The organism is Arthrobacter sp. D2-10, assembly GCF_054161285.1.
The window spans coordinates 1-57,128 of sequence record NZ_CP096432.1; the positions used below are offsets into that span (position 1 = coordinate 1).

General features: G+C 61.5%; 57 protein-coding genes and 2 pseudogenes (1 of these 59 running past the window's edge). 24 read left to right on the forward strand and 35 right to left on the reverse strand.

What is annotated here, in order from left to right; all coding sequences use genetic code 11:
- Positions 1–426 precede the first annotated feature (426 nt).
- A complete protein-coding gene (locus M1D74_RS16910; protein ID WP_458117278.1) occupies positions 427–1,107 on the forward strand; it encodes a hypothetical protein in 681 nt (226 codons plus the stop codon).
- Positions 1,108–1,789: 682 nt separating this feature from the next.
- Complete coding sequence (locus tag M1D74_RS16915; protein ID WP_458117279.1) at positions 1,790–2,611, forward strand: hypothetical protein; 822 nt, start codon at positions 1,790–1,792, stop codon at positions 2,609–2,611.
- Between the two features lie 64 nt (positions 2,612–2,675).
- On the opposite strand, the gene M1D74_RS16920 is transcribed toward M1D74_RS16915, so the two are convergent.
- Positions 2,676–3,245, reverse strand: coding sequence for a recombinase family protein (locus M1D74_RS16920; RefSeq protein WP_458117280.1), 570 nt, complete (start codon positions 3,243–3,245; stop codon positions 2,676–2,678).
- A gap of 144 nt (positions 3,246–3,389) precedes the next feature.
- On the opposite strand from M1D74_RS16920, the gene M1D74_RS16925 reads away from it, so the two are divergent.
- The 4 genes from M1D74_RS16925 to M1D74_RS16940 all read left to right on the forward strand — a co-directional run bounded on the left by M1D74_RS16925 (position 3,390) and on the right by M1D74_RS16940 (position 7,717).
- Positions 3,390–4,496 carry a hypothetical protein gene (locus M1D74_RS16925; protein ID WP_458117281.1) on the forward strand — a complete coding sequence of 369 codons (1,107 nt, stop codon included), beginning with the start codon at positions 3,390–3,392 and terminating at the stop codon, positions 4,494–4,496.
- Positions 4,497–4,793: 297 nt separating this feature from the next.
- Positions 4,794–5,732 (forward strand): AbiTii domain-containing protein, encoded by a 939-nt coding sequence (locus tag M1D74_RS16930; RefSeq protein ID WP_458117282.1) that lies wholly within the window; start codon positions 4,794–4,796, stop codon positions 5,730–5,732.
- A 111-nt stretch (positions 5,733–5,843) separates the two neighbouring features.
- Positions 5,844–6,200, forward strand: a complete 357-nt coding sequence (locus tag M1D74_RS16935) for a 4-fold beta flower protein (protein ID WP_458117283.1) — start codon at positions 5,844–5,846, stop codon at positions 6,198–6,200.
- Between the two features lie 332 nt (positions 6,201–6,532).
- Positions 6,533–7,717: a hypothetical protein gene (locus M1D74_RS16940; RefSeq protein ID WP_458117284.1), complete on the forward strand. Its 1,185-nt coding sequence runs from the start codon at positions 6,533–6,535 to the stop codon at positions 7,715–7,717.
- A gap of 174 nt (positions 7,718–7,891) precedes the next feature.
- Here the strand turns inward: M1D74_RS16940 and M1D74_RS16945 are convergent, their stop codons facing one another.
- Positions 7,892–8,881: a hypothetical protein gene (locus M1D74_RS16945; protein WP_458117285.1), complete on the reverse strand. Its 990-nt coding sequence runs from the start codon at positions 8,879–8,881 to the stop codon at positions 7,892–7,894.
- Between the two features lie 545 nt (positions 8,882–9,426).
- On the opposite strand from M1D74_RS16945, the gene M1D74_RS16950 reads away from it, so the two are divergent.
- The 5 genes from M1D74_RS16950 to M1D74_RS16970 all read left to right on the forward strand — a co-directional run bounded on the left by M1D74_RS16950 (position 9,427) and on the right by M1D74_RS16970 (position 14,035).
- On the forward strand, positions 9,427–10,443 hold the full coding sequence (locus tag M1D74_RS16950; protein WP_458117286.1) for an ATP-dependent DNA ligase: 1,017 nt from the start codon (positions 9,427–9,429) through the stop codon (positions 10,441–10,443).
- A gap of 23 nt (positions 10,444–10,466) precedes the next feature.
- Positions 10,467–10,619, forward strand: a complete 153-nt coding sequence (locus M1D74_RS16955) for a hypothetical protein (protein ID WP_458117287.1) — start codon at positions 10,467–10,469, stop codon at positions 10,617–10,619.
- 526 nt (positions 10,620–11,145) lie between these two features.
- Entirely contained in the window at positions 11,146–12,198 is a 1,053-nt protein-coding gene (locus tag M1D74_RS16960; protein ID WP_458117288.1) for a PDDEXK nuclease domain-containing protein, read from the forward strand.
- Positions 12,199–12,241: 43 nt separating this feature from the next.
- Positions 12,242–12,676, forward strand: coding sequence for a LexA family protein (locus M1D74_RS16965; protein WP_458117289.1), 435 nt, complete (start codon positions 12,242–12,244; stop codon positions 12,674–12,676).
- Between the two features lie 78 nt (positions 12,677–12,754).
- Positions 12,755–14,035: a Y-family DNA polymerase gene (locus tag M1D74_RS16970; protein WP_458117290.1), complete on the forward strand. Its 1,281-nt coding sequence runs from the start codon at positions 12,755–12,757 to the stop codon at positions 14,033–14,035.
- A 31-nt stretch (positions 14,036–14,066) separates the two neighbouring features.
- Here the strand turns inward: M1D74_RS16970 and M1D74_RS16975 are convergent, their stop codons facing one another.
- The 15 genes from M1D74_RS16975 to M1D74_RS17045 all read right to left on the reverse strand — a co-directional run bounded on the left by M1D74_RS16975 (position 14,067) and on the right by M1D74_RS17045 (position 22,613).
- Positions 14,067–14,318, reverse strand: coding sequence for a helix-turn-helix domain-containing protein (locus M1D74_RS16975; protein ID WP_458117291.1), 252 nt, complete (start codon positions 14,316–14,318; stop codon positions 14,067–14,069).
- Positions 14,319–14,427: 109 nt separating this feature from the next.
- Complete coding sequence (locus tag M1D74_RS16980) at positions 14,428–14,685, reverse strand: ParB family protein (RefSeq protein WP_458117292.1); 258 nt, start codon at positions 14,683–14,685, stop codon at positions 14,428–14,430.
- Positions 14,686–14,697: 12 nt separating this feature from the next.
- Positions 14,698–15,039, reverse strand: a complete 342-nt coding sequence (locus tag M1D74_RS16985; RefSeq protein ID WP_458117293.1) for a hypothetical protein — start codon at positions 15,037–15,039, stop codon at positions 14,698–14,700.
- 84 nt (positions 15,040–15,123) lie between these two features.
- Positions 15,124–15,627, reverse strand: coding sequence for a single-stranded DNA-binding protein (locus tag M1D74_RS16990; RefSeq protein ID WP_458117294.1), 504 nt, complete (start codon positions 15,625–15,627; stop codon positions 15,124–15,126).
- Between the two features lie 71 nt (positions 15,628–15,698).
- On the reverse strand, positions 15,699–15,950 hold the full coding sequence (locus M1D74_RS16995) for a glutaredoxin family protein (protein ID WP_458117295.1): 252 nt from the start codon (positions 15,948–15,950) through the stop codon (positions 15,699–15,701).
- A 361-nt stretch (positions 15,951–16,311) separates the two neighbouring features.
- Positions 16,312–17,028: a helicase associated domain-containing protein gene (locus tag M1D74_RS17000; RefSeq protein WP_458117296.1), complete on the reverse strand. Its 717-nt coding sequence runs from the start codon at positions 17,026–17,028 to the stop codon at positions 16,312–16,314.
- The gene (locus tag M1D74_RS17005) at positions 17,025–17,189 is read right to left on the reverse strand and encodes a hypothetical protein (protein ID WP_458117297.1); all 165 of its coding nucleotides are present in this window, start codon (positions 17,187–17,189) and stop codon (positions 17,025–17,027) included. The genes M1D74_RS17000 and M1D74_RS17005 overlap by 4 nt, the downstream gene beginning before the upstream one ends.
- A gap of 205 nt (positions 17,190–17,394) precedes the next feature.
- Positions 17,395–18,429, reverse strand: coding sequence for a DUF4192 domain-containing protein (locus tag M1D74_RS17010; RefSeq protein ID WP_458117298.1), 1,035 nt, complete (start codon positions 18,427–18,429; stop codon positions 17,395–17,397).
- 522 nt (positions 18,430–18,951) lie between these two features.
- Positions 18,952–19,314 carry a hypothetical protein gene (locus M1D74_RS17015; RefSeq protein WP_458117299.1) on the reverse strand — a complete coding sequence of 121 codons (363 nt, stop codon included), beginning with the start codon at positions 19,312–19,314 and terminating at the stop codon, positions 18,952–18,954.
- 21 nt (positions 19,315–19,335) lie between these two features.
- Entirely contained in the window at positions 19,336–19,494 is a 159-nt protein-coding gene (locus M1D74_RS17020) for a hypothetical protein (RefSeq protein ID WP_458117300.1), read from the reverse strand.
- Positions 19,495–20,009: 515 nt separating this feature from the next.
- Positions 20,010–20,183, reverse strand: coding sequence for a hypothetical protein (locus M1D74_RS17025; RefSeq protein WP_458117301.1), 174 nt, complete (start codon positions 20,181–20,183; stop codon positions 20,010–20,012).
- Positions 20,184–20,247: 64 nt separating this feature from the next.
- Complete coding sequence (locus M1D74_RS17030) at positions 20,248–20,571, reverse strand: DUF6527 family protein (RefSeq protein ID WP_458117302.1); 324 nt, start codon at positions 20,569–20,571, stop codon at positions 20,248–20,250.
- Entirely contained in the window at positions 20,568–21,938 is a 1,371-nt protein-coding gene (locus tag M1D74_RS17035) for a ThiF family adenylyltransferase (RefSeq protein ID WP_458117303.1), read from the reverse strand. The genes M1D74_RS17030 and M1D74_RS17035 overlap by 4 nt, the downstream gene beginning before the upstream one ends.
- A gap of 8 nt (positions 21,939–21,946) precedes the next feature.
- A complete protein-coding gene (locus M1D74_RS17040) occupies positions 21,947–22,357 on the reverse strand; it encodes an E2/UBC family protein (RefSeq protein ID WP_458117304.1) in 411 nt (136 codons plus the stop codon).
- On the reverse strand, positions 22,347–22,613 hold the full coding sequence (locus tag M1D74_RS17045) for a multiubiquitin domain-containing protein (RefSeq protein ID WP_458117305.1): 267 nt from the start codon (positions 22,611–22,613) through the stop codon (positions 22,347–22,349). The genes M1D74_RS17040 and M1D74_RS17045 overlap by 11 nt, the downstream gene beginning before the upstream one ends.
- A 103-nt stretch (positions 22,614–22,716) precedes the next feature.
- Between M1D74_RS17045 and M1D74_RS17050 the strand changes: the two genes are divergently transcribed.
- A complete protein-coding gene (locus M1D74_RS17050) occupies positions 22,717–23,079 on the forward strand; it encodes a helix-turn-helix transcriptional regulator (protein WP_458117306.1) in 363 nt (120 codons plus the stop codon).
- Between the two features lie 51 nt (positions 23,080–23,130).
- Entirely contained in the window at positions 23,131–23,655 is a 525-nt protein-coding gene (locus tag M1D74_RS17055; RefSeq protein ID WP_458117307.1) for an ImmA/IrrE family metallo-endopeptidase, read from the forward strand.
- Positions 23,656–24,323: 668 nt separating this feature from the next.
- Here the strand turns inward: M1D74_RS17055 and M1D74_RS17060 are convergent.
- From M1D74_RS17060 to M1D74_RS17105, 10 genes and pseudogenes are all read right to left on the reverse strand, one after another.
- Positions 24,324–24,641, reverse strand: a complete 318-nt coding sequence (locus M1D74_RS17060) for a hypothetical protein (protein ID WP_458117372.1) — start codon at positions 24,639–24,641, stop codon at positions 24,324–24,326.
- 97 nt (positions 24,642–24,738) lie between these two features.
- Positions 24,739–24,942: pseudogene (locus M1D74_RS17065) on the reverse strand (ParB/Srx family N-terminal domain-containing protein); the annotation flags it as partial.
- A 401-nt stretch (positions 24,943–25,343) separates the two neighbouring features.
- Positions 25,344–25,865, reverse strand: a complete 522-nt coding sequence (locus M1D74_RS17070) for a hypothetical protein (protein WP_458117308.1) — start codon at positions 25,863–25,865, stop codon at positions 25,344–25,346.
- Positions 25,862–26,791, reverse strand: a complete 930-nt coding sequence (locus tag M1D74_RS17075) for a ParA family protein (RefSeq protein WP_458117309.1) — start codon at positions 26,789–26,791, stop codon at positions 25,862–25,864. The genes M1D74_RS17070 and M1D74_RS17075 overlap by 4 nt, the downstream gene beginning before the upstream one ends.
- Positions 26,792–27,374: 583 nt before the next feature.
- Positions 27,375–29,216, reverse strand: coding sequence for a hypothetical protein (locus tag M1D74_RS17080; protein ID WP_458117310.1), 1,842 nt, complete (start codon positions 29,214–29,216; stop codon positions 27,375–27,377).
- A 137-nt stretch (positions 29,217–29,353) separates the two neighbouring features.
- Positions 29,354–29,494 carry a hypothetical protein gene (locus M1D74_RS17085; RefSeq protein ID WP_458117311.1) on the reverse strand — a complete coding sequence of 47 codons (141 nt, stop codon included), beginning with the start codon at positions 29,492–29,494 and terminating at the stop codon, positions 29,354–29,356.
- Positions 29,495–29,769: 275 nt separating this feature from the next.
- Positions 29,770–30,369, reverse strand: coding sequence for a hypothetical protein (locus M1D74_RS17090; RefSeq protein WP_458117312.1), 600 nt, complete (start codon positions 30,367–30,369; stop codon positions 29,770–29,772).
- On the reverse strand, positions 30,366–31,469 hold the full coding sequence (locus tag M1D74_RS17095; RefSeq protein WP_458117313.1) for a transglycosylase SLT domain-containing protein: 1,104 nt from the start codon (positions 31,467–31,469) through the stop codon (positions 30,366–30,368). The genes M1D74_RS17090 and M1D74_RS17095 overlap by 4 nt, the downstream gene beginning before the upstream one ends.
- Before the next feature lie 37 nt (positions 31,470–31,506).
- Positions 31,507–32,895, reverse strand: a complete 1,389-nt coding sequence (locus M1D74_RS17100) for a hypothetical protein (protein ID WP_458117314.1) — start codon at positions 32,893–32,895, stop codon at positions 31,507–31,509.
- Positions 32,896–32,930: 35 nt separating this feature from the next.
- Positions 32,931–33,197, reverse strand: coding sequence for a helix-turn-helix domain-containing protein (locus tag M1D74_RS17105; protein WP_458117315.1), 267 nt, complete (start codon positions 33,195–33,197; stop codon positions 32,931–32,933).
- Positions 33,198–33,367: 170 nt separating this feature from the next.
- Between M1D74_RS17105 and M1D74_RS17110 the strand changes: the two genes are divergently transcribed.
- From M1D74_RS17110 to M1D74_RS17155, 10 genes and pseudogenes are all read left to right on the forward strand, one after another.
- On the forward strand, positions 33,368–33,967 hold the full coding sequence (locus M1D74_RS17110) for a DUF6668 family protein (RefSeq protein ID WP_458117316.1): 600 nt from the start codon (positions 33,368–33,370) through the stop codon (positions 33,965–33,967).
- Between the two features lie 5 nt (positions 33,968–33,972).
- Positions 33,973–34,266, forward strand: a complete 294-nt coding sequence (locus M1D74_RS17115; protein WP_458117317.1) for a hypothetical protein — start codon at positions 33,973–33,975, stop codon at positions 34,264–34,266.
- A 34-nt stretch (positions 34,267–34,300) separates the two neighbouring features.
- Entirely contained in the window at positions 34,301–35,074 is a 774-nt protein-coding gene (locus M1D74_RS17120) for a hypothetical protein (RefSeq protein WP_458117318.1), read from the forward strand.
- Positions 35,067–36,785 (forward strand): hypothetical protein, encoded by a 1,719-nt coding sequence (locus M1D74_RS17125; RefSeq protein ID WP_458117319.1) that lies wholly within the window; start codon positions 35,067–35,069, stop codon positions 36,783–36,785. The genes M1D74_RS17120 and M1D74_RS17125 overlap by 8 nt, the downstream gene beginning before the upstream one ends.
- Positions 36,766–38,283: an SCO6880 family protein gene (locus M1D74_RS17130; RefSeq protein ID WP_458117320.1), complete on the forward strand. Its 1,518-nt coding sequence runs from the start codon at positions 36,766–36,768 to the stop codon at positions 38,281–38,283. Before M1D74_RS17125 ends, M1D74_RS17130 begins: the two co-directional genes overlap by 20 nt.
- Positions 38,283–39,989 (forward strand): ATP/GTP-binding protein, encoded by a 1,707-nt coding sequence (locus M1D74_RS17135; RefSeq protein ID WP_458117321.1) that lies wholly within the window; start codon positions 38,283–38,285, stop codon positions 39,987–39,989. Before M1D74_RS17130 ends, M1D74_RS17135 begins: the two co-directional genes overlap by 1 nt.
- Entirely contained in the window at positions 39,986–41,464 is a 1,479-nt protein-coding gene (locus tag M1D74_RS17140; protein WP_458117322.1) for a type IV secretory system conjugative DNA transfer family protein, read from the forward strand. Before M1D74_RS17135 ends, M1D74_RS17140 begins: the two co-directional genes overlap by 4 nt.
- Positions 41,465–41,479: 15 nt before the next feature.
- Positions 41,480–41,776 carry a hypothetical protein gene (locus M1D74_RS17145; RefSeq protein ID WP_458117323.1) on the forward strand — a complete coding sequence of 99 codons (297 nt, stop codon included), beginning with the start codon at positions 41,480–41,482 and terminating at the stop codon, positions 41,774–41,776.
- A gap of 3 nt (positions 41,777–41,779) precedes the next feature.
- A complete protein-coding gene (locus tag M1D74_RS17150; RefSeq protein ID WP_458117324.1) occupies positions 41,780–42,184 on the forward strand; it encodes a DUF4913 domain-containing protein in 405 nt (134 codons plus the stop codon).
- A gap of 434 nt (positions 42,185–42,618) precedes the next feature.
- Positions 42,619–42,702 (forward strand): annotated as a pseudogene (locus M1D74_RS17155) (DUF4193 domain-containing protein); the annotation flags it as partial.
- A 111-nt stretch (positions 42,703–42,813) separates the two neighbouring features.
- Here M1D74_RS17155 and M1D74_RS17160 read toward each other — a convergent pair.
- The 5 genes from M1D74_RS17160 to M1D74_RS17180 form a co-directional block, all read right to left on the reverse strand.
- Positions 42,814–46,014 carry an Ig-like domain-containing protein gene (locus M1D74_RS17160; protein WP_458117325.1) on the reverse strand — a complete coding sequence of 1,067 codons (3,201 nt, stop codon included), beginning with the start codon at positions 46,012–46,014 and terminating at the stop codon, positions 42,814–42,816.
- A 42-nt stretch (positions 46,015–46,056) separates the two neighbouring features.
- Entirely contained in the window at positions 46,057–48,111 is a 2,055-nt protein-coding gene (locus M1D74_RS17165) for a beta-galactosidase (RefSeq protein WP_458117326.1), read from the reverse strand.
- A gap of 105 nt (positions 48,112–48,216) precedes the next feature.
- Positions 48,217–49,548 carry an ABC transporter substrate-binding protein gene (locus M1D74_RS17170; RefSeq protein ID WP_458117327.1) on the reverse strand — a complete coding sequence of 444 codons (1,332 nt, stop codon included), beginning with the start codon at positions 49,546–49,548 and terminating at the stop codon, positions 48,217–48,219.
- Between the two features lie 58 nt (positions 49,549–49,606).
- Complete coding sequence (locus M1D74_RS17175) at positions 49,607–50,548, reverse strand: carbohydrate ABC transporter permease (protein ID WP_458117328.1); 942 nt, start codon at positions 50,546–50,548, stop codon at positions 49,607–49,609.
- Between the two features lie 2 nt (positions 50,549–50,550).
- Complete coding sequence (locus tag M1D74_RS17180; RefSeq protein WP_458117329.1) at positions 50,551–51,471, reverse strand: carbohydrate ABC transporter permease; 921 nt, start codon at positions 51,469–51,471, stop codon at positions 50,551–50,553.
- A 218-nt stretch (positions 51,472–51,689) separates the two neighbouring features.
- Between M1D74_RS17180 and M1D74_RS17185 the strand changes: the two genes are divergently transcribed.
- Entirely contained in the window at positions 51,690–52,676 is a 987-nt protein-coding gene (locus tag M1D74_RS17185) for a LacI family DNA-binding transcriptional regulator (protein ID WP_458117363.1), read from the forward strand.
- A 512-nt stretch (positions 52,677–53,188) separates the two neighbouring features.
- On the opposite strand, the gene M1D74_RS17190 is transcribed toward M1D74_RS17185, so the two are convergent.
- From M1D74_RS17190 to M1D74_RS17200, 3 genes are all read right to left on the reverse strand, one after another.
- Complete coding sequence (locus M1D74_RS17190; RefSeq protein ID WP_458117364.1) at positions 53,189–53,962, reverse strand: SDR family NAD(P)-dependent oxidoreductase; 774 nt, start codon at positions 53,960–53,962, stop codon at positions 53,189–53,191.
- A 589-nt stretch (positions 53,963–54,551) separates the two neighbouring features.
- Positions 54,552–55,895: an MFS transporter gene (locus M1D74_RS17195; RefSeq protein WP_458117330.1), complete on the reverse strand. Its 1,344-nt coding sequence runs from the start codon at positions 55,893–55,895 to the stop codon at positions 54,552–54,554.
- 731 nt (positions 55,896–56,626) lie between these two features.
- A protein-coding gene (locus M1D74_RS17200) for an aldehyde dehydrogenase family protein (RefSeq protein WP_458117331.1) crosses the window boundary here: on the reverse strand, positions 56,627–57,128 show its final stretch. 878 nt of this gene lie beyond the right edge of the window; only the last 502 of its 1,380 coding nucleotides appear in the window; its start codon lies off the right edge, out of view — the gene reads right to left on this strand; it ends in the stop codon at positions 56,627–56,629.

Genomic DNA, 57,128 nt, shown 5'->3' on the forward strand with positions numbered 1-57,128 from the left:
TACTTCAGGGGCCCGGCCCTCCTACTCACTGCATCCGGCCTGCTATGTACGGCTAACGTATTCGGTCACTTGACTAGAGCAGGAGGAGTCGCTGACCGGCAGATGGACATCACCTTTAGCGATCTCGGCGTTAACCTCCGACAACTACAGACGCTTGATTGGGGCTGGGGCAACACTGGCCGGTGGCGCCAGTGCCCTAAAGATAATCTCAAAGCGTACGGTCTTCAGCTAACTAGCCAATCGATTCGCTTCACAGATAAATGGCGTCCTGGCACTAATCAAAACGTGGACGGCAGGGGCACAAGCTCGGCATTGAACAGGTTTGTACGATCAGGTGGATCCACGAGCTGGCCACGCAATTTTGTTACGTTCGACTACTGAGCAAGCTGAAGACACGGTTCCATATCCATTCTTAGGCGAGTAAACATGGGCTTTTTTGACAAACTGTTCGGCAAATCGGAACTTGCGGCTGGCATGCCAACCAGTGAACCTACCGGTCCTTCTCCGCAGGGTGCTGATACACCGTTACCGGATGACTATGCGGGGCTGGACGGCTTCGATCCGTCGAGTGCAGTTGTGGCAACCGAACCTTGGGCTCGAAAGTTAGTCAACTACGGGAATCGTGTCAGCAAGGAGCTGAAAGTCTCCGGAGTCGAACCGTGGCCTGACTCTAGCTTCTGGGTAGTAGCTGCTGATGTACAGGAAGCAACATGGCACGTGCCGGTCACCAACAAGTTCTCACTTAGGAAAGGTTGGATGCGGGAAGGTCTGTGTTCCGGAAAGGCACTGTTGCTCCTCACCAACGGAAGGCTGGTGCAGTCCGAGTTCTTCGGTCATTTCAACTTCGACGAGCAACATCTCAGTTTCAAATACGAGCACTCTACCGTTGATCTCTGGCGAACCAGCGCCTGGGGTGCAAACAACTTCGCCAGCTGGAGGGACAAGCCTGGAAGTTTTGGCCGAGTTCCACAAGCAAGTTATCAAGAATATTGGGACGGGCGATGGAATTACCGGGGTATCGACGATAAACCACCTGGCCTCGGCACATCATTGGCATTGAAGAGATTCTTGGAAACACACAAAACACAATTGCCTAAGTTCTACTAATCACACGGAGCCACTTCATACTCAGTGGCCGCGGTGCAGATAACTGAGTGAGCAACAGAACGTAGAGGGTCTAAGCAGGCGATTTCCATCGAGTGGGATCATGACGACGTTCAGTACCAGCTGGAGACCTAGGGCCAATTGGAACAGGCGAATGCAAACAAACACTGGACTTCCACCCACGACTTTTTCATGCCTCTAAGGGCGTCCCCCTTACTCAGGGTATTTCCTTCAGCTCCTTACACATGTATCTTTGGCCTACCTACGCGAAAGCAGAATCGAGGAGCGGCATGTCTAACTTCGCTGAAATCAACAAGGAAGCTGTGAAGTGCTCAAAGTGTGGAGCGTCAAAGCCTGTTGGCAAGCCCTGTCCTGGTTGCGGGGACGGTAGCTGATCAATAATGCCAGGCAGGGATGTAAGGACGTGCCCGACCTGCAGCGGTAAGGGCTGGATTGAAGACTATGGGCAGAAGCCGTCACCCAATGGATCTCCGATCCGTGCGATCTGCAAGAGGTGTGATGGCGAGGGTGAGTACTTCACTCGGTAGCTGAGCTAGTTCTAGTAATTCGACGGGCATCCGCGTTCCTGAATGCGTGAGAGATACCTTTATCGGGCTGTTGATGACCGTCATCAGCCATTCGCCGGGCGCTCAACGGTGGCCAGCCCACCGATACGATCTAGCACATGACCGAAAACCAACAGATTGAAAATTCTGGATCAAACTTCACCCAGGTGCTGGACGCTGCTGCGAAGCTGCCGGGTGCGAAGATCAGCAGGGCCGCCTACCTCCGGACAGCATTGAAGCGCCACTGCACCGAGGAGCAGATCGAGAGGGCGATCGCCGAAAGTCCAGCGGCAGCGGGTATTCCGCTCAAGGTCATCACTGAGGTAGCAAACACCTCCATCGCTTATGAGACGAGCAAAGTCACCGGTCTTTCGACCCTTGCAGGTATTCCCGGCGGTCTGGCGATGGTCGGCACTGTCCCAGCCGACCTCGTGCAATACATGGGCCACATGCTTCGGATTGTCCAGAAGCTTGCCTATATCTACAGCTGGCCTGACCTCTTCCGCGATGACGGCGAAGAGGTTGATGAGGCAACCGAGAGCATGCTGATCCTGTTCGTGGGCGTGATGTTCGGCGTACAGATCGCCCAGGGTGGGGTCGCAAAGGTCGCTGGCATGATCGCGGGCAATGTGGCTAAGAAACTACCGCAGCAGGCACTCACCAAAGGCGTCATCTTCCCGATTGTGAAAAAGGTTGCTGGCTATCTCGGTGTGAATATGACCAAGAAGCTCTTCGCCAGCGGAGTCGCGAAGGCGATCCCCGTCGTCGGCGCAGTTCTCTCTGGAGGCCTCACCCTAGGCACATTCCTTCCCATGTCCAAGCGGTTGCAAAAACACCTGGCGAGTTTGGAGCTGACCAAGCCAGGACACCGACCCGAAGAGGCAGGCACTATCTACGCCGAGGTCGTCGATCCCGAGGTTGTTGACTCTACTCCGCGATGAGCCGCTACTGAATGAGGCAAGACGCTCACGTGCCTGCTCATCTGCGTTTGAACAATCATGCTTCTCATGCAAGATTTCGGTACAGCGTTGACCGATCAACACTCAGACGACGGGCTACTTCAGCTTTGGGAACTCCGGAGGAGACCAACTCGAGTGCCGTGGCAAGCTGGTCCGCTGTGAGCTTGCGTGTCCTTCCTCGGTAGACGCCGCGAGCCTTGGCCGCGCGAATACCGTCTGCTTGCCGTTCCTTCGTAATGGCACGCTCGAGCTGAGCAAAAGAGGCCATGATGTTCAGCTGGAATTCCGCGAACGCATCCGAGCTTCCAGGAGCAAAGGTAACCCGTTCAGTGATGAACTCCACCGCAACACCTTTGGTCGTCAGTTCTCCTACGATCTGGTTCAAATCTACGACCGAGCGAGCAAGGCGATCCATGGAGGACACCACAATTGTGTCCCCGTCGCGGGCATAAGCAAGCATGTCTGACAACGCAGTCCGTCCAGCTCGTTGTGCTCCCGACTGCTTCTCATCGAATAGGCGGTTGACCTCCCCCAGGGCTGCCAACTGCCGGGCAAGATTTTGGTCGGAGCTCGACACACGGGCATACCCAATCCGCTGCCCATTCTGTTGCACCATATCTAGAGCCTTGCACACTTCTGCTGCAAAACTTGGAAAACGACCCTAACGCGACGGACTTTCCGTTGAGTGCGACCCGTTGCGTATGGGTGTACCCGGTGCCACAGAACCAATGCTTCGGGTCCACGCTTATACACTGCAGAGGTGACAAATACAGGCGGTTGGTTGCAGCTAGGGGCAGCTGTCGTCGTCACCGTTGGGTCGCTGTCCGCTGCCGCGTATTTTGCACAGCCGTCCTTCGTTCCTGTCCCGCGGCTAGATATGCCTGGTGTGATTTTTGTGGGCGTCAAGCAAGGGTCAGCGCCGGCACCAGTCCGGGTGGATGTCTCATTGGACTTTCAACCCTCTCCGACCATGACCACGTTTGGCATGTTTCTGAAGGGCGACGTCGACGCTGGCGTCCCGGCAGAACGAGCAGGCGAATTGGTGATCGGGTTTTGCGGAGGCATGAAGGATGTCCAACTCCGCACGACGGCTGGCGGGAGGGATCTCAAGCTCGAACCTCCTCTACCCTCCTCCGACGCGAACATCTACGCAGGTACGATCGCTTCCGAGTTTTCCCTTGATGATGACTGCGTGACGACTGTCCTTGAAGAAGGGGACCTCACTGGTCAAACCATTGGAGAGGGTGGCATCGGTTGGGCCCTTGGCCTTGAGGGCGAGACGACGGCCGCTACCGAAGCTATTGCCGGCGCCGAGCACCGATATGCCTTCCCCCGTATTGGGACCCTGTCACTTCCTGTCGAGGTTATGAGCATGAAGGGCGGCTTCGGCATAGAAGCGGTAGCTCCAGAATCCGTTGCAAGTATCACACCGACGGACCTTCCTTTGGAGTATGTGCCGACAGTTTCAAGTCCAGAAGTGGAAAACTTACTTGCCCCCGCATGGGGGATTCGCCTTCGGAGTTTCGGTCCGGTTGATGGATATCGGCTGAATGGCGTCGATCAACAACAAAGCGTTGCTGTCCAGCGCGACCTGTTTATCGCCGCCGCACTGGCAGGTACCACCAGTGGTGGTTTGATCTGGGCATGCGGAGCGGTCGGCCCTCTGTTCGATAACCGTCGTCGCAAACCTCCTCCGAAAATTGAAGCACCTGATACAGAAAAAGCCCGTGAGTCGCTTGTGCCCTCTTCTGCAGGTGGGGACGGTGTTTTCCCTTCCCCGGGCAACCGACACTTGATCGCAGCCTCCGTTCTGTTCGGTATCGCTGGATCTACGCTGGGCTGGCTGATCAGCAAGTGGAAGCGATAGTTCCAGTGCCACCTAGTAATGCTAGCGATCTGAGGTTGTGCTTCGTGAGGCGATAGGGTCAGAATCTGTCGCAGACCGGTTGAGCCTTTCGGCACGGTTCGGCCATGGGTTATGACCCTCGGGCTTACCCGCTTTGATCGTGGCTAGATGTCAATACGTCCGCTATCAAAAAGGTCCCTTTTGACCAGACGGAGCAAAGCACCGCCCTAAGGCATCCCAAAGGGCAGGTACCCGGTCATCCCAGCAGCACCGGCCGACTTGGGACGACCTGTCAGAGGTGCCGAATAGGATCGAAGAATGACGGAACCTTTATTGCGTTCGCTTCGCGAGCGGGCTCTTGACGAGAGTGAGACCTTAGCCGGATTACTGCGCAAATGTCTTTTGCTGGGTGCGGAGACGGGATCGAGTTCGTTGCGCGACTGGGCTCGGCACGAGTTGAACGGCTACACCGATGAGGCTCTTCTGCCTGAGTATCGTAAGATTCCCAACGTCCCGATGGTCATGGACTCGATGAGCGGGAACACCTGGATGACCGGTCAGACCGTGACCCGTTCACAGCTACCTGCGGCCGCACGGCAGTACGTGTCGGAGGTGCTTTTCTTGACGCAACCTGTAGAAGAATTTGAACGTTTGGCGCGAGAGAAGGCTTTGCATTTCAAGCCTGGAGGGCTGGCCGCTGCGCAAGCAAAGTGGAATCAGGAAATCGGCCCTTTCCAATCCATCGTGAACCTGTCCTACGTAATGTCAGGGTCGGTCTTCACGGGAATCCTCGGCCAGATTCGGACTAAACTTGTTGATTTCATCGCCGATCTAACGGTGACGACCCCACTGACAGAACTCCCCAGTCGCGCGGACGTCGAGGCTGCGATGCTGCAGCGAATCGGCCACGTGGGGGACGTATATACAACCACTATTTTGGAGCCTTCGGGCCCGACAGCGATCGGTGCTGGCGCCAGTTCATCGGCCGGATTGAGTATCGATGATGTTGTCGAGCTTCTAGCTACCGTGCAACGCTCTGCGCACTCCACCGACGCTGATACGTCTGAGATCGAGACTGCCATTGAAGAACTCCGGGAAGCTATTACGAAATCTCAGCCGGAGACAGGTGAGGTGATTAAGCGAGCCGGCAAGCTTCGCGCATTGGCGGATAAGCTCGGTGTCGCTGCTGTGACGAGCGCGAGCAGCGCAGCGGTATCTGCCCTGATGGACCTAGCAATGCAGGGTGCGTTCGGATAGGAGTTCCGTCGGTAGTTAAGTATTGGCCGGTAGTATCGCCGATACATCAGCTGCGCTGATGGCCTCGGGGCTAAGCCTCAATTTGTCGGTGGTGCCGCTTACCCTGCATATATGGAAGCAATTTACGGACCGCAGGGCCGCGTGGTGGCCTGGTTAGAAGCCAATGAAATCGTGCGGAACCTCGATGGCCAGGTGATTGGCTGGCTGTACGAAGATGCTGTTTACGGACTACAAGGGCAGCATGTTGGTTACTTCAATGACGGTAACTTCCGAGATCACCGCGGCGCCGCAGTTGCTTTCGTTTCGGGAGCGAAAGGCGGGCCCACAAGACCGGTCCGCCATGCCCGTCCGACCCAGCCGGTACGGGCGGTACGACCAGCGCGCGCGGCTCGATCTGCCCGGCAAGCCCGAGCTGCTCGGGTTGGCGTGTGGTCGAACCTGTCGTTCTTTCAGTACTTACCCCGATGACATTGATTCGCGACGCCGCGCACCCGTCGCCCACGCGAGGTCGATCAACAAACGCCGATAACGGAGCGATATGTCAGGCAGCCCATTCGATTGTTTGATAACGCCTGGGCGTTTCGGTGCTCCTACCGTGCACTAGTCCGTACTGCTTATACGTACATGAGCGCTCCAAGCAGCACAGCAGGTCCTGGCCCCGAACCCTCAGCCCGCTGAGGGTTCCCAGAAGGTGCAAGGTGGGGCGTCTGTCAGGGCAACCCCCGGGTTGCTCCCATACGCCGAATGGAGGGACAGCGATGATGTCCTTCGTGACGTAGGAGCAGCAATAGACTGCCAGCATGACGTCAGCACGACTAGCGGGATCAGAGGAGGCTGCCAGGCGGCTAAGTGCCACGTCATTACGTGAGTTTCTAGACCCCGATACTGATAAGGACAAGGCGAGACGGTATCGGCGATATCGGCGTCCAGTTTCCCGTGACGAAATAGCACTCCCCGGTTTGGTGCGGTATGCGTTGAAACTTATCGATCTGCCTTCTGCCGGCCCAGGAGAGAAGGTGGCGTGGTGGGTGAACTTTCTGTTTCAGGGTCGTCAATGCGAACTCGCACTAGAGAAGTTCGGATTACGGTTGTACGTCGAACTCATCGACAATGACGAGACGCAGGCCGATCAAGTGGCAAGGAAAATCGTCAAGAAGCTCAGCTCTAGCATGCGGGTTGTAGAGGACCTAGTGCTTGCCCCGGCTGCGTCTGGGCTCTTCCGTAACGGCGACGCTACTGTGATAAACCAGCACGCTAGTCTGCGACGAACCTATGAGTATTTTCGTGAGCGTTCCTTGCATCCATTGGTTGTCGAAGACGAGGTGAAACATTTCGGTGCTGGAGCTGGGATTGCACAAGCCATAAGCTTCCAACTTGGGAAGCTGCAGATGCAGCTGAATTCGTTCCATGATCTGGTGGCCTCAGTCAACGCCTACCTCAGTCTTCTAGAACACGACATGGTGCTGGCGCTGCCTTTCGAGAATTTCGACCCTTCCAAGCACTCTCTCGAAAGGTTCATCGGTTCTCGGTGGGGGGACAAGTACAGGCAGATCTTCGATCTGACGCAACGGGACGACAAACTCTACTACGACAGGCTGGTTGATGTAGTCGAGCGCTGGCGCAATACCTATTCTCACGGGGGATTTGAGAAAGGGAACGGATCTTCGGTCTACCTGCACTATGAAGGGATTGGCGCCATCCCTGTGGGGTTGAGCTCCGCAACTGAGCGTGTCGGCATCTTCTTCACGCACGCTACAGACGAAGACATTAACCACGTTTTTGAGCTCTTTGATGAGTTCGACGCCTGGCTCCGAGACACGCGTATGCGTTACGCCATGGAGTGGATTACTTCCGGCCTGCAGGTTCGCTTTGATCCCATCTTCCGGGCTGAACTCTTCGACGCCATGAAAAGCCCCGAACGATTTTCGAAATACGTAGACTACAACGCATACCTTGATGAACGTGCTGTAAACATGGATTACTGAGATTCAGTCAACTACGATCTCGCGCAGCAATTGATGTCAGACTGACCTGCCGAGTAGTGACGTTGCATGCACAGCAATAGGACCGGGGCGATAGAAGTTTACGCCGTGACCGTCTACAGACGCTCAGGTGTCGTTCAGGGCGCTTGTCACGGCCATATCTACGACGAGACCGAGTCAGATGTCCGGCTCGGGGAAGTAGTGTTCGTCTTCGAATTCAATCTCCACCTCCACTCCAGCGATCTCGAGCTCCGCTTCGTCCGCCAGCTTCAGGCCACAAACGTTGCACTCAAAGTGAAGAACATGGAGAGTGCTGTAATAGGTTGGCCACCCATCTTCGTCGTACTGAGTCTCTCCAGAACCTTGATGCACCTCTCCTGTTGCCCACCCGAGATACCCGCATCCTGGGCATGATGTTGTCTCGTTGTAGTCCATGGTCGTCCGCCAAGACCCGACCATTCCTGAAAGGATTCCGTCCGCCGCAGCTTCTGGAAGCCCCGCTTTCAACTCGGAAATCCGTATCCGCGCAGCAGCCAACTTCCCCTGAACGATCTGCTCCCAAGCCAAAGCATCTGCTTCGACCATCCCTGGTGCGATGCTAGACAGTTCTTCCCCCCACCACTCCTTAGGCACGTAGCCGTAGTGCGTTCGAACGAACTCGGCGAAGCGGACCATTGGCCGGACTGCACTGCGAAGCAGGTTTTGTTGAACCAAGCCCATATGTGCAGCGGCATTCCTGACAGTGAAAACCGATTGATCAGCGGTGCTCCAGGTAGGTAGCAGCTTGATATGCCGCAAACGCTCAATCGCCTTCGTGGCCTCCAGTGACTTCACCTGAAACGCATCCAAATTGTCGACACCCGGCAGCTTAGTCCCTGAGTACTTCAGAAGGGTTGCAACATCGGAGCTCACTGGAAGGAGCAAGGTCGGATGCACCGAGGCCAGTAATGATTTAGCTAGTAGTTCTACTGACGTCCCCATACTTAGAGCGGCATCCAGCTGCTCGAATTCGTCCTCTGAGGTGTAAAGCCTTAGCGCCCGTTGAGCATGTCGCTGACCGACCTGATGCAGGTGTCCGGCGAGGTCGGCATGGGATCGATATATGTTGCCGAATGGCCAGTCGGCACGAGAGGAATGAGAGGCGTAACCATCGGTAGGAAAGTTCATCCGCTAAGCCTAGGGCGACGCCGAAATTCGACGTGTTTTGGGTGTCGCCCTCCCAAAGTGCACTCTCCATAAGCTTCCGAATGGAAGCACGATCCGAGAAGTCATAGCCGACTATGTGTGGCTATCGCTACACCGTTCTTCAAGGAGAAGCACGGGCAAGGACGATTCTTCAGGGGCTAGCTGGCCAGCGGTGCGCCCGTGACGTGCCTGCCACCGCAGCCCTGACAGAAGGTGGCATCACTAAGAATTAGCCCCATGCACGACACACAAACCAATTGCCGACATAACCCAACTGCTGACAGCTAAGCCGGCTGTCGCGCGATGAGGGATCCCGAAGGGACAAGATCGACTGATTGGTGCCCTAGCCTCCTGCCCACCTGTGCACGGCACAAGCTCCCTCCGCTTCGCTGCTTGTCCCGCACACACGTGGACAGCAGGGACCAGCATGACCGCCTGCACACGGCCACCACGTCACCGACATTGGGAGTCTCACCTCGAGCGAGCGGTGGCCGTGCACAGCCTGGTTTCGGGGCAATAATGGGTCGATGAAGAGCACACCGCTCAAGGCCGGCGCTCCGGTGGCGCTGGCGCTGGCCAGGGCGGTGCCGAAGATCCCTGCACCGGATGATTTGCCCGGTGGCTGTTTCTATGAACCCAAATGGGATGGCTACCGTCTGATGATCTCCTCGACCGAGGACGGAACGACGCTGTGGAGCCGGCAGGGCAAGGACCTGACCCGCTACTTCCCGGACCTTCTCGCCGCGGCCGAGGAACAGATCCCGCCGGGCTTCATGATCGATGGCGAAGCAGTCATCTGGACCGACGGTCGGCTCGACTTCGAATCCCTGCAGAAACGGCTCACCTCATCGAAGAAGAATCTGCCCACACTGGTCGCTGAGCGTCCCGCGTCGTTTGTGGCGTTCGATCTGCTGCAGGCGGCCGGCACCGACACCCGCAACCTGGTACTGCGGGACCGACGGGAACTACTGGAGGAATTCGCATCCTGGTGGGAACCACCACTGGACCTCTCCCCCACCACCACCGACCCAGTCAAAGCGGCCAACTGGTTTGAAACGATGCCCTCAACCGGGATCGAAGGACTGGTCATCAAGGGCGCCGACCAGGAATACCAGGGCGGTGAAAGGCAATGGCTAAAGGTCAAGCACCGGGAAACCCTGGACGTGGTGTGCGCGGCGGTAATCGGCCCCATCAGCCGGCCAGAAATGGTGGTCGCAGGCCTCCCCATCGAGGGGGAGCTGCGCATCGTCGGCCGCACCTCCCTCCTAAAAGGACAGGCCTCCAAAGCACTGGCCCCGCACCTCAAGCCAGGGCGACCGCGACATCCGTGGCCGACGGAAGTGAAATCCGGTGCGATCGACCGATTCAACAGCACCAGCCCCACCACGGCACTGACACTGGTTGAGCCCCTGGTCGTGGAAGTCTCCGCCGATACCGCGTTCTCCGGCGCATCCTTCAGACACGCCCTACGGTACGTGCGCGTCCGTCCGGAGTTGAACCCGGATGACGTCGCCCTTCCGCAGCACCTGAACCGTAGTCGCTGATTTTGGGCGGTACGGTGACAGGAATGGAACTCACAGGCACCATCCGCACTCGCGGAACTGCAGAAACCAGTCACGTCACCGCCACTGGTGCAACCTACGACGAAACACGAGCATCACTGTACGCCGTGGTCCCGGAAGGCGCGCAGCTGATCGTCATCCGCACCGATCGGGCATGACTGATATTCGAACTCGTGTTTTGATGTGAACCGTTCCTCGGAGAGGGGTTAAACGACCAGTGCCGGCACCGTGCGAATGGGGGAAACGTACGAAAGCCGGCACGGGAGGACAAAGTCCTCGGTCGCTACACCAATATGGGGGAATCGGTGCGCTGATCTTCAGCCTACCGGCCATCATCGGGGAAGGCTGGAGTGTTCACCCTCGGCGTGCCCGGACTGCAATACCGGGAAGGGAGGTGCTGGCGGTAGGCGAGAGCAAAAGGTAACGGACGTACTATGTGGCACTGACGCTGGCGGAGCCTGCGGTGGTGGAAGTCTCCGCCGATAGCGCGTTCTCCGGCCCAGCCTAGACACGCCCTGCGCTATCGACGTGTCCGTCCGGAGTTGGACCCGGACAGTGTCGGTATGCCCGAGCACTTGAAGTGGCTGCGACCCCGCCCGGTCACGCAGATCTCCTGTATGGGCTGCGGGGCATGGTGGGGTGTGGATTCGTTTCGGGATGGGTGGCATCGGAAGAATGAGGTTCATGACTGCTGGTGATGTTGTTCGTCCCGATGGCTACAGCCAGACGCTTGAGGCGCTGAAGCGCCGCGTCCGCGAGGCCCGCGTCCAGGCGCTGCGGACGGTCAACACGCAGTTGATTGAGCTGTATTGGCACATCGGTCATGAGATCCGCAGCCAGCAGGAACGCCAGGGCTGGGGCAGCAAGGTCATCCGGCAACTCGCCGAAGATCTGCGGACCGAGTTTCCGGACATGACCGGCTTATCGCGGAGCAACCTGCACTACATGCGGGCTTTCGCGGGTGCTTGGACGGCAGAGGCAATTGTCCAACAGCCTGTTGGACAATTGCCGTGGGGTCACATCACCACCCTGCTGGACAAGCTCGACGACGCTGCCTCACGCCAGTGGTATGCCGCCGCGGCCGTGGAGTACGGGTGGTCGCGCAACGTGCTGCTGAACATGATCATGAATAACTCGATGGAACGCACCGGCGCGGCGCCGTCGAACTTTGCCCGGCAGCTTCCCTCCCCTGATTCGGAGCTTGCCCAGCAGGTAGCGAAGGACCCGTACGCGTTCGAGTTCCTCGGCCTGTCCGGTGAGGTCGCCGAGCGGGACCTGGAACAGGCGTTGACGGACCGGATCGTTGATACCCTGCGCGAGCTCGGTCCCGGGTTCGCGTTCGTGGGCCGGCAGGTGCACTTCGAGGTCGGCGGCGATGATTTCTATATTGACCTGCTGTTTTTCCACGTCGAGCAGCTGCGGTATTTCGTGATCGAGCTCAAGACCGGGAAGTTCCAGCCCGAGCACGCCGGGAAGCTGAACTTCTACGTTGCCCTGGTCGATGACCAGCTCAAACGTCCAGCCCACAACGAGACGGTCGGCATCCTGATCTGCGGGTCCAAGAACGAACACACCGTCCGGTACGCGCTGGGACGCTCGAGCTCGCCGATGGCCATCTCCACCTACACCTACGACTCCCTGCCACCAGCTGAGAAGAACGCCCTGCCCGGCGCCGAGGAGCTCTCAGCGGCGTTCGACCAGCTCGAACCAGGAACCGGTTCCGCCTCCCGCGCATAGGTGTATTTTTAATCGAACGCGTATTCGATTAGGAGTGCCCGGGATGATGACCATTGTTGTGACTGTGCAGGGAGTCCGGGCGGTCGTGCCGGTCATCACGGTGCTGTCTTTGCCGGCCTCAATTCCTGCGGGGTTTCCCTCTCCTGCGCAGGACTATTACGACAAGGGCATCGATCTGAATGCCCATCTGATCAAGGACGTGACGAGTACCTTCATTGTGAGGGTCTCTGGTGAGAGCATGGTCGGTGCCGGCATCAGCGATGGTGATGAGCTCATCGTGGACCGGTCCCTGACCGCCGTGGATGGGTCTGTGGTGGTCGCAGTGCTCGATGGGGAGCTGACCATCAAACGGCTCAGGATCACCCCGGGCGGTGTTGTTCTCGCCGCGGAGAACCCGTCGTTCCCGGACATCGTGGTGCCCGAACTCGGGGACTTGAGCATCTGGGGTGTGGTCACCCGATGCCTGCATTACGTCTGAGGCAGCACCTAGTGTGAACACCGCCAGATCACACACCACCGGCAGCCCCAGGCTGCACACCAGGAAATGACGACCCGCATGAGTACCCGCAGTTTCGCCCTCGTGGATGCGAACAGTTTCTACGTCAGCTGTGAAAGGGTCTTCGACCCCTCACTGGAGGGTATTCCCGTCGTGGTCCTGTCCAACAATGACGGGTGCGCGGTTGCCCGCAGCTCCGAGGCCAAAGCCCTCGGCATACAGATGGGCGAACCCTGGTTCAAACTGGCCCCGCGGGCCAAGGAGTGGGGCCTGATCCAACGCTCCAGCAACTACGAGCTCTACGGCGATCTGAGTTCCAGGTTCATGACCCTCCTGGGCAGGTACAGTCACCGCCAGGAGGTCTACAGCGTGGACGAGTCCTTCCTGATAGTCGACGGCCCACCCCAGGCTCTGGTCGCGACCGGCAGGGACATCAAACGCACAGTTGCCAGGAACACCGGCCTGCCCGTGTGTGTGGGCGTCGGGCCGACGAAAACGCTGGCGAAGTTCGCCAACCGGATCGCCAAGCAGAACCCGTGGATGAACGGGGTGTGCAACCTGGACACCATGCCGGCCGCCCACGTGGAGGCCATCATGGGCCGGGTCCCAGTCACCGGGATCTGGGGTATCGCCGGCCGGCTCGGGAAACGCCTGAACGCCATGGGAATCTTCACCATCCAGGATCTGCGCGACGCGGACCCCGTCCTCATCCGGAAAAAGTTCAACGTCGTCGTCCAGCGCACCGTGCTGGAACTGAACGGCATCGCATGCATCGAACTGGAAACAACCCGGGCGGACAAGAAACAGACCATCTTCTCCCGGTCCTTCTCAACCCCGGTCACCACCGTGGACCAAATGCACCAGGTCCTGTCCCTGTACGCGCAATCCGCCGCCGCCCGACTGGCCCGCGACAAACAGGTCGCCACGATCATGACCGTGTTCGCCGGCACCTCACACTTCAACGAAAGGGCCTCATCCTTCCCCTCGGTGACCGTGAAGCTGCCGACTCCGACCGCTGACCCGGTCATCCTCACCAAGGCCGCCGTCGGTGCCCTCGACGGGGAACTCATCGAAGGGATCCCCTACGCCCGGGCAGGCGTCATCCTCACCGGGCTCTCCCCCGCCGGCGCCGAACCCACCTTCGAGGAATTCATCACCGTCCACGAACGCCGAGAAATCGGGAACCTCATGGGCGAAATCAAAGACAAATACGGTCCCACCAGCATCGGCCTAGGGGCCGCCGGCCTGCTCAAACCACCGGACTGGACCATGAGCCGCAAACACCAATCCCCCCGATACACCACCGAGTGGTCCGAACTGCCCATCGTCAAAGCAAGCTGACGCATCAAGAGCACCGGCACTGCTCCGACACCTAGTCTTCTGCGGTCTCGGGTTCGTCCGTTGGTTGCACTCCGCGTTGGATTGCTTCGCTGGTGCGGGTGTAAGCGTTGGTGATGTAGTTTTCGAGCTTGGCCCGTTCGATCCGCCATTGCCCGCGGCCGCCGATCTGGATCGCGGGCAGGTCGCCGCTACTGATGAGTGCCCGGATCTGGCTTTCCGTGGTCGCTAGTTCGGCGGCGACGTCCTTGATGGTCAGGAAGCGGGGCTGTTCCTGGCTGGCCATGCGTCGGGCACTCCTTCTTCTCGTGTGTCTGCCTGTGAGCGTATGGGTGGGGCCGGGTGCTGCACCACACAGCTCCCGGCCCCGGGGTTTCCTCTGCGAAAAGGAAAATCTATTCGGTTCGGTGTTTCTCTTCGTCGCGGTTCCGCCTGCCGGTGCGAAGGGCGCCTGGCGGGACGGGTTCGAACGGTTTACCGCCGTTGTGCTTGCGCTGCAGCCGGCGCACTTCCTTGAGCACTGCTTTCTCGATCAAGTCTGACACGGACGCGTACCCCTCGGCGGCCCCTGTGGACAGGAACGCGGCACGGACCCTGCCCGCGTCTTCCTGGGTGAAGTACGGGGTAAAGGAGGCCGGCTTCCGCTTACTCATTTACTCACTTACTCATTCGGTCTTTGGTGTCTGTTCGTCGTATCGGTTTCTGGCTTCGTCGTAGGTGAGGTTCAGGGCCTTAGCGATGTCATGCCAGTCGGCGCCTTGGTTGCGCGCCAGTTTCACTGCTGCGCCCAGTACCCGCTGTGCCCGTTCGAGCTGTTCCTGGTGGCCTTCGAGCAGGGTCCGCCAGTCCTCCATGAGCCAGCCGCGGCCGAGCATGTCCTCATCGTCGGAGAGCTCGAAACAGTCCCCCAGCAGCCGGTAGGAGTTGAGTAGCTTCGCGGCCTCGTCTGGGGTGAGGTCGTCGAAGTCGTTGGTGTCGCTGGGGCCGGCGTAGGGCGTGTCCCTCATCGTATGGTCCTCACAAGTGGTGGCAGGAAGTGCCGGCGACCAGCGTAACGCTGCATGGGCCGCCAGCACTCCCGGGTTGGAGATTTAGAACGGGGGTTCGCTCATTTCGGGTGCGTTGCCCCAGCCGCTGTTGCCGGCGTTTGCTGGTGCCCCCCAGGGGTCGTCCTGCCCGCCCTGGTTGTACTGCTGGGAGCCTCCCCTGCCCTGCCCGTCGGCGCTGGGGCGTTGGGTGCGGTTGACCTTGGCGGAGGCGTAGCGGAGGCTCGGGCCCACTTCGTCGACCTCGAGTTCGGTGACTGTCCGCTTTTCGCCTTCCTTGGTGTCATAGGAGCGGGACTTCAGCCGACCCTGCGCGATGACGCGGGTTCCCTTGGTGAGGGACTCGGCGACGTTCTCAGCGGATTCGCGCCACAGGCTACAGCGCATGAACAGGGTTTCCCCGTCTTTCCATTCGTTGGATCGCCGGTCGAAGGTCCGCGGTGTGGATGCGATGGTGAAGTTCGCGACCGCTGAGCCGGAGGGGGTGAAGCGCAGCTCCGGGTCTGCGGTGAGGTTCCCGATGACGGTGATGGTGGTTTCGCCTGCCATGATGATCAACTCGCCTTTCGTAGTGGTTGTGGTGTTGTCGTTGAATAACTTAGGTGTGGGGCTTTGCGGGTCTAGCTGGTGTGGAGTTCGATGACGTGGCTGATCTTGGTGGGGTTCAGTCCTGACCAGTGGTCTTCGCTGCCGTCCTTGTCGTACACGACGACGGGGGCCTGGGAGTAGCCGAGTTCTTCGGTGATGTACTCAAGGGCTGCCGGTGTGGTGGAGATGTCCACGATCTGGGGTGAGAGTCCTGCGTCCTGGAACTTCTCGATGGTCTTCCTGCAGGGGAAGCATCCGGGCTTGGTGTAGATGGTGAGAGTCATAGTATTCAGTCCTTGGTTACGTATCGGTTTTAGTGAGAGTCAACTGCTGTACTACTGCTCCAAGTCTAGCGTTTTTTCATCTGAAAAACGAGGGTCTTTCGGGCTTATTCGCGCTCTCCTTGGTTGGTGGTTTCGTTCCCCTCCCCCGTTGTTTTTGCCTGCTGGCAAGCTTGCTTGCTTGTCCCCGACGCAGCAGTGCTCAACCCGCAGGGCAGCACCCGTTACGGGAAGTGGGAGGAAATAAGCGACCCTGGGAGCGCCGAAGACATTGCTGGGCGGTGCCGCCGGCCGAAAGCCGGTTGACGCTGCGGAGCGGGGACGCATAATCCGTAGGACAGCAGCAAAAACAGGTTTCAGAGTCTCAGCCCGAGCGCAGCGAGGCCCGCGTGTTCCAGCCTGGGATGGTTTGGTCCAGAGTGTTTCGTCTGGTGGGGGCTAGTTTTCCGGCTCGGGCTTTGGCGCGTTGGGTTTGGATCCAGACGTCGAGGGTGGCTTCCAGTGCTGTGGCGTCGGGTGTTTCGCGGTGTGGCATGCGTCCTGCGTCGGCGATGAAGGCCAGTAGTTGGGCGTGGATGGTGCGCCAGTGGGTTTCGCGGTCACCGAGCGCGGTGCCTTGCCACTTCCCAAGCCGGTCCAGCCGGGTGGTCTGGTCTTCGGTGAGGCGGCCGTGGAGGTGGCGGGTGCGTTGCCAGCGCAACCATTTGTAGAGCCGGCGTTCGGCCGGGTCTTCGGAGAGTTGCTGGGGGAACCGCCCGGTCCGTTTCATGAGTTCCTGGAGCTCGGTGTACCGGTCGTCCCAGGACGGCCGCGCCGGTGCTTGCTGCCAGCCCTTCGGTGGGAGTGCTGGCTGGTCGTGCAGGAGGAGCCGGCGGCCGGCCAGGGTGGGGTCGTGGCGTTCCCGGGTCCGGATGTGGAGGCGGACTTTCTCGTATTTGACGCGGCAGAGCCGGGAGATCTGGCGCAGGCTCAGTCCCCGCTGGTACATCAGGAGCCATTCCTCGCGGGAGGTTGCCGGCCCCCATTCCCCATCACTGGTGGTGTCCTGACCGGGCACGTCGTGGGTGAGGGCTCCGGTCACAGGTGCCGGCGGATACGCGGGTCCGGGTTCGCCCAGGTGAAGTTCACCGGCCCAATGCCGGCGCCGTGGGCGGGTGCGCTAGTGGTGAGGGCTTCCTCGGCGGGGCTGGGCTTTTCGTAGCGGATTACCTGATTCGGATGGGTGTAGTCGGCGCCGGCCATATGGTGTCCCCCCTGCTTTGTCGTTTCTGGTGGGTTTACTGTATCGGGCCGGTTGTGGCGCCACGAGGTTGGCGGTGCTGTGCGTGGAGTCGTGTTGGATGCGGCGGCCGGAGGAGCGCCAGCGGGGGAGGCCGCCGCCGCGCACCTCGGAAACCAAGGACGGGGCAGGGAACCTGCGCGGCTCCCTGCCCCTCTCACCCTGTGGTTAGCGCTGGTAGGCGGTGTGCTGGTTCTTGACGCATGCCGGGAGGTTCCCGGTGTCGACCAGCTGGGTCAACAACTGGGCGAGCCGGTTCTCCGGGTCCGCCTCGCGGGCTTTGGCCAGGTACTGGGAAGCGATCGAGGACCGGCCCTTGTACCAGTGGGTCCAGCCGAGCAGGGCGAACAGGGGTGTGCGGGCCTCGGTCGGGGTATATCGGAACAGCTCGATCACGAGGTACTGGGTGGCATCGACGCGGTTCCAGTCGGGCCGGCCGGGGTAGCGTCCGGTGACGACGTCGGCGAACACGTCTGGGTCGTCGTCGGTGCTGATGGTGTCGGCGAAGATGCGGTCCCTTACGGCGGGGGTGTGCAGGGCCGCGACCAACTGTAGGGCGGTGTCCTTGTCGGGTGTGGTGCCGAGGGTTTCCTGCCACAGTGCCCGGTTCTCGGTCATGACGGGTGCGGTCCAGTCGGCGGGGTCGGTGATGGTCCAGCCGGTGATGATTTCCCCGATCCGGTCGAGGATCGCGTTATCCCCGGTGTAGGCGGGGTCGATGACGGCACCGGCGGCGGGGTTGGATCCCTCGTAGATCAGGTGGGCGTTGAGCATGCTGTCGGTGACCTCATCCAGCGGGTTCGGGGTGCAGCAGTCCGCGTCGTCGCAGAAGTACGTGGTCCAGTGCTCGGAGGTGACGAGCCAACTGTCGAGGATGCCGGTTCCCGCGAGATCGAGGGCCATGTCGAGTGCCTGGGCGTGCTCACTGTAGGGTTTGGTGCCGTCGATGGTCGCCCGGTCGGTATAGGCGATGAACAGGACCCCGTCGGCGTCCTTGTCGTTGGCGAGGTAGTGCAGGACCGTGGCCGCGTACTGGGCCGGGTGCACATCATCACCGGGCGCGTCGAGGCGCAGGGTCGCGCCGATCTGCTTGCCGCGCATGGTCAGGAACACGAACGACTCACGCGGCGTGAAGCCGAGGGTGTGCAGGACGTAGGCCAGGATGTCGGCCGGGGACGATACGGACAGCGGTGCCTTGCTCATGATTCTGGTGCTCCCTTTCGCAGGTGGGGAAGGTTGCCGTGTGGTGGTCCAGCAGTTGCCCTCTCCCCCGTCGTTGTTTTGCCTGCTGGCAAGCTTGCTTGCTTGTGCCGACGGAGCCGGGTCAACCCCGCAGGGGCAAGGAAACGGAAAGTCCGGTAAGGAAATAAGCGACGCAGGAGCGCCGTCCGGGGTTTCCGGGCCCGCAGCAGCGCAGCTGTTGACCCGGTGGAGCGGGCACGCATAATCCGAAGGACAGCAGCAAAACCAAAAAGAGATCCGGGCTGGCGGCGACGAAGGAGCCGCCAGCCGTTACAGCCCGAAGCGCCAGCGGAGGACCGCTCCCCGGTGCGAGCTAGCGAGTCACCAGGCCCCTTTCGTCTGGGCCGGCTCCGTCCGGGCCGGGCAGCACCCCCACCAACCTTGGATGGGTGGCAGGGGCACCGTTCGACCGGGCGGGGCTAGTTTTCGTTGTCGTAGGGCCGGCAATATTTGCTGGGTAGGTCGGCGGCGGTGTCGGGCAGATCAGCCGGCCCGTCGGACTGGCCCGATTTCCAGTGGAAGAACACTTCCTCGGTGATCCCTTCGCAAGCAGGCTTCCTGGGAGCGGAACCAGCGGGAGCGGGTGTCCCCCTCGACATAGGTGCTGTACCCGAAAAGGTCCCCGGCCTGATCGCGGTACCGGGCGACGGTGATGATGATGTTGGGCCAGGCTCCGGCGTCCCACCCGTCACTGCCCCAGCTGGGCAGGGCCACCCAGCCGGTGCCGGTAAGGGTTTCCATCCAGTCGTACCCATCGCCGGTGCGGTCATCGGCGGGCAGTTCGGGTGTGGTGATGGCTTCGCCGGTGTCCACGGCGACGGTACGGGTCAGCATGCGCTTAATCACGATGTGTCCTCTCCTGTGGGTTTAGCGGGCGATGAGGCCGGTGGTGGTGTCGATGGTCAGGCGTGAGCGGGCGCGGTCCCGGTGCGGGTTGTCCCCGCTGAGCAGGAGGTTCAGGGCGGTCAGCTTGCCCGGTTCCCGGTGCTCAGTGATCTCCCCGCAGCTCGACCACGGGCGCGGCATATCCGGCGATAGTGGCGGTCCGGCCCGTGGGCGGGGCGAGGACGAATGAGGTTTGCGTTGGCATGATGATGCTCCTTTTCGCAGGTGGGGAAGCTGGGCGGTGGTGGTCCAACAGTTAGCCCCTCTCCCCCGTTGTTGTTTTGCCTGCTGGCGGAGCATCGCGCAGCTGTGCCCGACGGAGCCGGGTCAACCCCGTCAGGGGCGAGGAGGCACGGCAGGTGGGAGGAAATAAGCGACCCTGGGAGCGCCGGACACCTGCTGGGTGGACGGAGCAGCGCAGCTGTTGACCCGGTGGAGCGGGCACGCATAATCCGAAGGACAGCAGCAAAACAAAAAGATCCGGGTTGGCGGCGACGAAGGAGCCGCCAACCCTTCACAGCCCGGAGCGCCAGCGGAGGCCCGCTCCCTGGTGCGAGTCAGCGAGTCACCAGGTTCCCTTCGTCCGGGCCGGCTCCGTCCGGGCCGGGCAGCACCCCCACCACCCATCTCAGGTGGTGGGGGCCGCTCCCCCGTAGCTAGATCGCTTCGGCGTACTCGGGTTCCTCGGCGGCCAGTTCCTCTTCCCCGGCGTGCACCTCGTCGAAGGTTTCCTCCGACTCCGGCACAACCGGGCCATCCGGGGTACTGGTTTCTGTGTCCACGGGTTTCTGCGGCTCTGCATTTGTGTGCTCCGTGATGAGGGTTTCCACATCGCTGAGGGTGCAGCTTCTCCGGACTAACGCGACCAGTAAAGGGCAAGCCCGGGGGTAGCAGCTAAACCCAATGGATCCGGCCGTCGATGATCCAGTAGTGACACCGGCGCCCAGGCCCGGTGTCATCCACGCTGGGGTGCAGCGAAAGCGGTGCCTTGCCGCGTACCTTCCAGAACGGACGTCGCCGAGAGTCCAAATTTACGAGGACCCTATGGTGTCCCGTGCACGGACAGTCAAACGCAAGCCACTTACTAATACCTTCATCGCGAACAATGACTGCAGTCTTACGCGGCAACAATTCCGGCACGTCTCCCGCACTGCTCACCTCCGCCCGGATACGCCACTTGTGCCAGGGCCACAGCTTGGCCAGCCATTCAGTAATCACGAGGACCAGTGGGTTCCGAGAAAAGGTAGGGTGTCACCTTTGCCCATTGCTCTTCCCTCGGGGCTGCAATAGTGCCCTTGAACTGGGTCTTTTGTGTTCGTGGACACTTCTCGATCGTGGATTCTGAGCAAAACTTCCGAGGGGGCAGGCTCTGGCCCATAACCCACAAACCTCTCAATCAGCTCTCCGACAGATACGGCTGCAACTGCGGTGGTGAACGCGATCACGGCGGGTTCGACTCCCGGCAGCGCGGGTGCGTATCCCTCCTTGACCAACCGTTGATGCTCAGACTCCACCATCTCTTCCGCCGCCGCCCGATTCATGTCGATGCGTCCTCGACAAACAAGGCAAGCCGCGCCGGGGTGAAGGATCGTGATTCGGCCGTCGATGCCGCGCAGCTGCCCTGCACCTTCCGAATCGAGAAGGACGCCGCAATCAATGACAGGCGCAAGGTAGTAGGAGGAAAATCGCGACAACCGTAACCGCCCAGCATTATCGTCTGTGCAGCCGAAGACTACGTCGGCGCCAACAAGCCGGCGGGCTGAGGCCTCGCTTGTCACCTTCCCAAACACTTTCTCGACAACAGCCTTTTCGGAAATGCGCTCCAAATGGTCACCCAGTACGTCCACTTTGTATCGCCCTACGTCTGCCAATGTTGAACCGTACACACGGGTGACGTTGCTCTCCGACAAAGTGTCCTCATCCATAAGAATGAAGTGTCGGGCGCCCAGGCGGACCAGTTGCTCGGCAACCGCCGACCCGGTTCCACCGCATCCCACAATTGCTATGCGCAATGCCCCAATTGCCTGCTGCACATCGCCCCCGAAGGCGCGAACGTTTCGATCATGCAAGCTTTCAAGAGGTGCTGATTCGGCCACGGAGGATGAAACCAGGGAGAACCTAGAGCCAGCAACGAAGATTCGGTCTAGCTCGTGAACTGCACGCTCAGTTTGAATACGTCCGGTGAAGGCAAGGCGCCCGTCCGGAGCGGAAATAATCAGAGAACCATAAAGATCCTGTCCGCTCCGGACCCGAAAGGTTTGGGCCAGCTCCTGGTCGACGCGGCGGTCCTTCGAGCTCGGCTCAGGGCTTGCCTCGCGGCCAGGATGGGTGTGTACCCAAATGGCTACTGCACCCAGGGCCTCCGCCCTGCTGAGCATCGGTACATAGCCATCGGAAGCAACCACCAGCGAACTATCATCGCGATGAGCGTAGGCATCATGAGACAACTCATGGAATTCCACACCAAGAAGCCGCTTGCCTCCCGACGGTTCGGAGGCTAGTCGAGCAAGCAGAACACCTCCGCTCTCCACTGGCAGCTGAGCCAGGCTTAAGAATTCTGTAGCCAAATGATCCGGCAAGACCAATGTGTTAGTCATGGATACACCACCTGCGCCGCCCGCTCCGTTTCTGCTCGAATCAGCGCCAAGTAGTTCTCCAGCCCGTCTATCCCTGACCGCCATTGACCGGCACTGAGATGCCGAGACCAGCGCTGCCATGTGCGCCCCAAATGCATCTCCGAGACTTCTGTCGCCTGGATTACGCTTCCGCCTGCTGTTGTCAGTGCGGGAGAGAACCACCACATGTCGGGAGCAGCGTCGGGATAACCACCGGGGAGCCTGACGAGCAGGTCAGCTGATGTGCGGTTGAAGCCATCAGGAAGGGGCCAAGAAGGAAAGACGATGCATGTCATCCCCGATTCGACCGCAGACTCGAACTTATGCCCGGCTTCCACCAGAAAGGCTTCGTCAAGCGGGGGCAAGTAGGTCATCTGGTTAGCGTCCATCAGGCTTACCCGGGTTGATCTGACCCGGGGCTGTGAAGAAGCGCATGCCGTGCCTTACTTCAACAAGTTCATCGTTAGCAATCTTCTTGTCCTGATCACCGGGCACTACCAGCCACAGGTCGCGCTCCTGGCCAATGTTGGGTTGGGCGAGTTGTCGCAACTGAGCCCCCGTAAGGGCAGTAGCCGTGATGTCGTAGTCTGCCCTGTCGATACGGATCTTGTAGGTCTTCAGCTTGGTGCTGTTGTCGTTAGCCATGTTGCCTCCATGTTCTCGTGTGCGTCGATTCCGAAGCACCGTTTCGACTCTAACACACTGTTTCGCGACTGATGCGATGCGTCAAATATGAGACACTCAAGGTATGGCTAAAACATCCATCGATGTACAACTTCTCTATGCAACGCTCGATGCGGCTCGTGTGGAGAAAGGAATCTCTTGGCGGGCGCTAGCTAAAGAAATCGGTGTAAGCCCATCTCTTCTGTCCCGACTGGCGAACGGGCTAAAGCCGGATACGGATAGCTTCGCAACACTGGTGGGCTGGCTCAGAATGCCGGCCGAGACCTTTTTTGTTAACGCAGATGCAGCGGCGGAACGGCGGCAACCGGAGTTGATGGCGCAATTGGCGCCGCTTCTGCGCGCGGATAAGGACCTAACGGATTCGGGCATCGCATATCTAGAAACAGTCTTCGCTGCGGCTGTAAATCATGTGAAATCCGGAGGTTGATGGTTCGTGCGACGTGGTTTCAAGGCGGAGGCCCGAAGGCTCGCTCTGGAAGTGCGCGCTGAACTCGGAGTTGATGCGCATGGCCCTTTTGACCCCTACGCTCTCGCCGAGCTCTATGGCGTAGAGGTGATTCGCCTGAGCAAACTTGATTGCGATCCGGTTGCTAAGTCGTACTTTTTAGAAGAACAGGGGGACGTCTTTTCGGGCGCCCTCGTGCCTGTCGGTTCACGCACCGTCATCCTCGAAAACGACGGGCAGCCAAGGGTTCGACGAAGATCAACCATGAGTCACGAGATTGCCCACCTGATCCTCGAGCATCCGTTCGGCGTCTCCTTGGCCAACGACCGTAGGTGTGGCCTCGGGGGTAACTATGAAGAGGAAGCAGATTGGCTGTATGGGGAACTTCTTGTTCCGACCGACGGGGCATTTCGCCTGGCCAAACGTGGCGCGTCAGACTTGGAAGCCGCGGCGGCCTTCGACGTAAGTTTGGCGGTTGCGCGATGGAGAATGAACCATAGTGGTGCCCGCAGGAGGGCATCGAATACTCGTAAGAAACTTGGCGTCTCGGTCAGTTAGGGCACCGTCCCCCTAAGCCCCTTGCGTTGATTCTTCCCAGGGTTCCAGACGAAGACCAAGCAATCGGCCGTTGTCGCTCTTGGCTCAGCTATCACGGGATGATGAGCATAAGAGCCCGTTCAATTCGTCCTTGACGCCGCAGGAAAAGCTACGCTCATCAAATGGGAACTCGTACGCTTTCCGAAGACCACCAAGTGGAGGATGTAACGGTTCAGGAAGGTGACATTGAAGCTTTCCTCCGGCTTCCGGAGGAACAGCGCTTTCAAGTCATTCGGACACTAAGACATGAAGCCTCGCTCCTCTCTGGTGGTGGTCTCGGTCCAATGGCCGGCATTTATTTTGCAGCGGTTGTTGCCTCGGTTCCTTTGCTGACGGCACTCTCAGCCCAAGGAGACAAACCTTGGACGATTGCCGCTTCAATTGCAGTGGGCGCGTTCGTGCTGATTTGCGGTCTATACCTGACACTGCAGGTCGTTCTCACTCAGAGGCGATATGCCAGATCTGCGACCCGTCTAGCTTTCTACGAGGATGCATTACGGAAAGCGCCACGGCCTGATTCACGGAGATCGTCGCGAGTTGCCAGATGGTTCACACGCGCTGTCATTTCTGATTGAAGAAGGAACTGATCACTTGGGGGGACTTCCCTCATCTTTCGATACGCTCAGACGTCACCGAGATCCTGAACCCGGGGTACCCGTTTCAATCGGAAGGAGGTTCGGCATTCCCAGCGATACCTGGCGCGGGCCCTGGGGGTTCTCGGCCGCGACCTGCTCCAGCCGGGTGATCGCCTCGGCGTCGTCGCTGAACTCATCGATGACGGCGGCCATGTCCAGCGTCATGCCGTTGGCGAGGGCCGCTGTGGCGGTGTCGTTGGCGCGGACCTTGAGCGCGGATTCGACGGTGGTTTCTTCGCTCCGGTTTTCCGGGCGATCTGGGTCGCGGAGACACCGAGCACGGAGAGCTGGTGGAACGCTTCGGCCGGTCATGGTCGGTCAGGGCCTGCCGGTGATCAGTCTCCACGACCTGCTTGGCGAGGCGGTCGGCCTCGGTGAGGCTGTCCCCCACATAGACGGGAATGAGGGGCTGAGCGGTTTCCACGGCGGCGAGGGTGCGCCGCTGCCCGTACAGGACGTGCACTCCCCCATCCTCGGTACGGTGGGCCACGACAGGCTGGATGACCCCGTGTTCCTTGATCGAGGCAAGGAAAGCCTTGTCGAGCTGGACGTCGGCGCCGACATTCGCATCAATGGTCAGCGAAGCCGGGTTGAGCTGTTCCAAAACGGTCATGATGATGCTCCTTCTCGCAGGTGGGGAGCTGGGCGGTGGTGGTCCAGCAGTTGCCCCTCTCCCCCGTCGTTGTTTTGCCTGCTGGCGGAGCAGCGCGAAGCTGTGCCCGACGGAGCCGGGTCAACCCGTAAGGGCAAGCGGTACGGAGAATGTGGAAGGAGATAAGCGACAAAGGAGCGCCGGACACATTGTCCGGGGCGCGCGGCAGCGCCAGCTGTTGACCCGGTGGAGCGGGCACGCACAATCCGAAGGACAGCAGCAAAACAAGGTCCCTGCCGGCGGGTGACGTCAGGAGCTCACCGGCAACAGCCCGGAGCGCCAGCGAAGGACCGCATCATGGTGACTAGGATCTGCCTAGGTGGAGCCGGACGAATTCCGAGAAACCGATACGGATTCTGTGATCAGTTGGAGGCGCGCCTTAGTCCCAGGAGTTGAGCGATTTCCTCCTCGGTGGTGCCGCGGATTTCGTACTCGCGTTCCAGGAGCAGATCGATGGCGATTCGGATGAGCGTGTTGTCTGTGATTCGTTCGCCGGTGGTGGTGCCGTTGGGGAGTCTCCGCTGATTGTTCAGACGTCTCGAGAGCGCGGTGAGTGCTTCTGCCTGTTCGTGATGAATGCGTGCTTCGCGGCGCAACAACTGTAAATACTTCGGGACTCTGTTAGTTCCGGAGTCTGTCTCTCTGTCGGTGGCGATTGACGAGTTGCGGCGCTCTTGAGCGGTGTCATCATCCAGCCGCTGTGGAGGCCGGGTGTCTTGCTCGGTCAACTCCGCTGGGGGAACGACGGCGACGGGTGACGGTATTGACTGGGAGTCCTGTTCGGCTGTTGGGCGGTTGGCCCGGATGAGACGGTTCACCCCTGCGGCCTTGCCGGCTTTGGGGGCGAGACCGCCTAGAGTGCGGCGTGCGGGTTGCGTGGTCATCGGCTTTCCACCTCCGCAGTGGCACCAGGGGCGCTTTCAGTTTCGCTTTGCGTGATGCGGGCGACAATTTCTTCACCCAGGGCTTGGAAATCCTCAGCGACGCCGACTGCGCTCCTGGAGCGTGGACCGTCGTGGGGTGTACTCCCCCGCCGAATTTCCCACCATTTGGGTGCGGCGAGGACTGCCTCTTCGAGTTCAAAGGCGAGTAGGCCGCGTTCCCTGCTTTCCTGTGCGCTTGCTTCGGCATGCCGGATGCTCGTGTTGAAGATTGGCGCACCGGAGCCGAGGTCGTTGCGGATTGCCTCGCGGGCGTTTTCGGAGACGCGTTTGGCTGAGCGGTTGACGCCGAAGAGCACGATGCCGAGGAGGTCCAAGTTTGGGTTGAGTGCGACGACTGCGTCGAGTCGGCGTGCGACGTCGCGCAGGCCTTTTCGGGAGGATGCGTCAGTCTTGACCGGTATTAATGCCCAACGGGCGGCTGCCAGGGCTGCTTGTTGGAGGGTTTCCTGGCCGGGCGGGCAGTCGATGAAGATCAGATCATAGTCTTCGGAGAGTGCCTGCAGGCTCGTAGCCAGGGCCGCCTTGGCGGCGATCGGGTCCTTCTGCGCCTTAAGTGTGAGGCCCGCTGCAGCCATGTCTAGATGGGATCCTCCGATGAGCACGTCGAGGTTTTCCCTAATGTTCAGAGCTGGCTGTGCTGCCGTGCCGAAGACGAGCGTTTGAGCCAAGGCCATGCCGTCGTCATTGGCATCGCTATCGGTATAGCCAAGTTCTTCGGCGAGGTTTCCTTGCGGGTCCATATCGACCAGGAGCACTCGGTAACCGCTGGCTGCGAGCATTCCGCCAATGTTGGCCGTAATGGTTGTTTTCCCGACACCTCCTTTTCCATTGACGATGGCAACGACACGATCTAAGCCCTCAGACATATTTCCTCCTTGCCCCCATGTTCTCTCAACCGAAGCAGAGTTTCTGAAGGACGCGCCGTAAGTCTGTGAATCGGTGAGTAACAGAGTCTGTCACCCGCTGACTCTGTCAGCCTGTGTGCCAATCAGACTGATGGATTGCTGGTGGCCAGCCGTAGTCTGTAAGTTGCAGACTCTGTTAGTGATGGACCAAGACGCCAAGTGTTGCATCGATGGAAAACAGAGTCCTCTTTGATGTGGCTCGCCCGCCAGTGACAGGACTCGGCATGTGAAGAGGTCTCAGGGCAGCGGAGGACAGGAGCGCATTTGACTGATCGGTAGACCTACTCAGCTCACCCACTGAATGAGTCCGTTCGGTACTTCATAGCCTTTAAGACTGTAAGTAACAGAGTGAGCATTCCGGGAATCACCCAAGCCCGAATACAGAGTCTGTCAGTAACAGCTCTGTGGTCATTGACTAACAGACTTCCGCACTACGCAAGTAACGGAGTCTGTTTCTCTGTTACTTCCGTAGCAACAGACTGCCGTAGGGCGAACTCACCTCCGGATCGACGACCTTACGACTACCAGACTCTGTTAGTTTGTTTCAGGCCACGTTCCAGAGAGAGTGCTGGAGCTGCGGGTCGTCTTGAGGCGGTATCCAGTACTCGTCTACTTCAGCGTCATACAGTTCAGTGTCCATGAGCTCAGGGCTTAAATGGCGGTCGAGCCAGGCATGCCATCGCGCGCGTTCCTTGCGGTAGCGGGTAATTTGTTCCTGCCGCTCGACAGTTACACCCAATCTGTCGGCAAGTGCCGTCAGGTCAGTAACCGATTGGGTTGCCCAACGGCCGTGGTGCCGGCGAACCATATGCAGAGTCTCCATGTCGGATAGCGCCTTCATGATGGCGCCTCGAGAGAAGCCGGTGGAGCGCACAAGATCAGCGGTGGTGGGGGAGTGGCGGCCACGTTCGATCGCCTCGTAGGTTAGGGCGGCGACGTCTCCAAGTGAGCGAAAGACGGGCCGAATCGCGTGGATCTTTCCCTTCCGCCAGGTCAGCTGCCGCGCGATTGAGGTGAACCGTTCTGGAAGCTGGATTAGATAGGTGTCCGCATTACGACCGCGCCCTCGCTGGATGCGGGTAACCACGCCCGAACTAACGCTCTCCAGTAACGGCAACAGTCGGGATATCGTTACGTGGTCTTTCCCCAGTGCGACGGCAAATGTACGGCACCCGACGTCGAGAACATTGGATTCGTTGGTCCGAACGTAAGCCAGTACCGCACGGAACAGTAGCTTCAAGCTAATGCCGACTCGTCCCTCCTGAGAGAACCGAGCATCGAGCACTGCGTAGAGGACATTTTCGAGATCGTTAGCCAGTTGCTGAATGGCAGGGGAGGTGAGGTTGGTTGCCCCCCCTGTGGGTTTTGTGAGGCTTGTGTTGAAGTTATGAGCAGTCTTTTTTCCTTCTGGCGGTGCGGATTGTTTTGTGCTGAGCCAGGTCGTTGCTTTCGCCCATTCGAAGGGAAGGAGGCGTTCCGCTTTAGCTCCGTACAGGGCGCTAAGTCCTGGGTAGGTGCTGGTCATGCCAGTGCGCACTTCTTCCAGGGTCCAGCGGCACGCCGCGAAATGGGTCAGCACGGCCATACGGGCTTCAGAATCTGAGGAGTATCGCTCGGTGTCGTATAAACCAGTGATCGCCACTGAGCGCAGGACTGATTGGCTGCCGAAGTTAGCGACAGCTGATCCGGGTGGTGGTTCGAGAGTCGTGTCTGTCGCTGTTGGGAGGAGCCTCTGTGCGCGGTGTCGGCGGGTCCTGAGGCGCCGCAATTCGGGGGCGAGCGCCCGTCGTAGCGCGTCCACCGCGTAAGTCGAGTTGCGCTGCTTGAGCGTGGAGTACGCCTCTGTTAGCGGCGTGATCAGTATCTGGTGTCCGCCGAATTTGTGAGCCGATCCGGGCACCCGGATACAACCGTCCGTGATGTTTTGGTGGGGTCCTGGGTCCAGGCTCGGTGCCAGAAAGGCCATGGCCTCGACGATCTCTCGCGCCTCGGCCGCGGGAAGCGACTGCTGCAAGGGAATATAGATGTGCCGGCCGCCGCTGGGCGAGAAGTCCTCGACGTAGCGGATGCCGGCGACGGTCAGGAGGGAGCCGAGCCGTTCGGCGTCTGCGTCGACGACAGCCTTGCGGGCTTTAGAGGTATCCAGGTCGAGGCATAAAGTGCGTACCGAACCGTCTGCGGCGTGGATAAGCACCGCGGCAGGAGCTGCAGGGGGGTTCTTGGTAAGCCGTAGGGGACTGGGGGAGCGGGGATATTGAAAGCGGTCGCCGATCCAACGGCCAGCCCGGTATTCGGGTTGTCCGGCAATCAGCGGAGCCAGGACCCAGGCATCATTTACTGCTGTTTCCCGGCGTGGCGCGGGCATTTCTGGTGAGCCAAACGGCATCAGGTGTACACTCTCTAGTAGTGGTTGACACACCGAAAGGGTGCGACGACTGGAGCCCTTCACCCGGCGCCGGCAAGCAATGGGGTGGAGAGCTGGATAACTTGATATGAAGGCCCGCTTATGGCGGGCCTTCTGCTTTAACTGGCCTTCGCGATAGGCAAGGCCTCCTGGTTCGTGATCTGGTCGATATCCACCGTCGAAAGATGGTGGTGTAGCAGCTCAGCGACGTACTCGCTTACGGTCGTTCCTTTTGCCTCGACTACGTCTGCAAGCTTCACTGCATCTGCGATAGGGAGGCGCGCACCGATGAGATGACGTTCGCCTTTGGTGGGTCGCTGTCGTCTTGTACGTCCTGGGAGTGCCATAACCCTGATTCTTGCGTTAACTGTTACAGCTTCCCGGGAAGGCTTGCGCGTGTCGCAACTATTTCTCTGGCTCTTCACCCAGATCCCTTCGTCGCCGCGTTCGCGGCTAGGGGGAGTCTGAACCGCGGGCAGTTGCTTGTCGTCATCCGTGGTCTTGAAACCGTGAGCATAAGCATTGAGGGTTCCCATCAGCCCATGTCCTGAAATTGGTGTCCTGCGACGTACCAGCGTTCGTTGTGCTCCTCGAGGTAGATAGTGACGATGCGCTGCCCGGTAGAGGCGAGTTCTTCACCGTTTCTGCTTTCCCATCGCCAGCTGACGTTGTAGGCGCGGATTGCTTTGTCCTCGGCGACGTCCTGGGAGACGTCTCCCGGTGCTGGGACGATGGAGGGGGAGCTGTATGCCTGGTGCTCGGCGGGTTCGAGCCAGGCGCCTTGGGCTGCGTTCCGTTCGGGTTCGACTTGTTGGGTTGCCCAGTCCTCGCTCATGAGTGCTTTGGTGCGGACGGCGGCTGCCGTTTGGGTTCGGTCGGTGGTGGTGTCCCAGGAGTGGAGCATGAGTGCGGCGACTTCTGCGGTTGAATCGGCGTCGGTCCGATCTGCATCCGACGGTTGGACGAAGCTACCGTCGCCCGGTGTGGGCTGGGTCGTGGCCGCCTCGGAGGTGACCGGGGAAAGGGTTTCCGACGCTACCCCGGCCCTGTCCTCGCCGGGGCCGCAGGCGGTGAGTGTGAGGGGCAGGATGATGCAGGTGGCGGCCGCGGTTAGGTATGTGCGCGAAGTTCTCACTGGGGCCACGCTCCTTTTTCTTTGAGGATCGGTTCGGGGTCGATGTTGTGGCCCTCGTAGGGGAAGACGAGGTGGGGGGCGTCCGGTGCGTAAATCTCTAAGTGGAGGTGGGTGGGGACGGATCCGAGGCCTGCCTTGTTGCCCTCGGTTCCGATGACGTCGCCGCGGTTGAGGGTGTCTCCTTTGTCGACGGCGTAGTCGTTGAGGTGGCAGAAGGCGAATCCGAAGTCAGGGTCGTCGCCGTTTTCTTTGGCGATGACGCATCCGTCTTTGTCGTTGATTCCGGTGATGCGCAGGCTGGTGGGGGCGATGACGGTTCCTCCATCGCCGTGCCCGGCGCCGGGTGTAGCGATGTCAACGCCGACGTGGTTTTGTGCCCAGTCGGGGAGCCCTGGCACGTTGCGTTGCCCGTATCCGGAGGTGAATTTCCCTCCGGGTAGGGGAGTGGTCCAATCTCCGTCGCCGAGTTCACCGTCCCAGGTTCTGGCGCCGGTGGGTGCCTTGCAGTCGACGGAGAAGCTGCTCTGGGCGGTGTCCAGGATGCTGTTGACGTACTGCTGCGTCTCCTGGAAGGGAGGGACTCCCTGGTGTTCCCGTACGGCGGCGGGGCCGGCGTTGTAAGCGGCGAGGGTAAGACGGACGAGGAGGTCGGCGTCGTCCCCGGCCAGGGCCTGCACTTCTTTCATCAGTGCGGCCATGTAGCGGCCGTAGGCGGGTATCGCATCGCGTGCTGAGAACGGGTCTCCGCCGTTGCCGTAGCTGGCCCAGGTGGCCGGCATGAATTGCGCGACGCCTTGTGCCCCTGCGGGGCTTTGCGCGTCTTCCTGCCACCCTGATTCTTGGGCCAGCTGCGCGGCGACCACGCTTGCGGGAAGACCAGCAGTGGTGGCGGCTTCTTCAACCAGGGGGCCCCACCCGTTGGGCACTGTGGGGACTGAGTCGTTCCCTTCCGCGGCGACGACACATGAGGCGCGCTGCAGCTGCTGCGCTTCCTCGTCCTCAGCGATGCTCGTGGTGAGCAGAACCAGCGCCATGACCGCGCCGACAGGCGCAACCAGCAGCGCGGCCGCACCGCAACCTAACGCTTTCCCCCTGGACATATCCCCTCAGCCTTGTCGAAGCGGTCTCTTCTGCGTCTTAGAGCTGATCGGTGAGATCGGCGGTGGCTGACTCGTACGCGTGCCGGGTGGCGGGGTTGAGGATGTCGTAGTTGAAGGCCATGCCTTCCTGGAGGGACCGGTCGAACGGGACGACGGCGGTCGCGGCGAGGCCGATCGCCTTGCCGTATTCCTGCAGCCATGCCAGGCGTTCGGTGTTGGGCTGAGCCGTGTTAGTGACCACGAGGATGGACCGGGACAGCTTGTCGCCGTGTCCTTCTGCTTTGACTCCCTCGACGGTTGCCTCCAGGAGCCGGCAGTCATCGGCCTTGTTCTGGGCGACGAAGACGAGGGAATCGGCGACGTCGACAGCGGCACGCCAGGTCGAGGCCTGGGCTGAGTTGCCGGTGTCGAGCAGGATCAGGCTGTACAGGGAGAGCAGGACATCATGGGCAGCCTTCACTGAGGTCCCGTCGACCCGCCGCCGATCGGCCCCTTCGGGTGGGGACGCCAGGACGTGGATCCGGTCATCGCCTTGCGGCCGGACATAGCGGACGAGGTCGCTGGTACGCCGGGTCACCGAGCCTAGGTTCCGGATCAGGTCCAGCGTTGTCCGGTCGTGTGAGCCGGCAAGGGCGCGTTCACCGAGTGTTCCCTGGTTCTCGTTGAATTCACCGGCGAGGATGTTGCCGCCGCGGATCCGCCCGTAGGTCGCCGCAAGGTGGTAGGCGACCGTGGTCTTGGTGGCCCCGCCCTTGAGCTGCACAACCGCCACGGTGCGGTGCGAGTCAAGAGGTCGCTGGATACGCCTGCGCCGGTCACGGTTAGCCTGCTCCGCGGCGGTGGGCACCAAATTGGTTCTGAAGGCCGCGTTCATCCAGCCCCGCCAACCCTCCCGCGCCGGGGTCTGCGCCTTCTCAGCAGGGATCTCCGGCCGCGGCCGCGTGCGCGGGTCATCTGGTCCCAGCTGAATAGTGGCGGGCGCTGCAGCTGGTGCCCCCAGCGGTTCGGGTTGCGGGTCCGTCCCGGTCTCAAAGATTTCGTTTAGCAGCGGCTCGCCCGCGGGGTCGTGCCCGGAGGTGAGGGGCTCTTCGGCGGCAGTGACGTCGACGGCGACGCTGCCCGCAGACTCAGTGCCCGAGTGTGCGGGTGCACCCGCCTGGGCTGTGTTCGCTGCTCCGCGCCGCGGTGAGCGTTTGGCCCGCACGGAAGAATCTTCGGCTACCGAACCGTCGGCGTCGACGATCAGGAATGACTCCGGGTTGGTGGCAGAGGATGGGTCGACGGCTGTCACTTTGAGGGGCCGGCCGAGGTCCTTGGCCGTGTCGGCCAGGTAGCTGATGGCTTCGGGCATTGAATCGCAGTGCCGTTCAACCCCATCGATGACAACCATGACGGTGTCATCCTCACCGATAGTCGCTGTGCACACTGGCCTACTCAAAGCTTCCGCCATCGCCTGTTCCCCTAATCGTCGTCTGGTGGAGTTCCTTCGACCGCCGCCGGTGCGCCTGATCGTGGAATGTTGTAGTGGCTGTTGAGGTGCTCTTTGACGTCATCCCGCAGGATCAGCCAAGAGCCGCCGAGCTTGATCGCCGGAACCCTGCCTTCACGCAGCCACCGATACGTCACCTGCTTATCGGAAAGCCCGAGAATGTCAGTGAGCTGTTCGATACTCAGCCGTGGCGGCAAGGAATCGAAGAGGTCATCCAGTGCCTTAGACACGATGACCACCCCAACCTCCATGGTCAGGACAATACACTAGCCAAAACGGATGTAAACCAAAATCAACTGAAGTAAACATTTAGTAGTAATCCGCCTCAGATCGTGTCTACTATGGTCAAGGGTCGAGTCTATGGTCGGTATGGGAGCAAAAGTAGATGGTTAATCGCTGGAGCGATTACGTGACACAGGAGCCAGCAATCGCTCCAATGGTCACGGAAACCGAGATCCGCGACGCTGTCGAAGTCCTCAGAGGCGTCGCCGGCCCCCAGCAGGGCCTTCTCGGTTTGGCCGCTGGCGAAGGTATGGCCCGGTTTCTCACGGACAGTTCGGACGTGTTCTGGCTCGGTGTACACGGCGGGGCCGGTGAAAGCACCCTGGCCGATCTACTTGGGGGAGTGCCCTGCCACCACCGCTGGCCCTCCCGTTCCTCGGCCAACTCGCCCATCGAACCTGCCCACGTGTTCCTTGTGGCCCGCCAGAACCACCGCGGCCTCAAAGCCGCGCAGCTCGCCGCCCGTGACTGGGCTGCAGGTTCGCACCCGACGATCACCCTGCACGGACTGGTGGTGGTCGCAGACGCCCCGGGCAAGACCCCGAAAGCCCTGCACAACCAGACCCGCATCACCGCCGGCGGTGTCCCACGAACCTGGGTCCTGCCCTGGATAGAAGAACTCCGACTCGAAGGAACAGTCGACCCCGAGTCACTGGCCCGCGAACCACGAAACATCCTCACAAACCTTCGTGAGGTCATCAACGCCATCAGAACTGAAGGGGACTAAAACCAATGGAACTGTTTCTCACGGCCCAGGACGCCATCATCATCGCAGGCACCCTGCCCGACTCCGATCCCATCGCGCCTCCGGGCATCGGCGAAGCGTGGAACCGTATGGTGGGCGTCGGAAAGTGGATCGCACTAGGCATCTGCGTCCTCGGGCTGCTCGTTGTCGGCGGAAAGATGGCCTTCGATGCTCGCCGTGGTGAAACCACCGAGGAGATCTCCAGCGTCATCAAGATCGTCCTGGCAGTGTCGATGGTCACCGGTGGAGCCTCGCTCATCACCTTCATCTCCGGCGCCTGACCGACCGCGAACCAGTCTCACCTACAGGAGAACCATGGCGGGAACAGAAACAGAAGAAGAAACCGGCAGCTCTTGGTGGACCAAACCCACCTTCATCATCTCCGCGATAGCAGTCGCCCTGCTGATCGGCACGGGCATCATCCTCTTCACCTTCCTCGGCAATAACGAGAAATCAGAAGCTGCACCCACCACCCCACCGGCACCTACCGGCGCACCCACACCAACCGCGACAGCAGAAGCGCCCTCCGGCGATTCCGTATGCGGTTTGAACGCTACCGGTGGAACAACCCTCACCTCCGCCCCCGACGGCATCGAATGGGAGTTCCTCGGAGGTATCGCAGCCCCCAAGTCTCCCGAGCACGGGCCCGGCCTTGTCGACGAACAAACAGGTGTTCGCTCGTGCTACTCCCACACGCCAGAAGGAGCACTCCTCGCCGTGACCGGCATGCTCGCTGCAAGTGGAGACACGGAGTTGCTGCTCGAAACCACCCGGGCTCTAGTGATCGAGGGCCCGGGTAAACAACGAACCATAGACTCGCTCCAGGACAGGCTTGCTGAGGGTGCTTCCTCCGTTCCGATTGAAGTGTCAGCCTTTCGGCTGTTGTCTTATAGCCCGGAAAAGGCAACCGTTGAAGTGGTTCTCGCTGCAGACAGCGGCGAAGGGAAGATTTATCAGACGACAGCATCCGACGTCGTCTGGAATGGTGACTGGCACTTTGATCTAGACGCCGACGGTTCAGGCGGGCCGGTCGACGGGCAGATTACTGACCTCTCCGGATACATCCTCTGGGGTCCGAACAGTGGATGAGGAAGATTGTGAGTGGTATGACGCCGCATGCAAGTTGGGAAACGGCGTTGAGGATGCTGTTGTAGGCGCATCGAATGACGCACTTGAGGCGATAGCCGACGCTGTGACAGCTGCACTCGTAAGCACGATCGCAGAGCTGGGAACGCTGTGGACCACTATCGATGCTCCGGACCTGACTACCGATGCCACCGGCGCCCCGGAGGCACCGACTGCCGGGGCGTTCAATGACCAGGTTGGAACGATTCTTGGGTATGCGACATGGATCGGTCTGGGGATCAGTGCGATCGCTCTTATCCTCTTGGCGATCACCTTGGTGGCGAATGCTCGCCGTGGTGATGGCTCAGGCCTGGTAAACAGGGCGACTCTCTTTTTTGGAGCGACGGCACTGATCGGTGGGGCTACGTCACTTGCGGGGTTCGTCGTGCCGCGCCGTGCAGCGTCGTCCGTAGCTGCCGTCGCCTTCATTCAGGATCAGACCTTTTATCTGACGCTCGGGTTGGCAGCCTTAGGCATGATTGTGGCTGGGGTGCGGATCCTGTGGACCCAGCGTGGCGAGCCAGCGCAGGAGCTTTTGAAGGGACTGCTGACGTTGGCAATTGTGACTGCCTCAGGCGTCGCGCTACTGAATATTCTTCTGGAAGCTACAGACGCGCTAGCGAGGCAAATCATCGATGCCGGTATCGGTGATGACTTCCAAGCGGATGTTCAAATGCTGATGGGTTTCGTGCCGGGCAACTCGGACTTCGCCTTTCTGGGCGGCGATGTGATGCTCATCATCGTTGGCGGGATCGTCGCCGTGTGCATCAACATCGCGCAGATCATGCTGATGGTGCTACGGACCGCGATGCTGTTCCTGATCGCGGGGGTTCTTCCGCTCTCGGCGGCCTTTATGAACACAGAAATGGGCAAGACTTGGTTCAGCAGAATCGTCGCGTGGACCCTGGCCTTCGCCTTCTACAAACCAGCAGCGGCCCTGATCTACGCGATCGGTGTCACCCTGACCACCGCCGGGTTCTTCTCCGGGCAGGGGCTGTTGCAATTCTCCGCAGGGCTAATGCTCATCGTTGCATCGGTCGTGGCCCTTCCCGTACTTATCGGGTTCCTAAGCCCTGCCTTGGGAGCGATGTCATCCTCGGGTGGCGGTGCTGCCGGGGCAATGGGACTGGCGGCGCTCGGTGCGGCCATCCCGCAAGGCGCCTCCCGGCTGGCTCGCAACCGTCAAGGATTCGGAAGCACACCGACCGCCCCACAGGGACCATCGTCGAATCCATCTGACGCACCTTCAACAGCCAAGCCCATGGGGACAGACCCGGGAACCGCCGGCTCGGCCAAAGCAGGCCCGACCGCTGGCGCTGCAGTTGCGGCCACGGAGGCAGCGAAGAAGGGCAGCGAAGCCGTTACCGCAACTGTCCAGCAGGAGACTCAACAGGGCTCAGGGGGCGCGCCGCAGGGCGGCTCAGGGAGTGCAGCGAATTCATCCGCGCCAGCTACCGAAAACCCAGGACCCAGCGAGGCTGGGGGAGGGGCCGCACCAATTCGCGGAGACGGTGCCGGCCCGTCTGGCGCAAAGCCTGCTGGTGCCGCCGGCATCGCAGGCGCGGCGCTGCAGCAAGGCGCCGCGCAGATTCAGAAGCAGGCACAGCAGATGAAGTCGGAAATTTCGAGCAACACCGGAAACGAGGACCGTCCTAATGGCGCCAACCGAAGCTGAGACCACCGACGTCCGCCCCCGCGTCTATGGCAACTACCGGGTGCCCACCAGCAAGGGCCTGGCCGGCCTTTCGACGGCCGGCACCATCGTCCTGGTTCTCGGCGTGATCGGTGGGGTCCTTCTGATGATGCTCAACATGTGGGCCGCTGCCCTCCTGTTCGAGGCCCTCATCGCCATGGTCCTGCTGCTGTCGATGCATAAGAACAAGCACGGCCGGACGCTGATGGAGCGGATCTTCCGCCGGTTCGGGTGGATGAACGCCCAGTACACCGGAGCCAACACCTACCGTGCAGGACCCGTCAGCCGGGTACCGGGCGGGACGACCACCCTGCCGGGCATCTCGGCACGATCGACGATCAGCGAGCACACCGACGCGTACGGGCGCCCCTTCGCCCTCCTCCATGTTCCGCAGCGGAACCACTACACCGTCGTCCTGGGATCTGAACCCGATGGCGGCGGCATGGTCGACCAGGAACAGATCAACCGGTGGGTCGACCGGTGGTCGCACTGGCTGGGCATCCTCACCGACGAACCGGGCCTCATCGCGGCGTCGGTGACGATCGAGACAGCACCGGATTCCGGGTTCCGGCTCGCACGCAAGGTCGAAAGCCGCATCGACCCGAACGCCCCCGCGTTCGCCCGCGCCGTCATCCAGGAAACCGTCGCCGCACTGCCAACCGGCGCCACGGTCACCCGCGCTTACATCGCCGTGACCTTCCGCGCCGCACTCCGGACCGGAGGTCGGATCCGGAAGGCGGACGAAGTCGCCAACGACCTGGCCGCCCGTCTGCCGAACATCACCGCGAGTCTGAGCAACACCGGGGCCGGCGTCGCCACTCCGCTCACCGCCCAGGAACTGTGCGAGGTCATCAGGGTGGCCTATGACCCGGCCGAAGCTGTCCTCTTTGATCGGGCACACGCCGAAGGCAAAGCACCACTGTTGAACTGGAGCGAGGTCGGCCCGCAGGCCGCCGATACCTTCTGGGACAGCTACCACCACAACAACGCGTGGTCGAAGTCCTGGGCCATGTCCGTACCACCGCGTTCCACGGTCCAGGCCAATGTCCTGCAAGCGTTGGTCGCGCCCAGCCCTGAAGTCGTCCGCAAGCGCGTCACCATGCTGTACCGGCCGATTGATGCCGCCCGCGCCGCCCAGCTGGTGGAAAACGACGTCAACACGGCCACCTTCAACGCGTCCTCACGCAACCGCGCCACCTCACGCGATACCCGCGAAACACGTGCCGCCCGCGCAACCGCCGAAGAGGAAGCCGACGGTGCAGGGCTGCTGAACTTCGCGATGATCGTCACCGCGACCGTCCGCTCCAAACAGGACCTACCCGAGGCCGAAGCCGCCATCGAGAACCTCGGTGCGTCAGCTCGTATCCGCCTCGAGGAGGCCTACGGCGCCCAGGACTCAACCTTCGCCGCCGGCCTACCGCTGGGCATCGTCATCCCGGACCACCTGGCACTTCCCAAGACCGTAAGGGACGCACTCTAATGGCCCTCGACAAAGCGGCACCCACGCAGGCACGGTCAGCCGACCCACACCAGGGCTCCAGGAGTGCCGGGAAGAAACGTGCCGGTCGTGCATCATCGTCGGTGGTGAAGCGGCCGGGCCCGAGGGGTTTCAAGGGCAGGGGCCTGGGTGAGGCTCAACTGCTGCATCCCGTGCGGGAGATGCGCGGCACGAACTACCAGGTGTGCGGTCTCTACCCGTTCCCGATGGGCGGGGGGGCACCCCTTGAGGGTGTGCCGCTGGGCCGGAACCTTCTGTCCAACGAACCGGTCTGCTGCGATCCGATCTCGTGGTTCAAGAACGTCCGGCTGATCTCGAATCCGTCAGCGTTCGTCATGGCCAACCCCGGACTGGGGAAATCCTCGCTCCTGCGGCGCATGGCGATCGGGCTCTGCGCGTTCGGCGTGAACCCACTGATCCTCGGGGACATCAAGGGCGAGCACGTAGGCATGATCACCGAGCTCGGCGGGTCCTCGCTGCCGTTGGGCCGCGGGGTCGGGCACATCAACCCGCTCGATGACGCCGGCGCCCTCGCCGCGACCGAACTACTGTCGCCGGCAAAGCGTGAGGAGCTGCTCAGCGAACTGCATGCCCGCCGGCGCGGAACCATCGCCGCGCTGATCGCAATCCTGCGCAAAACCCCGCTGGATGAGCGTGAGGACGCGATCCTCGACCGGTGCCTGCTCGTCCTGGAATCCCGGCACAACGCCGCCGGGACCATCCCGGCCATGTCGGATCTTCGCCAGGTCCTCAGGGACCGGCCCGTCGAGGTGCGCGAGGTCGCCCTGGACCGGGGCAACGACGAACGCTACGACACCATCACCGAGGGACTGGAGTCATCGCTGAACAGCCTCTGCGGGGCCGGCGCGTTCGGGGACATGTTCTCCCGACCCTCAACGCACCGGATCGATGCCAGCAAACCCATGGTGTTCGACCTGTCCAGGATCTCCCAAACCGAAACCGACCTGCGGGCGGCGACCCTGATGGCCTGCTGGGCGGCCGGCATCGGAACCGTCACCACCTCCAACATGCTCGCCGACGACGGCGTGATCGAACGCCAACGCTTCCTCATCATCCTTGACGAGCTGTGGAACACCCTCGCCGCCGGCCCCGGCATCGTCGACCAGGTCAACGCCCTCACCCGCCTGAACCGCGAATGGGGCGTCGGGCAGATCATGGCCTCCCACACACCATCGGACCTTCAAGCGGTGAAAGACGAAGCGGACCGGCACAAGGCCAAAGGCATAATGGACCGCTGCGGCATCAAAATCCTCGGAGGGCTCGCCCGCTCGGAAATGCCGTTGCTGACCCAGTCCGTCGAGCTCAGCATCCGCGAACAGGAACAGCTGGCCACCTGGCAGGACCCGCCGGCGTGGAACCGTTCCAAGGACGAACAGACGCACTACACCAACGACGACGTCTTCCAGCGCACCAGCGACGAGACCTTCACGGACGAGGAACTGACCGCATGGTTGCAGGACGCCGAGAACGCCGCCTGGTACTACGACGACCGCACCACCGAACCCCCACCCGGGCAGGGAAAGTTCTTCATCAAGGTCGGCTCCCGCGCAGGAATCCCCTTCCGGATGGAATTCACCCCCACTGAGCGGCTCTCCCGGGTGCACGACACCGAAAAGAAGTGGCACGAAGCCAAACGCACCGCCGCGCAGGAACGAGGCGAACTGTGAGCTCACTGGACCGCAAACACAAGGGCGGATCCGCCGGCGAAACAGTCCTGCTGGCACTGCTGGTCACTGGCCTGTTCGGCATCCCCGCCGCCCTGTACGGGGTGAACACGCTCGGCCACCGACTCAAGCCCCGGGCTGAGGGAATCCCTGAGGACTTCTGGGCACGAGCACTCGGATCCTTCACGGGTGTCTTGCCGTGGCGCAGCACCGAAATCCTCCTCCTGGCAGCCGTCGGTGTCCTACTGCTCGCGTGGTTTGTCCTGTTCGTCGTCAGCAGCATCCGCAAGGGCAGCAAGGCGGTGAAGCACGACCGCGCCGCAATACGCATGGCCTCCCTCCGGGACGTCGCCCCCTTCACCGAGAAGCAGGTCCGCGCCAAAGCGGCCCGCTTCGGCATCGATTCCCCGGGCGTGATGATCGGGCGCATGGTCCGCGGCGGAAACACACTGTACGCGTCCTGGGAGGACACCCTCCTGCACATCTGGGGCACCCGCACCGGCAAAACCACCACCCAGGCCGCACCCTCAATCATCGAAGCCCCCGGGCCCGTGATCGCGACCTCCAACAAGCGGGACCTCTCCGACCTCACCCGCGACATCCGCGCCGAAGAAGGGCAGGTGTGGGTCTTCGACCCGCAAGGCGTCGCGAACGAGGAACCCACCTGGTGGTGGAACCCTCTGACCTACGTCACCGACAGTGAACGGGCCGCCGAGATGGCGAACAACTTCGCGCTCGGCTCCCGGGCCGTCGGAGCCAAAGGAGGCGACGCGTACTTCGACACCGCCGGCAAGGACCTCCTCGCCGGACTGCTGCTCGCCGCCGCCGTCGGAAACCAACCCATCGAACGTGTACACACCTGGCTCTCCCGCCCCGCCAACGACGAACCCGTCCGGCTGCTCGACGAGGCCGGGTGGGTGAAGGAGGCCGACTCTGTGGGTGGTGTCATCGCCGCACCCGACAAGCAGCGCGAAGGTGTCTATGGCACCGCCCGGCAGATGGCCTCCTGCCTCAAGAACGAGAAGATCGCCGCTTGGGTGAACCCGACCGGGCCGGGGGACCGCAGGCCACAATTCGTCCCCGAGGACTTCGTCCGGGGGAAAAACACCCTGTACGCGCTCTCCAAGGAAGGCGCCGGAACCGCCGGCCCCTTGGTGACGTCGCTGACGGTGGCCACAGCAACCGCGGCCGAGGAATACGCCGTCACCCAGCGCGGCGGCCGGCTCGCCCTGCCCATGGTGTGCGTGCTGGATGAGGCTGCGAACGTCTGCCGGTGGGGGAACCTGCCCGACCTGTACAGCCACTACGGATCCCGCGGCATCGTCGTCTCCACCTTTCTGCAGTCCTGGTCGCAGGGTGTTGATGTGTGGGGCGAATCCGGCATGAAGAAACTGTTCTCCACAGCGAACGTCTTCACCTACGGCGGCAACGTCAAGGAAGAACAGTTCCTGAAGATGCTCTCGGACCTGATCGGCTAATACCGGTACACCTCCGTGTCCACCTCCCGGCAGAAGGGCGGCAGTTCGACCAGCCGGCAGGACTCGACCGACGACATCCTCTCCGTGGCCGACCTCGCAGCCCTCCCCAGAGGCAGGGCTGTGATGCTCGGATCCGGCGCCCGGGCCGTCTTGCTCCGCACCGTCCCCATCAGCGACCGGCCCTACGCCGGCAAGGTCGCCGCGTCAGAAGCCGCCCACAGCAACCCCCGACCCGCCGCAGAAAGCGCTGCCGAGCCAGCTCCCGCTGCTAGCGGTGGCGGGAACCGGTGGTCGGCCATGGTGGGGGAGTAGCCGGTGGACATCGACATCGCCGACGAAGCGAACAGCGACGTCACCGACGAGGAACCACGCCTCTACTACGCGAACGTCGAACTATTCGTCACCCAGATGCTCGCCCAGCAATACCGCAGGCCCGTCGACCTAGCAGGTCGCGGCAACACCTTCACCTGGTGCAGCAAATGGTGGCTCCACGCCGAAGCAGTCAGCCGCCTCACCGCGCTCTGGCGGGTATGGGAAGCATCCCGGCTCGACCCAACCACCGGCATGATCATCTGGTGGCGCGACCATGCAGACGCCACCATGCGCGTCCTCTTCTCACACGACGGGCCCTTCGCCGGCTGCACACCCCGCGAACACAAACCCACCGGAATCCCGTTACCTCTTACACCGCCACCAGCAGGACTATTCGACCTGGACTAACCGGACCTATTTGGCGGGTCATCCACCTGTGGGCGGGTGGAGCCCGAAGGACAGAGCTCAAAGCCGTCCACCTGTGGGTGAACGCCGGAACTGCACCCTCGGCTAATGAGAATAAACGCCGCACCTCGGATCCGAGATGGGAAAAGTCTAGGCGACGCGATCGCTATGCAGCGCACACCTCCAGTGATTTGCCGCTGATCAGTGCCGATAAGCTGGTCAATCCAGCCGCTATTGGCTCCGGATTTCGGTGATTGGCAACTTCGTCGAAAGTCAGCTGCCGCTCGACGTCGAGTAACTTTGGCGAGCGTTGCTGACACTTTAGGGGTTCGCGTGGTGTAGGTGTATCACCACAGCGTTGCGCAAAATGACGAGTGGGCAATCGAGATATGTCCAAACAGGTGTTGACGACGGCTGATGGAGGGTGGGCGACTAGAGTGGCCACTGACTACGACGAAGCCCGATCTGACGTCAAGGAGTCTCAGGACTGGTCTTTGTGGCCGTTGCCAGCCGCCAACGCTATGGGGCTGGCCTCTCGAGGCGGAAACGCGGGATCCGTGCAGGATCGTGGAGGTTGCCCCCACGACCCTGCACTCAGCGCCTCTGCGGCTAGTGACCTTGAGAAGCTATGCTTAGCCTCCCATGTCCACCCGATAGATGCTGCTCGAGGACCCGTCCTCGGCGGTGATCGTCACGGTGGCCGTGCGCGTACGCGGGTCCGCCTGAGTGACGCTCACGGTTGCATAGGGATCTGTAGGTACGGCGGACACTGACGGCAGCTTACCCTTCCGGTCCACCGAGTACTCCGTGGTTCCGGCGTCGAAGCCCGCCAGGGCCCCTCCATCCAGCGAGATCGACTCAGCAGCCGACACCGCGGAGGTTCCCGGGGCCTGTGTGAGGACCTGAAGTTCACTCACGGTCATGTGGGTGTTGGGACGCGCGGTCAGGACAACCCGCACAGCGTCGGTTCGCACGCCATCAACCGGAACTTCGGTGACGGGAGCCGGCTGCTGGTTGGGATCGACCGTCACCGACGCGCCGGCATTCACCCACTCCCCTGCCGCATTGAGGGTCTGCACCTGCACGGTCTGGGCGAAGCTCAGGTGTCCGCCGTCGCGGTAGAAGTTCACGACGACTCCGCTCACGGTCTGTGCCGCAGGCAGGGTGGCCGTGAAGGTATCGGAGGCGTTCTTCGTGCCCGATTTCCAGTTGGACCAGGCTTTGTCGCGCAGATCGCCATTTCGCAGGCCGGCTGTGCTGTAGCCCGGCTCGGTGAAGGTGGCAGCGATGGAGGCGCCGTCGTCGTCGGCTGCATTGGCGGCCGAAGGTTCGGTGACCTGCACCCGGACGGTGGCCGGCAGGGTGGTTCCATCACCCACCTGCGCGGTGCCGGTGAGCGTCACGACGCCGGCCTCAGCGAAGGCACCGTCAGGAGCAGCATCCCAGGTAACCGAAATAGACGTCTTTGCACCGCCGGAGGCAACAGCAGTCACCGTCGCGGGCAGCTCAGGAGTTCCACCGGTGAATGTCTTGGCCCTGGCCGGTTCGGTGGAGACCAGTGTGTCCACCGTGACCTCTGCGGTGACCTTGTGAGCATTGCCCAGTGCATCGGTTGCGCTGCCGGCAACCTTCACGGTCCCGGGCTTGGCCCAGCGGTTGCTGTTCGGGACTTCCCAGGTGACGCGAAGCTGTCCCCGCGCTCCGTCGCGGTACTCGGGAACCACAGTTGCCGGCAGCTCAGGTGCAGCACCCGGCAGCGTGAACACCGCGGGGTCCTGAACGCCCAGGACCGTCTCATCGATGACCGTCCAGCGCTGGTTGGCACCGGAGTTCGGGAACCAGGTGGTAGCAGGCGATCCGTCAGCCGTCGCCTGGCCACCGACTTCAAGCAGTCGGCCCGATGCCACGTTGACGAAGGTGTACGTGCCGTCGCCCGTGGTGGATCGGATCCACTGCGCTTCGGGCCCAGGGGCAGCCGCTGCCTCCTGCAGCACCACCGCGGTGTCGACGACGGCCAGCTGCTGCGAGCCGTCGGCGGTGGTGATGGAGAAGCGGGCTCGGTTATCGCGAGCGTCGCTGAGCGGCGTTAGCGTCCACAGCTGACCGGGATTGGCCGGGTCCGTCGTCGCGATCTGCGCTCCGTCACCGGCAGGCGCCAGCGACTTGCCGCTCTGGTAGCCCTGCAGGCGGTAGACGTGTCCCTCCTGAATCAGGGCTGCGTCCTTTGCGACGCCGCTGACGCCGTCGATCAGGAAGGTCGTAACGGACTCGGCGGGAACCTCAAGGGAGACGACGCCGTTTCGGCCGACAGCAACCGGCTCACCTTCCGTGAGCGCATTGTTCACATCGCTGAGCACGGGGGTGACGGTCGCGTTCGGCGAAATCTTGCCGAACCCGGTGAGGTCGAGGTTCACGGTGCGGGCTTCGGTGGTGTCGTTGATGTGAACGACCGTCGCACCGTCGTCGGACACTGCAGCGGTGCTGGAGTTGTCGTTGACCTTGACCAGGCGGTCGCCGGGCTCGATGTAGTGGGTGTAATTGCGGATGGTGTTGTACTTGGTGTTCGTGTAGATGGGGCAGGAGTCGAGGGTGTCCTCGGATGTGCAGTCGAAGGGCAGCTGGATGCTTCCCCAGTTGGCTCCTGCTGCGCTCTCGCCGCCGGGCTTCATGTTGTTGTAGTCCTCGACCGGCTGCCACAGTACCCAGGCGCTGGGTTCGAGCTCGCGCAGGTCGTCGGCGATGCGGCCCGCCATGCCCAGTCCGGAGGCCATTGATTCGAAGTTCTGTCCGTTGCCCCAGGACCCGCCGACCTCGCTCATCCACAGCGGCTTGTCTGCAGCCTTGGCCAGGTCACGGACCGTGGTGCGCTGGCCCGTGCCGTAGGTGTGGACGTTCAGCTGGCTCACGACGTCACGGACGTCCTGCGGGTAGCTGTTCCAGTTGGTGGCGAAGATGCCGGGGTTGGTTTCGTCCATTGCGGAGATCACGGCGTCGGTGTCCGCTTCCGGCAGCTGCGCGGCGAGCGAGCGCAGCACCTTCTGCTGCAGCTCGGGTCCCATGTGGGCGCCCTCCTGCCGTCCGCCGGTCGGCTCGCCGTCCGGACCGAGCTGAGTTCCCCAGTAGGGCGTGTTCGGTTCATTGAACGGATCGAGCGTGTCCACCGAGATGCCGTGGGCATCCTCCAGCCGCTCGACGGCTCCGAGCAGATAGGCATTGAACTCGTCGATGCTCTCGGTCTTCAACTGGTCCGCGCTTGAGTTGAAACCGCCCGAGACGTACCCGCTGACGGTCTGGAACCACGGCGGAGAGTTGCTGAACGCCTCCCAGTGGGTGATGTCGTCCTTGATCCGGTCAACCCACCAGCGCTGAGTCTGGTCAGCGTCGGGGTTCCAGTGATCGGGGTTCTCGGGGTCCCACCAGTCCACGTCCTCGCGCGTGGTACCCTCGGGCGCCTTCCACCAACCCTCGACAGCACCGCCGGCGCGCAGGTAGTCCTGGACGTCGGGAGCGTTGCCGCCGCCGATGTTGTACCGGGCGATGTTGAGGTTCAGCCCCTCCTCGCCGAAGACCATCTCTGCGAGCTTTTCGCGGACCTCGTCAGGGTAGTCGCCGGTGGCGTTGGCGAACCAGACGAGCGAGGTGCCCCAGCCCTGGAACTCCTCTCCGGAGTAGGAAGGGTCGGGGCGTACCGTCACCCCCTCGGGAAGCGGTTCGGCGGTTGAGCCGGGCGGAGCCGCGGCGGCCGGGGTTCCGAAGAGGAACCCGGCGGCCAGGGCCGCGGCGGTGCCTGCACCGGCAACCGCCTTCCACGGCCGGGATGAATGATTCGTCATTGAACTGCTTCCTTCCGAGGGGTGGGGGGTGGAGCTATTTCCTTAGGACAGCGGCCTGCGCAGTACAGCTACTTCGCGCGGGCCGAGTTTCAGGGATCCGGGTTCTCCCCCGCCGGTCAGCGGGGTGCCCCGCACGGCGGAGGCGTCGACGACGCTGTCGGTCCGGTTGATCACGAACGCGAACTCCTCATCGGCTGAGGCACGCAGCACCAGTTCGACGGCGCCGGCCAGGTCCGCGGGCAGCTCCGGTTCGACGCCGGCAGCGGCAGCGAAGCGCTGCAGGACCGGCTGAAGTCCTTCGGGACCGAGCCGGGTGGCGACATAGCCGGCGGACCCCTGGCCGTGAGGACGGCGCGTGACTGCAGCGCCGCCGTCGTAATCCTCAGCCGTGAAGCGGGCCAGAACTTCGACGTCCGCGGACGCCACATCAACGCGGTCCGCCCACAGGGTGCCGGACGATCCAAGATCCAGTCCGACGGCGGTGCCCTCCGGAAGTGGCCCGAACTCCTCTACGCGGATGCCCAACAGTTCGCTGAACGCGCCGGGATAGCCGCCGAGCCAAACGTGGTCGTTCTGGTCGACGACGCCGGAAAAGTAGGTGGTCACGAAGTGCCCGCCGGCCTGGACGTAGGTGGAGATCCTGTCGGCCAGGTCCTTCGGAACCACGTGCAGGACGGGTGCTATCACGAGGGAGTAGTTTTCGAAGCCGCTGCCTACCGGAACCACGTCGGCGCGGATGCCGAGGGCAAGGAACGCGGAGTACCAGTCGAGGGCTTCCTGCCGGTAGCGGAGCCTGTCCGTCGGGTGCGAGTCGAGCTCGCTTGCCCACCATGATTCCCAGTCGAAAAGGATGGCGGCCCGCGCCTGCCTGCGCCCGCTCCCGGAGATGGGGGCGAGGTCGGTGAGTGTGCTGCCCAGGCGTTTGACGGCGTCGTACACGCGGCTGTTCTCGCCGGCGTGCGGGACCATGCCCGAGTGGTACTTTTCCGCGCCGGCCTTGGACTGCCGCCACTGGAAGAAGCAGACGGCGTCGGCACCATGCGCGACGTGCGTGAGTGAGTCGCGCTGCATGGCGCCGGGCTTCTTCGGGGTGTTGATGGGCTGCCAGTTCACAGCGGAGGTCGAGTGCTCCATCAGGAACCAGGGCTTGCCCCCGGCGATGTTGCCGGTGAGGTTGGCCGAGAACGACAGCTCGTCCAGGTCCTGAGGGCCGGGGATGACGTAGTGGTCGTTGGAGACGAAGTCCACCTCGGACGCCCAGTCGGCGTAGTTCATGCCCTTCGTCTCGCCCATCACCATGAAGTTGGTGGTCACCGGAATGTCCGGGGTGAGCTGGGTCAGCAGCTTCCGCTCGGCGACCAGGTAGTCCTTCAGGGCATCCGAGGAGAAGCGCTTGAAATCCAGCTGCTGTGTCGGATTGGGATGGGACGCGGCCTGTCGCGGCGGCAGGATCTGGTTCCAGTCGCTGTAGCGCTGAGCCCAGAAGGCTGTTCCCCACGCGTGGTTCAGCTCATCCAGGGTGCCGTAGCGGGACTGCAGCCAGCCGCGGAAGGCGGCAGCGGCGTCGTCGGAATAGTCATAGATGTTGTGGCAGCCGAGTTCATTGGAGACGTGCCAGGCCGCCAGGGCGGGATGGTTTCCGTAGCGCTCGGCCAGGGTCTTCACGAGCACAAGTGCGTGCTCGCGGAACACCGGAGAGGTAGGGCGCCAGTGCTGGCGAGCCCCCGGCCACAGGGTCTCGCCCGTGCGGGTGACCGGAAGGATCTCCGGATGCGCGGTGGTCAGCCACGGCGGCGGCGATGCGGTCGCGGTAGCAAGATCCACAGCGATGCCGTTGCCGTGCAGGAGATCCATGATCTCGTCGAGCCAGGCGAAGTCCCACTCATTCTGCTTCGGCTGCAGCCGTGCCCAGGAGAAAATGGCGAGCGAAACGATGTTGACGCCCGCCTCGCGCATCAGGCGGACATCTTCATCCCACACTTCACGGGGCCACTGCTCGGGGTTGTAGTCGGCGCCGTAGGCAATGGGCTGGGCGGGGCCGGTGTTGTTGCCGACGACGTTCTCTGGCCAGCGAAGCCAGCGGTGTGCGGAGGGCATGGGTCTCCTAGGTGCGGGAGGAAATGAGGGGAAGGGTGGTGACCGCCGGGCGGGGGTCGCCCGCCCGGCGGAGGTACTGGTGCAGCTTCGTGCTGCGGATCGCCGTTACTCGGCGACGGTGAATCCCTGCTGGCTGCCGTACTCCAGCGAGGAGTCGGCCCAGTCGGTCAATCCGTCCTGCAACGGAGTGTCGGAGACGTAGGCCTGGCCCACCGTGTCGTTGAAGATGCTGTTGGAGTAGACCTGGAAGGGCAGGTAGTTCCAGCCCTCGACCACGTTCGCGGCCGATTCGGCGAAGATCTGGTTGGCCTGCTGGCCGCCGAAGTACTCGAACTCGGTGTTCAGGAACTCTTCGGATTCGAGAGCTTCGGAAGTGGAAGGGAAGGCTCCGCCGTCCACACGGGTCTGGACGCCGTCGTTCACGTTCGCGTACTCAAGGAAGCCGTAGGCGAGCGCTCCTTGTTCCGATGCGGACGGGATGGCCAGGGAGCTGCCGCCGTTCTCTGCGCTGGCATTCTCCCCCGCTTCCCACTGGGGCAGCGGTGCGACAGCCCACTTACCCGCGCCGTCTGCTACGCCCGACTCAAGGTTCGCGGGCATCCAGGCGCCGGTGGCAAGGGTAGCGATAGTGCCGTTGCCGAGGCCCTGGTACCACTCGTCGCTCCAGGAGCTGATCGGAGCGAGCAGTTCCTCGTCGATGAGCTGCTGCCAGGTCTCCGTGAACTTCGTGGAGCCTTCGTCGGTGAAGTCGATGCCGACGTTGGTTCCGTCGACGGTGTAGGGCTTTCCGCCTGCCTGCCAGATGAGGCTTGTGGTGAAGCCGGCGTCACCGGTGTCGTTGGTGATGTAGACGTTCGGGTCTGCTTCGTGGAGCGCGCGGGCGGCCTCGGCGAACTCGTCCCAGGTGGCCGGTACTTCGATGCCGTGCTTGTCGAAGAGTTCCTTGTTGTAGAACAGGGCCATGGGACCGGAATCCATGGGCAGCCCGTAGATACCCTCACCGGCGTGAACCGAGTTCCAGGGACCGGGGGTGAACGTGCCCTCCAGGTCGCCCGCGCCGTACGCGGTCAGGTCGGCGATGGACTCGCTGAGTGCGAACTGCGGCAGCGCGTAGTACTCGATCTGTGCCACGTCGGGGACGCCGTCGCCCGCGGCGATGGCGTTCTGAAGTGCGGTGTACTGATCGTTTCCGGTTCCTGCGTTGACCAGTTCGACGTCGACGTTCGGGTACTCGGCCTCGAAGTCGGTGACTACCTGCTCAAGGGTGGGCTCCCATGCCCAGACCGTGAGGGTGCCGCCTTCCTCAAGGGCTGCCTGGACCTGGTCCTCGCTGACTGGTTCGGCTGAGGTTCCGGAGTTCGAGCCGCCGCCGCAGGCGGCCAGACCGAGGGCGAGGGTGGCAGCCAGGGCTGAACCCGCGAGTGCTTTCGTTCGCATGGTGATCCTTGTTCGTTGGTGATTGGACGGAGAAGTGACGCTGGAGAAAGTTGTTGGGCTACTCTTTGACGCTGCCCGCGGCCAGGCCGGATTGCCAGTAGCGCTGGAGCAGGAGGAAGGCGACGATCAGCGGAAGGATCGTCAGGAGGGAGCCGGTGATGACCAAATTGAAGATCGCCTCACCGCCGGCTGTGGCCGCCTGTGAATTCCAGGCGTTTAGGCCGAGCGTGAGGGGGTACCAGTCGGGGTTCTTGAGCATGATCAGTGGGAGGAAGTAGTTGTTCCAGGTGGCCACCATCGTGAACAGCAACACGGTCACGATTCCCGGTGCCAGCAGCGGCAGGCAGATCTGGAAGAACGTCCGCGCCTCGCCGGCGCCGTCCATGCGGGCGGCTTCCAGCAGTTCGGTCGGGATGGCCTCCGCTGCGAATGTCCACATGAGGTAGAGGCCGAACGGCGAGATCAGGGACGGGATGATGACTGCCCACGGCGTATTCGTCAGGCCCATTTCGCTGAACATCAGGAAGGTGGGCACGGCCAGCGCGGTGCCCGGCACGGCCACCGCCCCAATAACGACGGCGAACACCGCCTTCTTGCCGGGGAAGTCGAACTTTGCAAGGGCATATCCGCCAAGCACTGCCAGGAACGTGGCACCGCCTGCCCCGAGCACCACGTAGAGCACCGTGTTGGCCAGCCAGCGGACGAAGATGCCCCCGTCGTAGCTGAGAGTCTCGGTGATGTTGGTCCAAAGGTCGAAGTCGCTGCCGAACCATAGTCCGAAGGAGTTGAACAGCGACTCCTGCGACTTGGTGGAGTTGATGACCAGCCAGAGCAGCGGCACCAGGCTGTACAGCAGCACGATGCCCATGAGGACGGTGAGCAGGACGCTGCGCCTGGGCTTGTCCGCACTGTGCCTCCGGGTGGAGCGCAGACGGGCGGGTACCTTGGGCCGCTTGACGGGAGTTGCCGCGGGAGAGCGGGTGCCGGCGGTGACAGTCACGGTCAGCCTTCCTTCCGCATGCCGCGGACCTGCACCACGTAGGCGATGGCCATGGTGATCAGGCCCATGATGATCGCGACGGTGGCGGAGTAGTTGTACTGCTGGCCGGAGAAGGACAGCGAGTAGGCGTAAAGGTTCGGGGTGAAGTCGGTGGTGATCGCGTTGGGCGCCAGACCCTGCAGGATGCTCGGCTCGTTGAAAAGCTGGAAACTGCCGATGATGGAGAAGATAGTGGCCACGATGATCGCGCCCCTGATCGCCGGGAGCTTGATGGCCGTGATGACGCGAATCTGGCCGGCACCGTCGAGCTCTGCCGCTTCATACAGCGAGGTGGGGATAATGCGCAGTGCCGAGTAGAAGATCAGCATGTTGTAGCCGATGAACTCCCAGGTGACGATGTTGCCGATGGAGGCGAGGACCAGATCGGGGCTGAGCGGGTTGGGCAGGGAGATTCCGAAGGCATCGTTGAGGTTTCCCACCAGACCGAAGCGGGTGCCGTACATGAAGCCCCACATCAGGGTGGCGACGACGGCCGGCACAGCGTAGGGCAGGAAGATCGAGATGCGGAAGAACGCCTTGCCGTAGAGCCGTCCGCTATCCAGCGCCAGGGCGACCAGCAGAGCGATGAAGAGCATGACCGGCACCTGGACCGCGAGGAAGAGCGAAACGCGGGTGAGGGAAGCCCAGAAAGACGGGTCGCCGAATGCCTGGGCGTAGTTGTCCAGCCCGACGAATGCATTGCCGCCCACCAGCTGATTCCGGAAGAAGCTGAGGAAAATCGAGTAGGCGATAGGTGCCAGGAACACGAGTGCAAAGACGGCCATGAAGGGCCCTATGAACATCCAGCCGGTCCAGCTTTTCGGTGAACGCCGCACGGCGGCTCTATCCGGCCGTGCGACGACGGGCTGCGACGTCATAGTCATGCAGGGAATCCTTCGAGAAACTGTGGATCAGCCAATGTTTACGCAAACATATACGTCTGAAGCGATGCATGTTTACGTAAACATGATTGTTACGATGGTCACATGAGCTTCTCGATGCGTCAACTCCCATGCCAGGGCCCGGCGTCGTGACCACTTCCAATCAGGAACCCACGCTGCAGGGCGCGGCGCCCCCAACGCTGCCGTCCCGCCGGGTGTCGATGGCAGATGTGGCGCGCCTTGCCGGAGTTTCTTCACAGACGGTTTCCCGCGTGACCAACGGGAGCCCCGGCGTCGTTGAAGCCACCCGCTCCCAGGTCATAGCTGCCATGGAGCAGCTCGGCTATCGACCCAACAGCGCGGCCCGCGCGTTGAAGCGCGGCTCGTTCCGGACCATCGGCGTCATCCTGTTCTCGCTGTCGTCGACAGGTAACGTGCGCACGCTGGAAGCCATCGCCTTCGAGGCGGCCCGCGAGGATTTCGCCATCACCCTCATCCCCGTTTCGGCGCCGACACAGGCCGGAGTGCAGGGGGCGTTCTCGCGGCTGAATGAGCTGGCCGTGGACGCTGTCATCGTCATGATGGAGGTCCACCTTCTGGATGCCGCCACCGTTTCCCTGCCGCCCGGGGTGAAAGCCGTCGTGGTCGATTCCGATGCCGGCTCCCAGTACACGGTCGTGGACACAGACCAGGCAGATGGTGCGCGCACCGCCGTCGAGCACTTGCTCGAGCTGGGCCACCGGACGGTGTGGCACGTGGCCGGTCCGACGTCGTCGTACGCCAGTGAACGGCGCGTGACCGCCTGGCGGGAATCCCTGGAGAGGGCTGGGCGGGAAGTGCCGCGCTTACTGCGCGGGGACTGGTCGGCCGAGTCCGGCTATCGCGCCGGCCTGGAGCTGACGAAGGAGCCGGACTGCACCGCCGTATTCACCGCGAACGACCAGATGGCACTCGGCGTGCTGCGCGCCTTCAGGGAGTCAGGCGTCTCGGTGCCGGAGGATGTGAGCATCGTGGGCTTCGACGACATCGCCGAGGCGGGCGCATTCACACCGCCGCTGACCACGGTGCACCAAGACTTCACCGAAGTGGGACGCCGCTGTGTCCAGAAGGTGCTCCAGCAGATCCGGGATGAGACGCCACCACCGGGCACCACTCTCGTTCCGGCGAGGCTCGTGGTTCGCGGAAGCACTGCCCCTCCACGTATCTGAGCAGCAACTTCTGAACCACCAGGCTGGCCCGATGCCGAAATGCAACCTAGCTAGCTCTGTAAGCAGATCTACGCTGTACGACCGAGTGCAATAGCTCCCGTGAAAGCAGCCACAACCAGGCGCTCAAGCGGGCGGGCCAGCTATGAGAGGATGTCAAGGTCGTCGAACGTAACAAGGCTTTCGCCGCCCAATCCCTGGCATATCTTACGCAGTAGCCAGCCCTGAACCCCGCAAAGGTACATACACGGAGGCGCGAGTCGCTAGGGCACCCACTTGGCGCTGCAGAAGCGCGCATCTTTCAAGACCCTGGCTCATGAGCTCAAGCGGTCCGGTGGAGCCGGTCCACGCTCACTGCGGCCTAGGACGCTGAGTCGACTAAAGCTGAGGCAGTCACAGTGCCCCAACTAACCCCGTCTGAATCAGAGACACCAGGTTCGATTGACAAAGTTCGTGAGTAACACAGTCCTGGGTTCACTGATAAGTAGGGGGGTCCGTTCACGATGTCAGCATCTTCAGGAAAAGACGACGCCCCCATCGACGACGAGGGTTTGCCCAGTCATGAAGCTGCTGGCGTCGGAGCATAGATACAGAACGGCCCCCACCAAGTCCGTCGGTTGCATGTTTCGGGGAATGGCACGCTGCCGGGCTGCCACCGCGAAGTACTCCGTACCGTTCAGCACTGTGGACGACTCGTTCTCCACAAGCCCTGGCGCTATAGCATTGACTGTGATTCCGTCTGGCCCGATCTCTTTGGCCAGCGAACGGGTCAGAGCCATGACGGCACCCTTGGAGGCTGTGTAATGAGCGAAGAAGGGCACACCCATATGAACAGTCGAGGAAGCGATGTTGATGACGCGCCCGAATCCGTTGGCCTTCATTGAGGGATAGACTGCACGAGTAGCCAGCCAGACCCCTTTGGTGTTCACGGTCATGACCTTGTCCCACTCCTGCACCGTGATGTCCGTGAACATCTTCTTTGAGCCCAAGCCTTGGTAAATCGCAGCGTTATTGACAAGCGCATCGATCCGCCCAAATCTCTTCGTTACATCCTGGGTAAGGCTTTCCAGAGACGCTTCGTCGGTGACGTCCGTGTGCTGGAACATAACCTCTAGCCCGTCATCCTGCAGCTCTTGTGCGATGGCTTCGCCTTCTGTCGCGATGACGTCCGCCAGCACCACACGGGCACCATTTGAGGCTAGATGACGGCTTAAGGTGGCGCCAATTCCGCGGGCTGCGCCCGTTACGATGACTACCTTGTCCGCCACGACTGGCTCCGCAATCTGCATTTTTCCCACAACTTTCCTTTCAATCAAAGCGCTCTGGTTTTGAGCGTATGTGGCTATAGCGGATGGCTGGACCGCTCTCCGAAAGACTCTCGACGGCGGGATCGAAGCTACTGCCCGTGGTGTTCTAAGGCCTGATCCGGAAGCTGCGCCCCGGGCAACTGACCCTGCGTAGACGCCTCCTGTTACATCGAAGGGAAACCAACGATGGCAACCCTCGAATCCGACACATTGTTTGCCTGTTTGGAATGGTTTCTCGGGTCGTACCATTCGACCTCACCTCGTCATATGGAGGTGAACCCGAATTGAGCTCCCCCGGTTTTGCCCTGTTTTCAAGCCAGCCACTGCGCCGGAACGCGTCGACGCTTAGGTCGCCGGCGAGCAACTAGGCGCCCCTACTATGAACTTGTCCTAACGATCGTTGTCCGCCTGGAGACTTCCGGGGGTACAGTCAAAGCAGGTTGAACCCCAGCTAATCCCTAGAGACACTCGTGTACTAGGTTCCTTGCGGTGGCGGGAATCCGCTTCGAGGCTTCCCTCCAAATTTTAAGCGTCACTCTCGCTTGACGCCGGTACAGGAACGTCGGGTGGATTACGCTCTACCTCCGACTGATGCCTTTGATCGCTTAATTGCGACAGCGGCTGCCGCAGCGGCGCCGACCAGCGCGATGGCTCCGAAGGTGTAAAAGTTTGCTTGGAACTCCCAGCCCATACTCGCGACGTAACCACCGATAAGCGGTCCTGTAATAGCGCCCAAGCGCCCGACGCCCAAAGTCCAACTGAGGGCAGTCGCGGCAGACTGCGGGGGATAGTGAGTCGCGACGAAACCATTCAGGAGGATCTGTGTGCCGTTAGCTCCTAATCCGGCCAGCGCAACGATCGCGAGAAGTAGTCCATAAGGCAGTCCGAAGCTCAACAAAATGATGGATACGCACGCTATGACAAAACAAACGGGCACCACTTTTCTAATCCCAACTTTGTCTGCCACGAATGAGGCTCCGATCGTACCTACCATCGCGCCAATGTTGAGGACGAGGAGGAAGGTCAGAGAAGCACCGAGCTCATATCCGGCAGATCGCATGATCTGGGGCAACCACGTTGTCATGCCATAGACGAGCAACAGGCCGCAGAAACTTGCACATGCAAAAAGTACGGTTGAAGCAATCCATAACTTGCTGAATATGGTGCGAATTGCCAGGGACGTCCGCGGCTTTCCGGCCCCGGTTTTTGTATCCCTAGGCATGTCTTCCAGATGTACATGCTCCATGCCATACTGCTCGGCGACCTGCTTGGCTTCATCGATTCGTCCTCTCGCAGCGAGGAAGATGGCTGACTCGGGAAGATAGCGATAGACCAGAGGAACCAATATGAATAGTGGAAGTGCACCGAAGGCGTAAAGCCAGCGGAAGTCGATGTCGGGGAGCAGCGTGATCGCGAGCACCGAGGCGAGGATGCCGCCCACAAAGTAACCGCTGAACATGATTGCGTTTGTGATCTGCCGACGCGCCGGGGGAGCGAACTCAATGGTCAGCGCCACACATGTTGGCATGACACCACCTAGGCCTAAGCCGGCCAGAAAGCGCATTAGTCCGAACAATTCAGCCGACGGCGCCAATGCGGTGAGCAACATGCAGAGCGAAAACCAGGAGATGCATACCATCATGATCTTCCGGCGTCCGAAGAGGTCCGTCAGTGAGCCAACGATGAGGGTGCCGAATAGCATCCCCAGCAAAGCCAGGCTCCCAATTAGCCCGGCTTGTGCGGCCTCTACCCCCCATGGTGCATAGGCGAGCAGGGAAGGAAGGGTTGCCCCGTAAACCACGAGGTCGTATCCGTCGAAAACAATGGTGGCGAAGCACAGTGCAGTGACAATCAGCCCTGACCTACCTTGGCGGGATGCTCGTTGTCTGGCGTCTGTTTGTGAGCCGGTCTTCATCGTGTTCCTTCCTGGCGGATGATGAAAGTGCTTGTCCGCTAGACGTTAGAGTGATAATCGATACTCTCTGGACTATCTGCTGGAAATTCTTCAGACCCGAACTTTTGCTCTTGATCGTGCAGATTCGGAACCGGCACCGTCATGATTTGGCTACCGGGGGGGGGTGGAGGGTCAGCGCGTACGAGACCAGCCCGGCACGGTGCCCGGATATCCCATCGCTGGACACAGCAGCAATCGCTTCGGCAGCCCTGTCGCTCAACGTGTGGGATGGCCTGTTGCTACAGAGTTTGGCTTCGATTCGAGCTCCGGTCTGGTTCTCCGACATCTGACGAACCGCAGGAGGTGACATCGCCCGCCCCTGCGCTAAGCGACTTCCACCAAGATCCGATTCTTTGGACTACTTGATAGTTCTCGGGCTACCGCAGCTCGGTGTTCTGCCTCCCACTGTCAGGATGGGATTTGAGAACATCATGCACCGTCAACAATGCAGAATTTCTCGCTCTTCTGACGCCAGACCGGCGCCCGCAAGATGCCGGCGCTTCCTGTCCAACGCTGCTCGGTGAGGCGACCTCTAAGGAACCTTGGGAAGTGACCAGATGTGCGGCTGGTCACCGACAGTCCCACTGCTTTGGTGAGCTGCCCTGCATCGAACTTCAGCACCAAGCGGAGCATAGAATTTTCGACGCGGATGGCCCCAGATCAGCTGCAGCAAGCCGCCCTCAACAAGCGGGTCAGGAGACATCCCAGTTGACGTGTTTCAGCTCCGTGAATTCGTACAGGCCTTCCATTCCCCTGGTCCTGCCCATACCTGAGTCTTTGGAGCCACCGGAGGGAACCTCGGCAAAAATACGCATGTATCGGTTGACCCATACGGTCCCGAAATGGAGTTCCCGTGCAGCCTTCCAGGCACGGTTGATGTCCGTCGTCCATACAGCGGCGACCAGACCGTACCGGGTATCGTTCGCCAGGGCGAGCCCCTCCTGATCGGTTCGGAACGGTTCCAGGGTTACTACGGGCCCGAAAATTTCTTCCTGGCGAAGGCGGGGATTGATACGCTCCCCGCTGATGACCGCCGGTTCCAGGAATGCACCGGGCAGGTCAAGCGTTGACGGAGTTCCGCCTCCAAGCAAAAGGGATCCCTCACTCCGCGCAAGATCAATATAAGAGGAGACCCGGTTCGCCTGATCTGCGGAAATTAGGGCGCCTAAATCACTTGTCTGATCGGAAGGATGC

Coding starts and splice junctions, on each gene's coding strand:
- M1D74_RS16945 (WP_458117285.1), bottom strand. CDS start 8,881: ATGAACTTTCCTACCGATGGTTACGCCTCTCATTCCTCTCGTGCCGAC.
- M1D74_RS17080 (WP_458117310.1), bottom strand. CDS start 29,216: ATGCCGTTTGGCTCACCAGAAATGCCCGCGCCACGCCGGGAAACAGCA.
- M1D74_RS17185 (WP_458117363.1), top strand. CDS start 51,690: ATGGCAGATGTGGCGCGCCTTGCCGGAGTTTCTTCACAGACGGTTTCC.
- M1D74_RS17135 (WP_458117321.1), top strand. CDS start 38,283: ATGGCCCTCGACAAAGCGGCACCCACGCAGGCACGGTCAGCCGACCCA.
- M1D74_RS17050 (WP_458117306.1), top strand. CDS start 22,717: ATGGCTAAAACATCCATCGATGTACAACTTCTCTATGCAACGCTCGAT.
- M1D74_RS16915 (WP_458117279.1), top strand. CDS start 1,790: ATGACCGAAAACCAACAGATTGAAAATTCTGGATCAAACTTCACCCAG.
- M1D74_RS16970 (WP_458117290.1), top strand. CDS start 12,755: ATGAGTACCCGCAGTTTCGCCCTCGTGGATGCGAACAGTTTCTACGTC.
- M1D74_RS17180 (WP_458117329.1), bottom strand. CDS start 51,471: ATGACTATGACGTCGCAGCCCGTCGTCGCACGGCCGGATAGAGCCGCC.
- M1D74_RS16930 (WP_458117282.1), top strand. CDS start 4,794: ATGACGGAACCTTTATTGCGTTCGCTTCGCGAGCGGGCTCTTGACGAG.
- M1D74_RS17005 (WP_458117297.1), bottom strand. CDS start 17,189: ATGGCCGGCGCCGACTACACCCATCCGAATCAGGTAATCCGCTACGAA.
- M1D74_RS16990 (WP_458117294.1), bottom strand. CDS start 15,627: ATGGCAGGCGAAACCACCATCACCGTCATCGGGAACCTCACCGCAGAC.
- M1D74_RS16940 (WP_458117284.1), top strand. CDS start 6,533: ATGACGTCAGCACGACTAGCGGGATCAGAGGAGGCTGCCAGGCGGCTA.
- M1D74_RS16975 (WP_458117291.1), bottom strand. CDS start 14,318: ATGGCCAGCCAGGAACAGCCCCGCTTCCTGACCATCAAGGACGTCGCC.
- M1D74_RS16910 (WP_458117278.1), top strand. CDS start 427: ATGGGCTTTTTTGACAAACTGTTCGGCAAATCGGAACTTGCGGCTGGC.
- M1D74_RS17095 (WP_458117313.1), bottom strand. CDS start 31,469: ATGTCCAGGGGGAAAGCGTTAGGTTGCGGTGCGGCCGCGCTGCTGGTT.
- M1D74_RS16995 (WP_458117295.1), bottom strand. CDS start 15,950: ATGACTCTCACCATCTACACCAAGCCCGGATGCTTCCCCTGCAGGAAG.
- M1D74_RS17070 (WP_458117308.1), bottom strand. CDS start 25,865: ATGACCACGCAACCCGCACGCCGCACTCTAGGCGGTCTCGCCCCCAAA.
- M1D74_RS17075 (WP_458117309.1), bottom strand. CDS start 26,791: ATGTCTGAGGGCTTAGATCGTGTCGTTGCCATCGTCAATGGAAAAGGA.
- M1D74_RS17040 (WP_458117304.1), bottom strand. CDS start 22,357: ATGGACGCTAACCAGATGACCTACTTGCCCCCGCTTGACGAAGCCTTT.
- M1D74_RS16980 (WP_458117292.1), bottom strand. CDS start 14,685: ATGAGTAAGCGGAAGCCGGCCTCCTTTACCCCGTACTTCACCCAGGAA.
- M1D74_RS17165 (WP_458117326.1), bottom strand. CDS start 48,111: ATGCCCTCCGCACACCGCTGGCTTCGCTGGCCAGAGAACGTCGTCGGC.
- M1D74_RS17120 (WP_458117318.1), top strand. CDS start 34,301: ATGGCGGGAACAGAAACAGAAGAAGAAACCGGCAGCTCTTGGTGGACC.
- M1D74_RS16960 (WP_458117288.1), top strand. CDS start 11,146: ATGACTGCTGGTGATGTTGTTCGTCCCGATGGCTACAGCCAGACGCTT.
- M1D74_RS17045 (WP_458117305.1), bottom strand. CDS start 22,613: ATGGCTAACGACAACAGCACCAAGCTGAAGACCTACAAGATCCGTATC.
- M1D74_RS16950 (WP_458117286.1), top strand. CDS start 9,427: ATGAAGAGCACACCGCTCAAGGCCGGCGCTCCGGTGGCGCTGGCGCTG.
- M1D74_RS17020 (WP_458117300.1), bottom strand. CDS start 19,494: ATGCCGCGCCCGTGGTCGAGCTGCGGGGAGATCACTGAGCACCGGGAA.
- M1D74_RS17160 (WP_458117325.1), bottom strand. CDS start 46,014: ATGACGAATCATTCATCCCGGCCGTGGAAGGCGGTTGCCGGTGCAGGC.
- M1D74_RS17130 (WP_458117320.1), top strand. CDS start 36,766: ATGGCGCCAACCGAAGCTGAGACCACCGACGTCCGCCCCCGCGTCTAT.
- M1D74_RS17190 (WP_458117364.1), bottom strand. CDS start 53,962: ATGCAGATTGCGGAGCCAGTCGTGGCGGACAAGGTAGTCATCGTAACG.
- M1D74_RS16965 (WP_458117289.1), top strand. CDS start 12,242: ATGATGACCATTGTTGTGACTGTGCAGGGAGTCCGGGCGGTCGTGCCG.
- M1D74_RS17170 (WP_458117327.1), bottom strand. CDS start 49,548: ATGCGAACGAAAGCACTCGCGGGTTCAGCCCTGGCTGCCACCCTCGCC.
- M1D74_RS17060 (WP_458117372.1), bottom strand. CDS start 24,641: ATGACCGGCCGAAGCGTTCCACCAGCTCTCCGTGCTCGGTGTCTCCGC.
- M1D74_RS17115 (WP_458117317.1), top strand. CDS start 33,973: ATGGAACTGTTTCTCACGGCCCAGGACGCCATCATCATCGCAGGCACC.
- M1D74_RS17010 (WP_458117298.1), bottom strand. CDS start 18,429: ATGAGCAAGGCACCGCTGTCCGTATCGTCCCCGGCCGACATCCTGGCC.
- M1D74_RS16920 (WP_458117280.1), bottom strand. CDS start 3,245: ATGGTGCAACAGAATGGGCAGCGGATTGGGTATGCCCGTGTGTCGAGC.
- M1D74_RS16955 (WP_458117287.1), top strand. CDS start 10,467: ATGGAACTCACAGGCACCATCCGCACTCGCGGAACTGCAGAAACCAGT.
- M1D74_RS16935 (WP_458117283.1), top strand. CDS start 5,844: ATGGAAGCAATTTACGGACCGCAGGGCCGCGTGGTGGCCTGGTTAGAA.
- M1D74_RS16985 (WP_458117293.1), bottom strand. CDS start 15,039: ATGAGGGACACGCCCTACGCCGGCCCCAGCGACACCAACGACTTCGAC.
- M1D74_RS17195 (WP_458117330.1), bottom strand. CDS start 55,895: ATGAAGACCGGCTCACAAACAGACGCCAGACAACGAGCATCCCGCCAA.